The sequence below is a fragment of the Streptomyces sp. NBC_00237 genome (genome assembly GCF_026342435.1).
Lineage (GTDB): Bacteria > Actinomycetota > Actinomycetes > Streptomycetales > Streptomycetaceae > Streptomyces.
On sequence record NZ_JAPEMT010000005.1, the window covers coordinates 57431 to 115101 of the forward strand.

Annotated in this window: 56 protein-coding genes (2 of these 56 running past the window's edge); 38 read left to right on the forward strand and 18 right to left on the reverse strand. The window is 70.9% G+C overall.

Features of this window, described 5'->3' with window-relative positions; all coding sequences use genetic code 11:
• From OG897_RS36125 to OG897_RS36200, 16 genes are all read left to right on the forward strand, one after another.
• Nucleotides 1-651 carry the 3' portion of a methyltransferase gene (locus OG897_RS36125; protein WP_266663857.1) on the forward strand. It extends 48 nt beyond the left edge of the window, so the window shows 651 of its 699 coding nt (coding positions 49-699); the start codon falls outside the window, past its left edge; its stop codon occupies nt 649-651.
• 95 nt (nt 652-746) lie between these two features.
• Nucleotides 747-1181: a PPOX class F420-dependent oxidoreductase gene (locus tag OG897_RS36130; RefSeq protein WP_266663859.1), complete on the forward strand. Its 435-nt coding sequence runs from the start codon at nt 747-749 to the stop codon at nt 1179-1181.
• Between the two features lie 31 nt (nt 1182-1212).
• Nucleotides 1213-1788: an NADPH-dependent FMN reductase gene (locus OG897_RS36135; RefSeq protein ID WP_266663861.1), complete on the forward strand. Its 576-nt coding sequence runs from the start codon at nt 1213-1215 to the stop codon at nt 1786-1788.
• Nucleotides 1789-1846: 58 nt separating this feature from the next.
• A complete protein-coding gene (locus tag OG897_RS36140; protein ID WP_266663863.1) occupies nt 1847-3094 on the forward strand; it encodes an acetyl-CoA carboxylase biotin carboxylase subunit family protein in 1248 nt (415 codons plus the stop codon).
• Complete coding sequence (locus tag OG897_RS36145; protein ID WP_266663865.1) at nt 3081-4346, forward strand: MFS transporter; 1266 nt, start codon at nt 3081-3083, stop codon at nt 4344-4346. The genes OG897_RS36140 and OG897_RS36145 overlap by 14 nt, the downstream gene beginning before the upstream one ends.
• Nucleotides 4347-4427: 81 nt before the next feature.
• The gene (locus OG897_RS36150) at nt 4428-8840 is read left to right on the forward strand and encodes an amino acid adenylation domain-containing protein (RefSeq protein ID WP_266663866.1); all 4413 of its coding nucleotides are present in this window, start codon (nt 4428-4430) and stop codon (nt 8838-8840) included.
• A 3-nt stretch (nt 8841-8843) separates the two neighbouring features.
• Nucleotides 8844-9230: an acyl carrier protein gene (locus tag OG897_RS36155; RefSeq protein WP_266663867.1), complete on the forward strand. Its 387-nt coding sequence runs from the start codon at nt 8844-8846 to the stop codon at nt 9228-9230.
• Nucleotides 9227-9991 carry a thioesterase II family protein gene (locus OG897_RS36160; protein WP_266663869.1) on the forward strand — a complete coding sequence of 255 codons (765 nt, stop codon included), beginning with the start codon at nt 9227-9229 and terminating at the stop codon, nt 9989-9991. The genes OG897_RS36155 and OG897_RS36160 overlap by 4 nt, the downstream gene beginning before the upstream one ends.
• Complete coding sequence (locus OG897_RS36165) at nt 9985-10602, forward strand: LysE family translocator (protein ID WP_266663871.1); 618 nt, start codon at nt 9985-9987, stop codon at nt 10600-10602. Before OG897_RS36160 ends, OG897_RS36165 begins: the two co-directional genes overlap by 7 nt.
• Nucleotides 10603-10690: 88 nt before the next feature.
• Nucleotides 10691-11572 carry a HipA family kinase gene (locus OG897_RS36170; protein ID WP_266663873.1) on the forward strand — a complete coding sequence of 294 codons (882 nt, stop codon included), beginning with the start codon at nt 10691-10693 and terminating at the stop codon, nt 11570-11572.
• A gap of 89 nt (nt 11573-11661) precedes the next feature.
• Complete coding sequence (locus tag OG897_RS36175) at nt 11662-12015, forward strand: DUF3037 domain-containing protein (RefSeq protein WP_266664578.1); 354 nt, start codon at nt 11662-11664, stop codon at nt 12013-12015.
• Between the two features lie 161 nt (nt 12016-12176).
• Entirely contained in the window at nt 12177-12938 is a 762-nt protein-coding gene (fabG, locus tag OG897_RS36180; RefSeq protein ID WP_266663875.1) for a 3-oxoacyl-ACP reductase FabG, read from the forward strand.
• A gap of 25 nt (nt 12939-12963) precedes the next feature.
• Nucleotides 12964-13728, forward strand: coding sequence for an SDR family oxidoreductase (locus OG897_RS36185; RefSeq protein WP_266663877.1), 765 nt, complete (start codon nt 12964-12966; stop codon nt 13726-13728).
• Nucleotides 13729-13939: 211 nt separating this feature from the next.
• Nucleotides 13940-15529, forward strand: a complete 1590-nt coding sequence (locus OG897_RS36190; protein ID WP_266663879.1) for an ABC transporter substrate-binding protein — start codon at nt 13940-13942, stop codon at nt 15527-15529.
• Nucleotides 15530-15625: 96 nt separating this feature from the next.
• The gene (locus OG897_RS36195) at nt 15626-16309 is read left to right on the forward strand and encodes a uracil-DNA glycosylase (protein ID WP_266663881.1); all 684 of its coding nucleotides are present in this window, start codon (nt 15626-15628) and stop codon (nt 16307-16309) included.
• 73 nt (nt 16310-16382) lie between these two features.
• A complete protein-coding gene (locus OG897_RS36200; RefSeq protein ID WP_266663883.1) occupies nt 16383-16856 on the forward strand; it encodes a hypothetical protein in 474 nt (157 codons plus the stop codon).
• Between the two features lie 78 nt (nt 16857-16934).
• Here OG897_RS36200 and OG897_RS36205 read toward each other — a convergent pair whose 3' ends face one another.
• Both OG897_RS36205 and OG897_RS36210 read right to left on the reverse strand, forming a co-directional pair.
• Nucleotides 16935-17462, reverse strand: coding sequence for a hypothetical protein (locus OG897_RS36205; RefSeq protein WP_266663885.1), 528 nt, complete (start codon nt 17460-17462; stop codon nt 16935-16937).
• A 149-nt stretch (nt 17463-17611) separates the two neighbouring features.
• Nucleotides 17612-18223 (reverse strand): TetR/AcrR family transcriptional regulator, encoded by a 612-nt coding sequence (locus OG897_RS36210; protein ID WP_266663887.1) that lies wholly within the window; start codon nt 18221-18223, stop codon nt 17612-17614.
• Nucleotides 18224-18301: 78 nt separating this feature from the next.
• Between OG897_RS36210 and OG897_RS36215 the strand changes: the two genes are divergently transcribed.
• Nucleotides 18302-19567, forward strand: coding sequence for an FAD-dependent monooxygenase (locus tag OG897_RS36215; RefSeq protein ID WP_266663889.1), 1266 nt, complete (start codon nt 18302-18304; stop codon nt 19565-19567).
• Between the two features lie 20 nt (nt 19568-19587).
• The gene (locus OG897_RS36220; RefSeq protein WP_266663891.1) at nt 19588-20493 is read left to right on the forward strand and encodes a Gfo/Idh/MocA family protein; all 906 of its coding nucleotides are present in this window, start codon (nt 19588-19590) and stop codon (nt 20491-20493) included.
• On the opposite strand, the gene lnt is transcribed toward OG897_RS36220, so the two are convergent.
• On the reverse strand, nt 20417-22156 hold the full coding sequence (lnt, locus tag OG897_RS36225; RefSeq protein ID WP_266663893.1) for an apolipoprotein N-acyltransferase: 1740 nt from the start codon (nt 22154-22156) through the stop codon (nt 20417-20419). The genes OG897_RS36220 and lnt overlap by 77 nt on opposite strands.
• Before the next feature lie 110 nt (nt 22157-22266).
• Entirely contained in the window at nt 22267-22746 is a 480-nt protein-coding gene (locus tag OG897_RS36230; RefSeq protein ID WP_266663895.1) for a nuclear transport factor 2 family protein, read from the reverse strand.
• A gap of 142 nt (nt 22747-22888) precedes the next feature.
• On the opposite strand from OG897_RS36230, the gene OG897_RS36235 reads away from it, so the two are divergent.
• Nucleotides 22889-23854 (forward strand): S8 family serine peptidase, encoded by a 966-nt coding sequence (locus tag OG897_RS36235; RefSeq protein ID WP_266663897.1) that lies wholly within the window; start codon nt 22889-22891, stop codon nt 23852-23854.
• Nucleotides 23855-24015: 161 nt separating this feature from the next.
• On the opposite strand, the gene OG897_RS36240 is transcribed toward OG897_RS36235, so the two are convergent.
• Both OG897_RS36240 and OG897_RS36245 read right to left on the reverse strand, forming a co-directional pair.
• Nucleotides 24016-24891: an undecaprenyl-diphosphate phosphatase gene (locus OG897_RS36240; RefSeq protein WP_266663899.1), complete on the reverse strand. Its 876-nt coding sequence runs from the start codon at nt 24889-24891 to the stop codon at nt 24016-24018.
• Between the two features lie 143 nt (nt 24892-25034).
• The gene (locus OG897_RS36245; protein WP_266663901.1) at nt 25035-25955 is read right to left on the reverse strand and encodes a TVP38/TMEM64 family protein; all 921 of its coding nucleotides are present in this window, start codon (nt 25953-25955) and stop codon (nt 25035-25037) included.
• Nucleotides 25956-26004: 49 nt separating this feature from the next.
• Between OG897_RS36245 and OG897_RS36250 the strand changes: the two genes are divergently transcribed.
• Complete coding sequence (locus OG897_RS36250) at nt 26005-26721, forward strand: DNA alkylation repair protein (protein ID WP_266663903.1); 717 nt, start codon at nt 26005-26007, stop codon at nt 26719-26721.
• Between the two features lie 99 nt (nt 26722-26820).
• On the opposite strand, the gene tuf is transcribed toward OG897_RS36250, so the two are convergent.
• Complete coding sequence (gene tuf, locus OG897_RS36255; RefSeq protein WP_266663905.1) at nt 26821-28005, reverse strand: elongation factor Tu; 1185 nt, start codon at nt 28003-28005, stop codon at nt 26821-26823.
• Between the two features lie 103 nt (nt 28006-28108).
• Nucleotides 28109-28267, reverse strand: a complete 159-nt coding sequence (locus OG897_RS36260) for a hypothetical protein (RefSeq protein WP_266663907.1) — start codon at nt 28265-28267, stop codon at nt 28109-28111.
• Between the two features lie 143 nt (nt 28268-28410).
• Between OG897_RS36260 and OG897_RS36265 the strand changes: the two genes are divergently transcribed.
• Nucleotides 28411-29259 (forward strand): spermidine synthase, encoded by an 849-nt coding sequence (locus OG897_RS36265; RefSeq protein WP_266663909.1) that lies wholly within the window; start codon nt 28411-28413, stop codon nt 29257-29259.
• Between the two features lie 163 nt (nt 29260-29422).
• Here the strand turns inward: OG897_RS36265 and OG897_RS36270 are convergent, their stop codons facing one another.
• Complete coding sequence (locus OG897_RS36270; RefSeq protein WP_323188153.1) at nt 29423-30457, reverse strand: hypothetical protein; 1035 nt, start codon at nt 30455-30457, stop codon at nt 29423-29425.
• Nucleotides 30458-30723: 266 nt separating this feature from the next.
• Between OG897_RS36270 and OG897_RS36275 the strand changes: the two genes are divergently transcribed.
• A complete protein-coding gene (locus OG897_RS36275; protein WP_266663913.1) occupies nt 30724-31176 on the forward strand; it encodes a DUF4442 domain-containing protein in 453 nt (150 codons plus the stop codon).
• A 351-nt stretch (nt 31177-31527) separates the two neighbouring features.
• Nucleotides 31528-32190: a DedA family protein gene (locus OG897_RS36280; protein WP_266663915.1), complete on the forward strand. Its 663-nt coding sequence runs from the start codon at nt 31528-31530 to the stop codon at nt 32188-32190.
• 555 nt (nt 32191-32745) lie between these two features.
• Here OG897_RS36280 and OG897_RS36285 read toward each other — a convergent pair.
• Nucleotides 32746-33807, reverse strand: coding sequence for a Gfo/Idh/MocA family protein (locus OG897_RS36285; RefSeq protein WP_266663917.1), 1062 nt, complete (start codon nt 33805-33807; stop codon nt 32746-32748).
• A 141-nt stretch (nt 33808-33948) separates the two neighbouring features.
• Complete coding sequence (locus tag OG897_RS36290; protein ID WP_266663919.1) at nt 33949-35058, reverse strand: LacI family DNA-binding transcriptional regulator; 1110 nt, start codon at nt 35056-35058, stop codon at nt 33949-33951.
• 279 nt (nt 35059-35337) lie between these two features.
• On the opposite strand from OG897_RS36290, the gene OG897_RS36295 reads away from it, so the two are divergent.
• The 8 genes from OG897_RS36295 to OG897_RS36330 all read left to right on the forward strand — a co-directional run bounded on the left by OG897_RS36295 (nt 35338) and on the right by OG897_RS36330 (nt 45119).
• On the forward strand, nt 35338-36651 hold the full coding sequence (locus tag OG897_RS36295; protein ID WP_266663921.1) for an ABC transporter substrate-binding protein: 1314 nt from the start codon (nt 35338-35340) through the stop codon (nt 36649-36651).
• A complete protein-coding gene (locus OG897_RS36300) occupies nt 36651-37703 on the forward strand; it encodes a carbohydrate ABC transporter permease (protein WP_266663923.1) in 1053 nt (350 codons plus the stop codon). The genes OG897_RS36295 and OG897_RS36300 overlap by 1 nt, the downstream gene beginning before the upstream one ends.
• A gap of 3 nt (nt 37704-37706) precedes the next feature.
• Complete coding sequence (locus tag OG897_RS36305; protein WP_266663925.1) at nt 37707-38591, forward strand: carbohydrate ABC transporter permease; 885 nt, start codon at nt 37707-37709, stop codon at nt 38589-38591.
• An 86-nt stretch (nt 38592-38677) separates the two neighbouring features.
• Complete coding sequence (locus tag OG897_RS36310; RefSeq protein ID WP_266663927.1) at nt 38678-42343, forward strand: heparinase II/III family protein; 3666 nt, start codon at nt 38678-38680, stop codon at nt 42341-42343.
• A gap of 94 nt (nt 42344-42437) precedes the next feature.
• Nucleotides 42438-43010, forward strand: coding sequence for a gamma carbonic anhydrase family protein (locus OG897_RS36315; RefSeq protein WP_266663929.1), 573 nt, complete (start codon nt 42438-42440; stop codon nt 43008-43010).
• A gap of 181 nt (nt 43011-43191) precedes the next feature.
• Nucleotides 43192-43437: a hypothetical protein gene (locus tag OG897_RS36320; RefSeq protein WP_266663931.1), complete on the forward strand. Its 246-nt coding sequence runs from the start codon at nt 43192-43194 to the stop codon at nt 43435-43437.
• A gap of 214 nt (nt 43438-43651) precedes the next feature.
• A complete protein-coding gene (locus OG897_RS36325; protein ID WP_266664580.1) occupies nt 43652-44401 on the forward strand; it encodes an acyltransferase in 750 nt (249 codons plus the stop codon).
• A gap of 127 nt (nt 44402-44528) precedes the next feature.
• Nucleotides 44529-45119: an XRE family transcriptional regulator gene (locus OG897_RS36330; protein WP_266663933.1), complete on the forward strand. Its 591-nt coding sequence runs from the start codon at nt 44529-44531 to the stop codon at nt 45117-45119.
• A 649-nt stretch (nt 45120-45768) separates the two neighbouring features.
• Here the strand turns inward: OG897_RS36330 and OG897_RS36335 are convergent.
• Nucleotides 45769-46698 carry a hypothetical protein gene (locus OG897_RS36335; RefSeq protein WP_266663935.1) on the reverse strand — a complete coding sequence of 310 codons (930 nt, stop codon included), beginning with the start codon at nt 46696-46698 and terminating at the stop codon, nt 45769-45771.
• Between the two features lie 254 nt (nt 46699-46952).
• The gene (locus OG897_RS36340) at nt 46953-48020 is read right to left on the reverse strand and encodes a hypothetical protein (protein ID WP_266663937.1); all 1068 of its coding nucleotides are present in this window, start codon (nt 48018-48020) and stop codon (nt 46953-46955) included.
• Between the two features lie 210 nt (nt 48021-48230).
• On the opposite strand from OG897_RS36340, the gene OG897_RS36345 reads away from it, so the two are divergent.
• Both OG897_RS36345 and OG897_RS36350 read left to right on the forward strand, forming a co-directional pair.
• Nucleotides 48231-48440 carry a hypothetical protein gene (locus tag OG897_RS36345; protein WP_266663939.1) on the forward strand — a complete coding sequence of 70 codons (210 nt, stop codon included), beginning with the start codon at nt 48231-48233 and terminating at the stop codon, nt 48438-48440.
• Between the two features lie 5 nt (nt 48441-48445).
• A complete protein-coding gene (locus tag OG897_RS36350; RefSeq protein ID WP_266663940.1) occupies nt 48446-48799 on the forward strand; it encodes a DUF1036 domain-containing protein in 354 nt (117 codons plus the stop codon).
• Nucleotides 48800-48885: 86 nt separating this feature from the next.
• Here the strand turns inward: OG897_RS36350 and OG897_RS36355 are convergent, their stop codons facing one another.
• The 4 genes from OG897_RS36355 to OG897_RS36370 form a co-directional block, all read right to left on the reverse strand.
• A complete protein-coding gene (locus OG897_RS36355; RefSeq protein ID WP_266663942.1) occupies nt 48886-49101 on the reverse strand; it encodes a CoA-binding protein in 216 nt (71 codons plus the stop codon).
• Between the two features lie 49 nt (nt 49102-49150).
• Nucleotides 49151-49555 (reverse strand): CoA-binding protein, encoded by a 405-nt coding sequence (locus OG897_RS36360; protein WP_266663944.1) that lies wholly within the window; start codon nt 49553-49555, stop codon nt 49151-49153.
• A gap of 592 nt (nt 49556-50147) precedes the next feature.
• Entirely contained in the window at nt 50148-51374 is a 1227-nt protein-coding gene (locus OG897_RS36365) for an IS30 family transposase (protein WP_266663946.1), read from the reverse strand.
• A 189-nt stretch (nt 51375-51563) separates the two neighbouring features.
• Nucleotides 51564-51710 carry a hypothetical protein gene (locus OG897_RS36370; RefSeq protein ID WP_266663948.1) on the reverse strand — a complete coding sequence of 49 codons (147 nt, stop codon included), beginning with the start codon at nt 51708-51710 and terminating at the stop codon, nt 51564-51566.
• Nucleotides 51711-52162: 452 nt separating this feature from the next.
• Between OG897_RS36370 and OG897_RS36375 the strand changes: the two genes are divergently transcribed.
• Both OG897_RS36375 and OG897_RS36380 read left to right on the forward strand, forming a co-directional pair.
• Nucleotides 52163-53287, forward strand: coding sequence for a hypothetical protein (locus tag OG897_RS36375; protein WP_266663950.1), 1125 nt, complete (start codon nt 52163-52165; stop codon nt 53285-53287).
• A gap of 212 nt (nt 53288-53499) precedes the next feature.
• On the forward strand, nt 53500-53760 hold the full coding sequence (locus OG897_RS36380) for a hypothetical protein (RefSeq protein ID WP_266663952.1): 261 nt from the start codon (nt 53500-53502) through the stop codon (nt 53758-53760).
• A 503-nt stretch (nt 53761-54263) separates the two neighbouring features.
• On the opposite strand, the gene OG897_RS36385 is transcribed toward OG897_RS36380, so the two are convergent.
• Nucleotides 54264-54416, reverse strand: coding sequence for a hypothetical protein (locus tag OG897_RS36385; protein ID WP_323188154.1), 153 nt, complete (start codon nt 54414-54416; stop codon nt 54264-54266).
• A gap of 318 nt (nt 54417-54734) precedes the next feature.
• Between OG897_RS36385 and OG897_RS36390 the strand changes: the two genes are divergently transcribed.
• From OG897_RS36390 to OG897_RS36400, 3 genes are all read left to right on the forward strand, one after another.
• Nucleotides 54735-55340 (forward strand): hypothetical protein, encoded by a 606-nt coding sequence (locus tag OG897_RS36390; RefSeq protein WP_266663954.1) that lies wholly within the window; start codon nt 54735-54737, stop codon nt 55338-55340.
• A gap of 115 nt (nt 55341-55455) precedes the next feature.
• Nucleotides 55456-55722: a hypothetical protein gene (locus tag OG897_RS36395; protein ID WP_266663955.1), complete on the forward strand. Its 267-nt coding sequence runs from the start codon at nt 55456-55458 to the stop codon at nt 55720-55722.
• Nucleotides 55723-56261: 539 nt separating this feature from the next.
• Nucleotides 56262-57671, forward strand: partial view of a CBS domain-containing protein gene (locus OG897_RS36400; RefSeq protein ID WP_266663957.1) — the 5' portion only. Its footprint extends 324 nt past the window's final position; only the first 1410 of its 1734 coding nucleotides appear in the window; the start codon lies at nt 56262-56264; its stop codon lies beyond the right edge, outside the window.

Consider the following 57671-nt stretch of genomic DNA (forward strand, 5'->3'; position numbering starts at 1 on the left):
CGCCGCCACCAGCAGGACGACCGGCGCGCGGCGGAGTTCACGCTGCTCGACCGCACCTGGACCCTGCTGGACGGCGTGTTCAGCCCGACGTACACCCCGGTCACCGAGCTGTTCTCGTCCTGGCTGCCCTATCCGCAGGGCGGCAGCTTCCTGGAGATGGGGTCGGGCGCCGGAGTCACCGCCGTGATCGCGGCCCAGTCCGGATGCCGCTCGGTGACGGCGCTCGACATCAGCGCCGCCGCGGTCGAGAACACCCGCCGCAACATCGAGCGGCACGAGGTCGGCGACAGCGCGCGCGTGCTGCACAGCGACCTGTTCTCGGCCCTGGAGCCGGACGAGCGGTTCGACCTCATCTTCTGGAACTCCAACTTCGCCGAGGCGCCGGACGACTTCGTCAACGAGACCGACCTGCACCACGCCTTCTTCGACCCGCGCTACGACGCGCACCGCCGCTTCGCCCGGGACGCCCCCGGTCATCTGGCGGAAGGGGGAAGGCTGTTGCTGGGTTTCAGCAGCATCGGCAACAGCGCACTCCTGGCCTCGGTCTGCGCCGAGGCGGGCCTCGCCGTGGACGTCCTGCGCACCGAGCGGCGCACGCCCGACCCGGACACCACGCTGGAGTTCCAGCTCCTGGAACTGCGCCCGGCCTGAGCGGAACACGCACGGCCGAAGCCCCCGGCGACGTCCCCCGACGACGTCCCCCGACGACGTCTCCGGACGACGCCTCCCACAGACAAGGACCGACGATGCCCGGCACGGACCCGGCCCCCTTCCTGCCCCTGCTCACCACGTACCAGCGAGGCGTGCTCTGCGCCCTCAAGGCCGACGGCCGCCCCCAGCTCTCGAACGTCGACTTCTGGTACGACGACGCGACCCGCACCGTGCGGCTGAGCACGACCGAGGACCGGGCCAAGACCCACAACCTGCGCCGCGACCCCCGGGTGAGCCTGCACGTCACCACCCCCGACGGGGGCTCGTACGCGGTCTACGAGGGAACCGCCGAACTCTCCGCCGTCGCCGCCCACCCGGACGACAAGGCCGTCGAGGAACTCATCGACGTCTTCCGCGCGGTCCAGGGCGAGCACCCGGACTGGGACGAGTACCGCGCCGCCATGGTGAGCGACCGCAGGCTCGTCGTCCGGTTCCGCGTCGACCACGCCTACGGCTGGCTCCGTCCCTGACCCCCCAGACCACCCAAGGAGTCCCCCCCCCATGTCCCAGCCCCGACTGCACGTCGTCACCGCCAGCACCAGGCCCGGACGCACCGGCCCCGCGGTCGCCTCGTGGTTCACCGAGATCGCGGAGAAGGCCGGGACCTTCGACGTCCGCCCCGTCGACCTCCTCGACTTCGCCCTGCCCCTCCTCGACGAGCCGCACCACCCCTCGGAGCGCAACTACACCCAGCCCCACACCCGTGAGTGGAGCGCGTCCGTGGACGCGGCGGACGCGTTCGTGTTCGTCACCCCCGAGTACAACTACGGCATCAACGCGGCGCTCAAGAACGCCCTCGACTACCTGTACTTCGAGTGGCAGTACAAGCCGGTCGCCTTCGTCAGCTACGGCAACACCTCCGGCGGACTGCGCGCCGTGCAGATGACCAAGCAGGTCGTCACCACGCTGAAGATGTTCCCGGTCACCGCCGCCGTGTCGGTGCACGGCGTCGACTCCTACCTCACGGACGGCCGCTTCGACGGCACCGAGGCCATGGGCCGCTCCGCCGACGGCGTGCTCACCGAACTGCACCGCCTCACCGTCGCCATGCGCCCGCTGCGCGCCGAGGCCCGGTGACCTCGACCGCCAACTTCCGGTCGGAACGACATCACTCAGACGTACGGGGAGGCCAGCCATGCCCGCAGGCAAGGCGCATCTAACGGTTGTGGGTAGTGGCAGCAGGCCCTACCGCGAATACGCCCTCGCGGCACTGGCCGAGCGGTACCGGCTGTCCGCCCTGCTCCCGGCCGAACCCACCTGGCAGCGCCGGTACCTGACCGACTGGCAGGTCGCGGACTTCGGCGACGAGCAGGCCGTGACGGCGGGGCTCGCCGCGCTCAGCGGGCCCGGATCGGGGGTGCTCACCTGGGGAGAGGCCGTCCTGGAGACCACCGCCCGCGCGGCCCGGAAGCTGGGTCTCGCGCACATGTCGCCCCGGGCCGCGGCCCGTTGCCGCGACAAGTACGTGATGCGCAGCCTCCTCGACGACGCGGGGCTGCCCACCGTCCGGTACGGCCTGGTGCACTCCGCCGACGAGGCCGAGGCCGTCGCCGCACGGATCGGCCACCCCGTCGTGATCAAGCCCCGCGCGCAGGCCGGTTCCCTCGGCGTGGTCCTCGCCCACGGGGCCGAGGAGGTGCGTGGGGCCTTCGCCCTGGCCGAGGGAGCCCGCTACGGAACCCTGCCGACCGGCCACGGCGTACTGGTCGAGGAGTACCTCAGGGGCCCCGAGATCAGCGTCGACAGCGTCGTCCGGGACAGCGTGGCGACCCCCGTGCACGTCGCCCGCAAACGCCTCGGCTTCTCCCCGTACTTCGAGGAGGTCGGCCACCTGGTCACCGGCTGGGCCGACGCGCCGTGGGCCGAGGAGGTGCGCGAGCTGGTCGTCGCCGCCCATCGGGCGCTCGGCGTCGAACTCGGCGTCACCCACGCCGAGTTGCGGCTTACCCCCGCCGGGCCCCGGCTGGTCGAGCTCAACGGCAGGCTGGGCGGCGACCTCATCCCGTACGCCGCCAGGATCGCCACCGGCATCGACCTGGTCGTCGCCGCCGCCGAACTGGCCGTCGGCCGGACGCCCGATCTCACGCCGACCGTGCACCAGTGCGCCGAAGTGCGCTTCTGCTACCCGGCGTACGACGGCCGGGTGGACCGCGTCGACGTCGCGGAGGCAGCCGCAGCAGAGGGCATCGTCCACGCGGACGTACTCGTCGAACCGGGTGCCACCCTCCTCCTGCCACCCCGGCAGGTCATCCCGCGCACGGCCGTGCTCCTCGCCGCGGGACCCGACGAAGCGGCCTGCGCACGGGCCCTGGACGCCGCTGCCCCGCTGGTCGTCGACGACATCGCACCGCTCGCGGAGGCGACCGCCCGTGCCCGCGACTAGCCGAACGGGCCGTACGGGCAGGACAGGTCGGCTGCGCCCCGTCGACAGCCTGATCGGCGCCCACGGCCTGTCCTCGTTCTGCCTGGGCCTGGCCATGCCCTACACGGCGATCTACCTGGCGGACCGGCCGGAAGTGGGCACCGCGGGCGTCGCCGTGTTCTACGGCACCAGCGGCATCGCCAACCTGGTGGTGGCGCTGCTGCTCAGCACCGGCGCCGTGAAGCTGGCCCGCATCCCGCTCGGCGTCCTGGGCACCCTGCTCTGGCTCCTCGGCTACCTCGGGGTCTCCGCCATCAGCTCCTACCCGGTGCTGGTGGCTTCGGGGATCGGCGTCGGGGCGGGCCAGGGCTGCTTCATGGCCGCGCTCATCCCGCTCATCAACGCACTGATCACGCCCGAGGAGCGCCGCAAGGTCTTCGCCCGGCGTTACGCCGTCCTCAACGCGACGCTCGCCTGCGGCTCGCTCGTGTCGGGTCTGCTGGTGCTGGCACTGCCCCGCACGGTGATCCCGTACTTCTTCATGGCGAACGCGCTGGGCATCCTGCCCCTGATGATCGCCATGCTCGCCGTGCGGCGGCACGTGCCGCCGCCGGTGCAGCCCGAGGAGGGGGACGAGGAGGCGGCTCCGCTGCCGGTGTTCGCGCTGTGGAAGGTGATGATGCCCGTCGCGCTGTTCCAGCTCGCCGCGTCGCTGTTCGCTTTCAGCCAGTTCGACGCCACGGCGCCCCTGGTCACCACGGACCTGATGGACATGCCGCTGTTCACGGTCTCGCTGATGCTCTTCGTGAACGTCACGGTGATCGTCGCCTTCCAGCGGCCGATGACCCGCCGCCTGGAGAGCAGGACGGAGCTGACCGGACTGCGCGTCGCGGTCGGCCTGTGGGTGGTCGCCTACGTCGTGGCCGGACTGTTCGCCCTCGCGCCGTTCGGATTCCGGATGGCCGGACTCCTCCTGTACGTCGTGCTGTTCGGCCTGGGAGAGTGCGCGTACTCGTGCTCGTTCCACCCCTGGCTGATCTCCATGGTGCCCGACCGGGAGCTGACCCGCGCCAACGCCCTCGTCAACTCGATGATGGGCGTGGGCAAGTTCGCGGGGCCCTCCATCGGTGTGGGACTGGCCCTCACGGGCAGCGGCACCGTCGTCTGGCTGGGCCTCGCGGCGGGCTGCACCCTCGTCACCGTACTCGCCGGGCTGCTGACCGCGAGACGGCAGCAGACGGCCGCGCCGACCGCCGCGAAGCAACTGCGGTAGCCACCCCGCCCGGCCCCCCTCCACGCTCCCGCCCCTCACCGGCAGCGCGCCTCGGCCTGCCGGTCCACGAGAGGAAGACTCATGACAGCCACGCACAGCAGCACCTCCGGCGCGCGAACGCCGCAGGACCGATATCAGAAGTTCCCGCTCACCGAGATCCAGTACGCGTACTGGGTCGGGCGGGGCTCCAACTTCGTCCTGGGCAACGTCGCGCCGCACGCCTACTTCGAACTGGAGGGGCGACGCCTGGACCCCGATGTCCTCTCCCGTGCCTGGCGGCACCTGATCGAACGCCATGACATGCTGCGCGCCGTCGTGGGGGAGGACGGGCAGCAGCGGGTCCTGGAGAAGGTGCCCGAATTCCGGGTGCGATGTACGGACTTGCGCTCCGCACCCGAGGACGAAGCGGAACGCACGCTCCAGGAGATCCGCGACGAGATGTCGCACCACGTCTACACCGCAGCGGACTGGCCCCTGTTCGACATCAGGCTCACCCGGCTGCCCGGACACGACCGCCTGCACGTCAGCCTCGACCTCCTGATGGTCGACCTGGCCAGCCTCACGCTCCTGTTCAGCGAGTGGAGCGCCCTGTGCCAGGACCCCGGTCTTCAGCTCCCGCCCGTCGACGTGACCTTCCGCGACTACGCGCTGGCCCTCGAACGCGGCTCCCAGGCGCCCCGCCACCAGAAAGCCCTGGAGTACTGGACCTCGCGTGCCACCGCGCTCGCCCCGCCCCCGGACCTGCCGCTGGCCAAGTCCCCGGTGAGCGTGCACAAACCGCGCTTCACCCACCGCGAGTTCCACCTCCCCGAAGAGGCGTGGAAACGCCTCCAGGACCGCTGCGAAGAGCACGGCCTGACCCCCACCGCGGTCCTCGCGACGGTCTTCTCCGAGGTGCTCGCGGCCTGGAGCGGCACCCGCCGCTTCACCCTCAACCTCACCCTCTTCAACCGGCTCCCGCTGATCCTGGCGCAGAACGACAGAGGCAAGCGGATCGTCCACCCCCATCTGCGCCGCATGGTCGGTGACTTCACCTCCATCTGCCTGCTGGAGATGGACGCCTCGACGGGCCGCACCCTGGACGCCCGCGTCGAGGCCACGCAGGCGCAGCTCCAGAAGGACCTGCGGCACCGGCAGGTCAGCGCCCTCCAGACGCTGCGCGAGCGGCGCAGGCTCGGACTCCAGAGCGGGTTCGAGACGATGCCGGTGGTCTTCACCAGCGGTCTGGGCACCGCCGCCGACGTGTCGGGCTCCATGGACTACTTCGGCGACATCACCTACCGCGTCAGCCAGACCCCGCAGGTGTGGCTCGACCACCAGGTCATCGACATCACCGGGTCGCTCGACCTGACCTGGGACTGCGTGGAGGAACTCTTCCCCGCCGGGCTGCTCGACGACATGTTCGCCGCCTACTGCGGCCTGGTCGCCCGGCTGGCGGACGACGAGACGATGTGGGGCGAGGAACTCGCCGTCACGCTGCCCGCGCACCAGCTCACCGGCCGCGAACGGCACAACGCCACCGAGGGCGAGCGCCCCACCGGCCTGCTCCACGAGCCCTTCCTCGACCGCGCCGCGGCCGACCCCGACCGGCCCGCCGTCCTGACCACGACCCGCGCCGTCACCTACGGGGAACTGGCCGCCCGCGCCCACGCCGTGAGCACCGCCGTCGGTGCGCGCCTCGGCGCGGCCGTGCCCGAGGACCACCTCGTCGGCATCACCCTCGACAAGGGCCCCGACCAAGTCGCCGCGGCCTACGGCGTGTTGATGTCCGGCGGCGCCTACCTCCCGGTCAACGCGGCCCTCCCGGCGCAGCGGCGGGCCCGCATCCTCCAGGACGGCAGGGCCCTGGCCGCCGTCACGGACGCCGCACTCGACACCGCCCTCGCCTGGCCCGACGGCATCCCGCGCGTCCTCACCGACCGGCTGCCCGCCGTACCGGGCGGCGCCGTGCGGCACCCCTCGGGACCGGCCGCGCCCCAGGACCTGGCGTACGTCATCTACACCTCGGGGTCGACCGGCGCGCCCAAGGGCGTCATGATCGAGCACCACGCCGCCCTCAACACCGTCGTCGACATCAACGAGCGGTTCGGCATCGGGCCCGACGACCGGGTGTTCGGCCTCGCCGACCTCGGCTTCGACCTCTCCGTCTACGACCTCTTCGGTACGCTCGCCGCGGGCGCCGCACTCGTCCTGCCCGATCCGGACCTGCGCTCGGAACCCGCGCACTGGGCCAAGACCATGGGACAGCACGGGGTGAGCGTCTGGAACTCCGTCCCCGCCCAGATGCAGATGCTGGTGGAACACCTGGAGGCGGGCGGCGAGATCCCCGAGCGGCTGCGGCTGGTGCTGCTCAGCGGCGACTGGATACCGGTCGACCTGCCGGGCCGCATCCACGCCCTGTGGCCCGAGGCCGAGATCGTCAGCCTGGGCGGTGCCACCGAGGCGTCGATCTGGTCCATCCACCACCGCGTCGACGAGGTCCCGCAGGGCGCGAAGAGCGTCCCGTACGGAACGCCGCTGCGCAACCAGACCTTCCACGTCCTGGACGCCGGACTCGCGCCGTGCCCGGTGTGGACCGCGGGCGAGCTCTACATCGGCGGCGTCGGTCTGGCCCGAGGCTACTGGGCGGACGAGGAGCGCACCGGGGCGAGCTTCGTGACGCACCCGCGCACCGGTGAACGCCTCTACCGCACCGGTGACTTCGGCCGCTACACGGACGACGGCACGATCGAGTTCCTCGGCCGCCGCGACGGCCAGGTCAAGATCAACGGCCACCGGGTGGAGCTCGGCGAGATCGAGACGACCCTGACCCGGCACCCGGGCGTGGACGCCGCCGTGGTGGTGAAGTCCCAGGGCGCGGGCGGCGCCGCCCTCCTCTACGGGTACGTCGTACCGGCGAAGGACGACGACACCCTCTTCGTGACCGAGCACGCCGACCCGGACGTCAGCCGGGGGCAGTGGCAGGCCCTGTGCTCGACTGCGGGACGGCCCGCCGAGGGACCCGCGCCCGAAGAGCTGCGCCTCGCCTGGGACGCGCTCAACGACGTGTACCTCACGGCGACCGCCGCGGCCTTCCGCGCCCTCGGCCTGCCGTACGCCGAGGGCGACGCGTTCGACCCGGCGGCCTTGCGCGGCACCGGAGTAGCACCCCGCTACGAGCGCTGGCTCGCCCGCGCGGTCGAGGCCCTGACGGCCCACGGCCACCTGCGCGCCACGGCGGGCGGCCTGGAGGTGGCCCGGGAACTGCCCGCCGGGCTGCCCGCCGAACTGGGCGCGCGCGTACGCACCGTGCTGGGGGACGTCCTGGAGATCCCCGAGGACGTCAGCGACTGGATGCTCTCCCTCGCGGGCGACCTGGCCGGTGTCCTCACCCAGAGCATCCACTCCGCCGAGCTGTACGCCTCCGACCGCACGCCCGGCGTGTACGCACGGCTGTTCGGTCCGACGTACGCGGCGGCGACCGACGCGGTGCGCGAGATGGTCCGCCAGTGGCCCGCGGACCGGCCCCTGAAGGTCATGGAGGTCGGCGGCGGCTACGGCTCGCTCACCCAGCACCTGCTGCCCCTCCTCCCGGCCGACCGCACCGAGTACGTCTTCACGGACATCTCGCGCTACTTCATGGACAAGGCGCAGACCGCCTTCGCCGACCACCCGTTCGTGCGCTACGACCTCTTCGACCTCGACCAGCCGCCCGCCACCCAGGGCTTCGAGAACCAGGCGGCGGACCTGGTCGTCGCGGCCAGCGTGCTGCACGACATGCGGCAGATCCGGCGCACCCTGCACAGCCTGCGGTCCGTGCTCGCGCCCGGAGGCGTCCTCCTGATGGTCGAACAGACCACCTTCCACCCGTGGTTCGACCTCGTCATGGGCCTCCAGCAGGGCTTCGACAGCTTCGAGGACACCGACCTGCGCACCGGACACTGCCTCCTGGACCGCGACCAGTGGCGGCGCGAGCTGACCGCCGCCGGATTCACGGACGCCGCCGTCCTCACCACCACCGGCGGCCCCTCCTCCGTCGGCTTCGACGTGATCGTCGCCCAGGGGCCGCAGGCCCGCCGCCGGTTCGCCCCGGACGAACTGCGCACCTTCGCCGCCGCACACCTCGCCCGGCACATGGTGCCCGCCCAGCTCCTGGCCCTGGACGAACTCCCGCTCAGCGGTACGGGCAAGGTGGACCGCGCGGCCCTCGCCAAGGCCGGGGCGCGCGGCGCGACCCGAGGCAGGCCCGCCAGGCCGCCGCGCACCGACCGCCAGCTCAAGCTGGTCGGGATCTGGCAGGAGGTGCTCGGCCTCAGCAGCGTCGACCTGGCCGACGACTTCCTCGAAATGGGCGGCGACTCGCTGCTCGCCGCCCGGCTCGCCGCCAGCCTGCAATCGGCGTTCGACGTCGCCGTGCCGGTCGGCACGCTCCTGCAGTACACCACCGTGGAAGCACTCGACGGCCACCTCGAAACCCTTCTCGGCCGGTCCGAGCTCATGCCCGAGGAGAAGTAGGCAATGAACCAGACCACCCAGACCACCCAGACCACCCAGACCACCCAGACCACCCAGACCACCTCGACCTCCCAGGCCACCACGGCCTCCCCGTCGGCCCGCTCCGACCGGTCGGCCCCCGCCCCCCGGCTGTCCCACGCCGGAACAGTGGCGTGGATCGTCGGCTTCCTCGCCGAGATCCTCGACGTCGCCCCGCACGAGATCGACCCCACGACCCCCCTGGACGAGCTGGGCGTCGACTCCGCGACCACCCTGGTGCTCTGCGCCCGGATCGGCGACGAACTCGGCGTCCAGGTGCGCCCCCGGGACGTCTTCGGTCACTTCACCGCCGACGCCCTGGCCCGCCACCTGACCGCGCCGCTCTCCGGGGGGAGCGTGCGGACCCCGTGACCACCACCTCACCCCGCTGGCTGATCAGCGGTCCGCCCCGGCCCGCCGCCCCCCGGCTCTACTGCTTCGCGCACGGGGGCGGCTCCGCCGCGGAGTACCTGCGCTGGGCCCGCGGCCTGCCGGGCGTCGTACCGTACGCCGTCCAACTGCCGGGCCGCGGCTCGCGGGCCGACGAACCCGTCCTCACCTCGATGGACGCCCTGGTGACGGCGTTCCTCGCCGAGGTGCCGCTCGACGCCGCGCCGTACGCCTTCTTCGGGCACAGCCTCGGCTCGCTCGTCTCGTACGAGATCACCCGGGCACTGCGCGCGGCCGGACGGCCGCTGCCCGCCCGCCTCGTCGTGTCCGGGATGCCCGCACCCCATCTGCCGCGCACCAGCGGGCCGTTGCACGAACTGCCCGACCGGGAACTGCTCGAAACGGTCTCCCGGCTGCACGGCGGCATCCCCGAAGAGGTCCTCGCCTCGCCCGAGTTGTGCGACCTCGCCGTCCGCGCCCTGCGCGCCGACTACCAGGTCCTGGAGACGTACACCTGGCGGCCGCAGGAGCCCCTGGACCTGCCCGTGACGGTCCTCGGCGGCACCGACGACCGGGTCACCGCCGAACAGCTGGAGGCATGGCGGGAGCTCACCACGGGCGAGGTGACCGTACGCCGCTTCCCCGGTGGGCACTTCTACCTGCGGGAGCGGCCCGCCCCGGTGCTGCGGGCCCTCGCGGGCGCGGTCGCGGGGCTGCGTACGGAGGAGAGGAGTACATGCTGACCTTCGCCGCCGCGTCCGCGGTACTCGTGATGATCCCGGGCCCGGACCAGGCCCTGATCACCCGGAACGCGCTCGCGGCCGGACGCACGGCCGGGCTGCTCACGATGCTCGGCGGGCTGCTCGGGCTGAGCGTCCACGTCGCGGCGGCGACCCTCGGCATCTCCGCGGTGCTGCTCGCCTCGGCGACGGCCTTCACCGTGCTGAAGATCGTGGGTGCGGTCTACCTGGTGTGGATGGGGATCGCCACCCTGCGCAGCGCCCGGCAGACCCTGCGCGAGGATCCCGACACCGCGACGCGGGACCCGGCGGAGCGGGGCGGCAGGCACCTGCGCAACGGCTTCCTGTCCAACGCCCTCAACCCCAAGGTCGCGCTGTTCTTCGTGACGTTCCTGCCGCAGTTCCTGCCGTCGCGGGGGAGCGTGCTGCCCAAGGCGCTGCTCCTGTCGCTGGTGTTCGCCGTGATCTACGTGCTGTGGTTCAGCCTGTACGTGCTCACGGTCGACCACCTCGGCAAGTGGCTGCGCAGGCCGCGCGTGCGCGCCCGCATCGAACAGGTGACGGGAGTCCTGCTCATCGGCTTCGCCGTACGACTGGCCTTCCAGTCGCCCTGAGCGCGTAGCTCCCGCGGTGCGTGACCCGGGCCCCGTCCGGGTCACGCACTGTGGATGTGCCGGGCCCGGGGCCCGATAACCTGGGAAAATGCTGACCGAAGTCATCGCGACCCGCTACGTCACGCCCCTGCGTGAGGGCGGCTCGCTCCCCGGAATCGTCGAGGCCGACGATCTCGGTACGTACGTCATGAAATTCACCGGTGCCGGACAGGGCCGCAAGACGCTGGTCGCCGAAGTGATCTGCGGCGAGCTCGGGCGCAGGCTCGGGCTGCGGGTGCCGAGGCTGGTCGCCATGGACCTCGACCCGGTCATCGGGCTCGGCGAGCCCGACCAGGAGGTGCAGGAGCTGCTCAAGGCGAGCGGCGGCCTGAACCTCGGGATGGACTTCCTGCCGGGCTCGATCGGCTTCGACCCGCTGGCGTACGAGGTCGACTCCGCCGAAGCGGGCGAGGTCGTCTGGTTCGACGCGCTCATCAACAACGTCGACCGCTCCTGGCGCAACCCCAACATGATGGTCTGGCACGGCGACCTGTGGCTCATCGACCACGGCGCGACCATGATCTGGCACCACAACTGGCCCACCGCGCAGAGCGCTTCGGCCAAGCCGTACAACGCCTCCGACCACGCGCTGGCCCCGTTCCTTCCCGACATCGCGTCCGCCGCCGCCAAACTCGCCCCGCTGGTGACCGAGGAACTGCTCACCGAGGTCGCCGCCCAGGTGCCCGACGTGTGGCTGGCCGACGAGCCCGGCTTCGACACCACCGACGCGCTGCGCCGGGCGTACGTGGACGCGCTGCTGCCGAGGGCGGCGACCGTGCACGAGCGGATCACGCTGGAGGCACCGACCGGGGACCGGCCCTCGCAGGCCCCCGGCTGGCTCACCGAGCACGTGAAGCCGTGGCCGCACCCCACGAAGAAGGACCGGCAGCAGGCGCAGCAGTCGCAGCAGGACGGCGGAGACAAGAAGTGAGCGAGCACCAGAGCTCCGGGGCCCCCACTGGCCCCGAGGCCCCCGTCGGTTCCGAGGCCCCCGTCCAGCGGCACGTCTTCGAGTACGCGCTGCTGCGCGTCGTGCCCCGTGTCGAGCGCGGCGAGATGTTCAACGCGGGCGTGATGGTCTACTGCCGGGCGAAGTCGTACGCGGCAGCCCTCACGCACCTCGACGAGGAGAAGCTCCGGGTGCTCGACCCCGGGGCGGACGTCGTCGGCGTACGGGCCGCGCTGGGGGCCGTCGAGGGCCTGTGCGGCGGTGGCGGGAGCGCCGGGCAGGCGGCCGGGGACGACCCCGGGCGGAGGTTCCGCTGGCTCAGCGCGCCGCGCTCCGCCGTCGTACAGCCGGGGCCCGTGCACACCGGACTGACGGCCGATCCGCAGGCGGAACTGGAACGGCTGCTCGACCTGTTGGTCAGGTGACACCCGTGTGCGGGGTGTGACCTTCGTCCAGGACCGGGGCGGCCGTTGACACCGGGTGCCGTGGCTTCTAGCGTCACGACTGCTGAGGCTACTAAGCGGTTGCTCAGCTGTTGAGCGGCCCCCCCCCCCGGGGCCGGTTCCCAAGGGCGAGGAGAACAGGGATGTCCACCACCGAGCAGCGCGTGGCGATCGTGACCGGGGCGGCGCGCGGCATTGGAGCCGCGACCGCCGTACGGCTCGCGGCCGAGGGCCGTGCCGTCGCCGTCCTCGACCTCGACGAGGCGGCCTGCGCGGAGACCGTCGAGCAGATCACCAAGGCGGGCGGCAAGGCCCTCGCGGTCGGCTGCGACGTGTCCGACGAGGCGCAGGTGGAGGCCGCCGTGGCCCGTGTCGCCGCCGAACTGGGCGCGCCGACGATCCTCGTCAACAACGCGGGCGTACTCCGCGACAACCTGCTCTTCAAGATGAGCGCCCTGGACTGGGACACCGTCATGGGCGTCCACCTCAAGGGTGCGTTCCTGATGGCGCGTGCCGTCCAGAAGCACATGGTGGACGCGAAATTCGGCCGCATCGTCAACCTGTCGTCGTCCTCCGCGCTCGGCAACCGGGGCCAGGCCAACTACGCCACCGCCAAGGCAGGGCTCCAGGGCTTCACCAAGACCCTGGCCAAGGAGCTCGGCAAGTTCGGCGTCACCGCCAACGCGGTCGCCCCCGGCTTCATCGTCACCGAGATGACCGCGCAGACCGCCGAGAGGGTCGGCATGGGCTTCGAGGACTTCCAGGCCGCAGCCGCCACCCAGATCCCGGTGCAGCGCGTCGGGAAGCCCGAGGACATCGCCAACGCCATCGCGTTCTTCACCGGCGACGAGGCGGGCTTCGTCTCCGGACAGGTCATGTACGTCGCCGGTGGACCCCTCAACTGACCCGCCGCGCCAAGGGACTGAGCTCATGACAGAAGCAGCAGTGCAGGACAGCGGCAGGGTCGCGCTCATCACCGGCGCCAGCCGGGGCATCGGCTACGGCGTCGCGGAGGCGCTCGTCGCCCGAGGTGACCGGGTCTGCATCACCGGACGCAACGAGGACGCCCTCAAGGAGGCCGTCGAGAGGCTCGGCCCCGGCCGGGCGATCGGCGTGGCGGGCAAGGCCGCCGACGAGGAGCACCAGGCCGTCGCGGTCGCGCGCACCATGGAGGCGTTCGGCCGGGTCGACTTCCTGGTCAACAACGCGGGCACCAACCCCGTGTTCGGCTCGATGGCCGACATGGACCTGAACGTCGCCCGCAAGGTCTACGAGACCAACGTCATCTCGGCGCTCGGATTCGCCCAGCAGACCTGGAAGGCGTGGCAGAGCGCCCACGGCGGGGCGATCGTCAACATCGCCTCCGTGGCGGGCGTCTCGGCGTCGCCCTTCGTCGGTGCGTACGGCATGAGCAAGGCCGCGATGATCAACCTGACCGTCCAGCTCGCCCACGAATTCGCCCCGTTGGTGCGCGTCAACGCGATCGCGCCCGCCGTGGTGAAGACGAAGTTCGCGCGGGCGCTCTACGAGGGCCGCGAGGAGGAGGCGGCGGCCGCGTACCCGCTGGGGCGGCTCGGCGTGCCCGCCGACATCGGCGGTGCGGCGGCGTTCCTCACCTCCGGGCAGTCCGACTGGATCACGGGTCAGACGCTCGTCGTGGACGGCGGCATCTTCCTCAACGCCGGGGTGGGCTGAGGCCGGTACGGGGTGCGACCGGTACGGGGTAAGACCGGTGCGGGGTGAGGGAGATTCGGTGAAGACTACCGTTCGGTAACTCCCTACGCACCCGGGAATGTGCGGAATTGAATGTTCCCCCTCCGCCTGCGGCCTGCTGGACAACTTCGTTGCTCCGGCGGGCCGTTGCGGTATGGTCTGCCGACCCCACGGCTGATCGAGGAGCGTGCACGTGTTTGACCGGGCCAGGAGTCTGCGGGCGGCCGCAGCCCTCACGTCCCTATCCCTGCTGACGGGCTGCGGGGTGCTGACCGAGGAAGGTTCCGAGCCGGAACACCGGTTGAGCGTGGGCACGACGAGCAAACCGAGCAAGCTGGATCCGGCCGGAGCCTGGGACGGCTCCTGGGAGCTCTACCGCAACGTCTTCCAGACGCTGCTGAGTTACCCGACAGGATCCTCGTCCCCCACTCCGGACGCCGCGAAGTCCTGCGGCTTCGCCGACACCGCCCACCGTGTCTACGCGTGCACCCTCCAACCGGGGCTGACCTTCTCCGACGGCACCGCACTCGACGCGGCGGCCGTCCGGCACTCCATCGAGCGCATCGTCAGGATCAATGCCGACGGCGGTCCCAAGGGCCTGCTCAGCAGCCTCCAGACGGTCGAGACGGAGGGCAAGGACAAGGTCGTCTTCCGGCTCAACAAGCCCGACGCGACCTTCCCGTTCGTCCTGGCCACTCCCGGCATGGCGCTGGTCAGCCCGGGCGCGTACCCGGCGGGCTCGCTGCGCACCGACAACTCCGTGGTCGGCTCCGGCCCGTACGTCATGAAGGCGTACCGCCCCAAGGGTGCCGACTCCGGCGCGGACCTGGAGCGCAACCCCACCTACAAGGGCTTCGCCGACCGCAAGAACGAGGCGGTGACCATCCGCTACTTCGACGACTCCGCGAAGATGGTCAAGGCCCTCAAGGACAAGCAGATCGACGCGACCTTCCGCGGTCTGACCGCCGAGCAGATCGTCGGCCTCCAGGACCAGTCGAACGGCCCGATCAAGGTCACCGAGTCGCCCGGCTCCGAGATCCACTACCTGGTCTTCAACCCGAAGGACCGGTACGCCGCCAAGCCCGCCGTCCGCCGGGCCGTCGCCCAACTCGTCGACCGGCCCGCGCTCGTGGAGAAGGTCTTCAAGGGCACCGCCGAACCGCTGTACTCGATGATCCCGACCGGCATCGCCGGGCACACCACCGACTTCTTCGACACGTACGGCAGGGCCGACGCCACCGAGGCGAAGCGCATCCTGCGCGCCGCGGGCATCACCGAGCCCGTGCCGCTTGCGTTCTGGTACCCCACCGACCGGTACGGCTCGGCGACCGCCCTGGAGTTCGCCGAGCTGAAGCGGCAGCTGGAGGCATCGGGGCTGTTCAGGATCACGATCAAGGGCCTGGAGTGGGAGGAGTTCTCCCAGGGCGTGCAGAAGGGCTCGTTCCCGGTCTTCGGCCGGGGCTGGGCACCGGACTACCCGGACCCGGACAGCTTCGTCTCGCCCTTCGTCGGCGAGAACAACGCGATCTCCACGCCGTACGTCGTCCCCGAGATCACCGGGAATCTGCTGCCGAAGTCCCGCCGCGAGGTCCGGCGCGACAAGGCCATCGACTACTTCGTCCAGGCCCAGGACGTCCTGCTGCGCGACGCGCGGCTGCTGCCGCTCTGGCAGGGAAAGATGTACGTCGCCACCCTGGAGGACATCGGCGGGGCCGAGCTGACGCTCGACCCGCAGACGGTCATGCAGGTGTGGGAGCTGTACCGCAAGACCAGCTGGGACTAGGAGACGGCGGGGGTGCGTGCGGGCTCCGGGCGGCGTTGTCAGTGGTGGCCGGTAGGTTCTTCGAGAAGAACGAATCGCTCACCGGAGGTTGTTGACGTGACGGACATCCAGATGCTGCCCGAGTCCTGGCGCGGGGTCCTCGGCGAGGAGCTGGAGAAGCCCTACTTCAAGGAGCTCATGGAGTTCGTCGAGGCGGAGCGGGCGGCCGGTCCGGTCTACCCGCCGCGCGAGCAGGTCTTCGCCGCCCTGGAGGCCACCCCGTACGACGAGGTGAAGGTCCTGGTCCTCGGCCAGGACCCCTACCACGGCGAGGGCCAGGGGCACGGGCTGTGCTTCTCGGTACGGCCGGGCGTCAAGACGCCGCCCTCGCTGCGCAACATCTACAAGGAGATGCACGAGGAGCTGGGCACCCCGATCCCGGACAACGGCTACCTCATGCCGTGGGCCGAGCAGGGCGTGCTGCTGCTCAACGCGGTCCTCACCGTCCGCAAGGGCGAGGCGAACTCGCACAAGGGCAAGGGCTGGGAGAAGTTCACCGACGCGGTGATCCGCGCGGTCGCCGACCGCCCCGACCCGGCGGTCTTCGTGCTGTGGGGGAACTACGCGCAGAAGAAGCTCCCCCTGATCGACGCCGAGCGGCACGCCGTGGTCAAGGGCGCGCACCCGTCCCCGCTGTCCGCGAAGAAGTGGTGGGGCTCGCGTCCCTTCACCCAGATCAACGCCGCCGTCGCCGAGCAGGGCCACACGGCGATCGACTGGACCCTGCCGAACCTGGGCTGAGCCTGAGCGGGATTGCCGGTGCCTGCGGCTAGCGTCACGGGAACCAGTGAGTGCGGGACCCGTGGAGGCGGCAGTGACGGAGCAGCAGGAGACGTCGGGGGACGCCGTGATGACCCGGATCGGGCAGACGGCGATCCTGCTGCACGCCGGTGACCGGCAGGAGGCCCGCAGCAGGTTCGAGGCGCTGTGGGAGGAGCTGGGCCCGCAGGGCGACCCGTGGCACCGTTGCATGGCCGCGCACTACCTGGCGGCCGCGCAGGACGACCCCCGGGACGAACTGCTGTGGGACCTGCGGGCGTTGGCGGCCGCCGACGGCCGCGACGGCGGCCGGGGAGGGGAGCGGCCGTCGGCGGAACTGCACGGGTTCCGCCCTTCTCTGCACCTGGGCCTGGCCGCCGACTACGTGAAGCTGGGCCGCCCGGAGGCGGCCCGCATCCATCTGGGCCGGGCCCGCGCCCTGTACGACGCCTTCGCGGAGCAGGGGCACGGGGGGCTGGGAGTGCGGGACGCGATCCGGCGGCTGGAGGCGCGACTGGCGGGGGAGTGAGGAGCCCTCCTCGCCGCCCCGCCCGTTGCCGCGTCTCCCGTGCGGGGTCTCCCGTGCGGGGTCTCCCGCACGGGGGTCTCAACCCCCGTACGTCTCCCGGCAGATGCGCGCCTCGGGGCTGTTGTGCTTCCAGCCGCCGTAGCCGGTGCCCAGTGCGCAGACGTCGGCCGCGGAGGTGGGGAGCTTCGGCAGGGCGGGCCCCCGGTCCGGCTTGCGGTCCGGTTTGTGCCGGGGTGCGGGCTGGTGCGGAGCGGGAGGCTCCGGGGCGTCCCGGCGCGCGGGCTTCTTCGGTTGGTCGCGCTCGGCCTTGCGGGGGGATTCGCCGGTGGCGGGCGGGGCCGCAGCGGGCCCGGGAACGCGCTCGGACGGCAGCAGGGCCGCTTCCAGCACCTCGTGGACGGGAGCCTCGACGAGCTGGTCGGGGCTGCCGCCGTTCCCGATCAGATGGGGAAGCTGGGGCGCGTGCGGCTGCTGGGCGGCGGGGTACTCGACTGCGGGCGGGCCGGGCCGTCCCGGCTGCCCGGCCTGTCCGGCGTCGGCGGAGACACAGCCCGACACGGCCGACACGGCGACCCCCACCAGGAGCGTCGCTGCGGTTCTCGTCACGGTTCTTGTTCGGTGCACCCGCGCAACTCTGCTGATCGCGGTCCCCGTTGGGGAAGCCAGGAGCCCGATTTTGCCCCACACGAGTGAAGCGCGGGCCACGTGCTTACGCAGCGTACGAACAGTCCCCTAGGCGGCGTACGAACAGTCACCTACGCGGCGCCTCCCGGCCCCAGCATCCCGCGCAGCAGCTCGTCGAACCCGGTGCGCAGCTCCGCCCGCGTCGGCACGGCCGCGTGGTAGGAGCCCGCCGCGCAGGAGTACATCAGCCCCTCCACCCACGCGACCAGCGACAGCGCGTGCCGCTCGGGCTCCTGGGACCCGGCGGCCGTCATCATCGCGACCAGCGGCGCCCGGAACCCCGTCCGCCCCGTCGCGTCGTAGAACTCCCGCAGCTCGGGCCTGCGGGTGGCTTCGAGGCCCAGTTCGTACCGGGCGATCAGCAGCGAACGGTGCTCGGTCAGGTACCGGTGCAGGACCCGCGCGAGCAAATCCACCAGTTGGCCGAGGTCGGGGGCCGCTCCCGGACCGGGGAGCGAGCGGAGCCCCAGCGCCTCCCCCTCCACCACGGCCAGTCGCCGCACCGCCAGCTCCAGCAGGGCCTGACGGGTGCGGGCGCAGTTGGAGGTGGAGCCCTGCGGCAGGCCCGCCGTCTCGTCCACGGCCCGATGGGTGAGCCCGCGCATGCCGCGCTCGACCAGGAGCTTCAGGGCGGCGTCGGCGATGCGCTCGGTGCGCGAGGCGGCTGCGGTGCGTGCGTTCATGTGCCCAATCTACCGGGCTCACTACATGTGTAGTAGCGTGCCAGACGTCACTACAGATGTAGTCACCCAGGAGGCGTCATGTCCGAGCAGCCCCAGACCTCGTCCCAGCCCCTGCCGCAGAGCGCGACCGAGCGCCGCGCCGTCGTCGTCGGCAGCGGAATCGGCGGCCTCACCGCCGCCGTCGCCCTGCACCGGCGCGGCTGGCAGGTCACCGTCCTGGAACGGGCGGCCTCCCTGGACCCGGTCGGCGCCGGGATCGGTCTGGCCCCCAACTCCCTGCGCGCCCTCGACGTCATCGGCCTCGGCGAGACCGTCCGCGACCTCGCCGCCTGGCAGGGCGAGGGCGGTCTGCGCGCGCCGAACGGCCGCTGGCTGTCCCGTACCGACAGCGCCGCCGCGGTCGAACGCTTCGGCGGCCCGCTGGTCCTGCTGCACCGCGCCACCCTCGTGGACGTCCTGCTCTCCGGACTGCCCGATGGCGTCGTCCGCACCGGCGCCGCCGCATCGCTCGTGGACGCGGGCGAGCCCGGCGGACGCCCCGCCGTGGTCCGTACGGAAGAGGGCGACGACGGCGACGACATCGAGGCGGACCTCGTCATCGGGGCCGACGGCGTGCGGTCGGGGGTGCGCGGCGTCCTCTTCCCCGGGCACCCGGGAGCCGTCTACGCCGGGTTCACCACCTGGCGCGTCGTCGTCCCCGCGCCCGCCGAGCCCTTCGCGCCGCACGAGACCTGGGGACGCGGCAGGCTCTGGGGCAGCCAGCCGCTCAAGGACGGCCGGATCTACGCCTACGCCGCCGCCCACGCGCCCGCCGGGGACCGCTCCGCCGACGGCGAGAAGGCGGAAGTGCTGCGCCGCTTCGGCGACTGGCACCACCCCGTGCCGCAGATCATCGCCGCCGCCGACGCCCCGTTCCTGCGGCACGACGTCTTCCACATGAGCACCCCGCTGGACACCTTCCACCGGGGCCGCACCGTCCTCGTCGGCGACGCCGCCCACGCCATGTGCCCGACCATGGGCCAGGGCGGCAACCAAGCCATCGAGGACGGCGTCGTCCTCGGCCACCACCTGGACCCCGCGGCGGACCTCGGCGCGGGGCTGGCCGCCTTCACCGCCGACCGGCTGCCCCGTACGACCGGCATCGTCGCCAAGTCCGCGAGGATCGCCCAGCTGGCCATGCTGGACAGCGCCCCCGCCGTGGCGGTCCGCGACGCCGTGCTCCGGCTGGCGAGCCTGGGGCCCTCCGCGCTCGCCCTGCGGGCCTTCGACGGAGTCTGCGACTGGCGGCCGCCGCAGCGCACGTATGCTGCCCGGACACCCGTTCACCAGGCACAACAGTCCTAGCGGCACAGAGGGAGACCCCCGTGAAGATCGGCGTCATCGGCCTCGGCGACATCGCGCAGAAGGCGTACCTGCCCGTCTTCGCGACCCTTCCGGGGGTCGAGATCCACCTCCAGACCCGTACGCCCGCCAAGCTGGCCCAGGTCGCGGAGACCCACCGCGTCCCCACCGACCGGACCCACACCACGCTCGACGGGCTCCTCGCGCAGGGTCTGGACGCCGCGTTCGTGCACGCCTCCACGTCCGCGCACCCCGAGCTGGTCACGGCACTGCTCGATGCGGGCGTCCCCACGTACGTCGACAAGCCCCTCGCCTACGAACTGGCCGACTCCGTACGGCTGGTGGAGCTGGCCGAGGCGCGCGGCGTCAGCCTCGCCGTCGGCTTCAACCGGCGCCTGGCCCCCGGCTACGCGCAGTGCGTCGAGCACCCGCGCGAGCTGATCCTGATGCAGAAGAACCGGGTCGGCCTGCCCGAGGACGCGCGGACCTTCGTCCTCGACGACTTCATCCACGTCGTGGACACGCTGCGCTTCCTGGCCCCCGGCGAGATCGACCACGTCGACGTGCGCACGCGCACGGTCGAAGGACTGCTGCACCACGTCGTGCTCCAGCTCTCCGGTGACGGCTTCACCGCCATCGGCACGATGAACCGGATGTCGGGCTCCACCGAGGAGATCCTCGAAGTGTCCGGCCAGGACACCAAGCGGCAGGTCGTGAACCTCGCCGAGATCATCGACCACAAGGGCCAGCCGAGCGTCCGCCGCCGGGGCGACTGGGTGCCGGTCGCCCGCCAGCGCGGCATCGAGCAGGCCGTCACCGGCTTCCTCGACGCCGTACGCGCCGGAAAGCTGATCAGCGCCCGGGACGCGCTGGCGACCCACGAGCTGTGCGAGCGCGTGGTACGGACGGCGCGGGAGCAGGCTTCCTGAGGTTCCGTACGCCCTCGGCGGCGAGCAGCAGCGCGAGGACGGCCATCGCCAGGTGGAGGGCCCAGTCGCCGTACCTCACGTACGGGGTGACGCCACGCGCGAGCGGTACGTCGTAGACGGCGGCGGCGCTTTGGTCGGTGCCCAGCGGCGAGCCGATCCGGCGGCCGTCGGGCCCGTACACGCTGCTCACCCCGGTGAGGGTGGCGTGCACCATGGGGCGGCCCGTCTCGGCGGCGCGCAGTGCGGCGAGCGTCGCGTGCTGCTCGGGGGCCCAGCTCTCCTGGAAGGTGGACGTCGCGGACTGCGCGATCAGCAGGCCCGCGCCGTCCCTGACCAGACGGCGGCTCATGTCGGGGAACGCCGACTCGAAGCAGACCAGCGGGCCCAGCCGCAGCCCGTTCGGCAGGGGCATGACGACGGGCGCGGTGCCCCGCATCCGGTCCTCGCCCGCGGCCTTGCCGACGGACGTCGCCCAGCCGAGCAGGGCGCGCGCCGGAACGTACTCGCCGAACGGGACGAGCCGCATCTTGTCGTAGCGCGCCCCCGTCGGCCCCCGGGGCCCCACCAGCACCGACGACTTGAAGATGCCGGGCCGGTCGGAACGGCGCGCGTCCACGTTGACGAGAACGTCCGCGCCGACCGTCCGCGCCAGCGCGGTGATCCGGTCCGCCACGTCGGGCCGGGCCAGCAGGTCCGTACCGACGCTGCTCTCGCCCCAGACCACCAGGTCCACGCGCTGCCCGGCGAGCGTACGGGTCAACTCCTCGCCTCGTGCGAGGCGTTGCTCGGTGCTGCCGATGCCGTCGAAGATCCCGGGCTGTACGACGGCGACGCGGGCGACGTGGCCGGCCGCCGCCGGGCGGGGCGCCCAGAGCCAGGCGGCCCCGCCGAGGACGGCGCAGACGAGGAGGGCGGAGAGGGCCGGGACGCGGGCGTACGGCAGCGCCAGCAGAACCACGACGCCGGTGTTCACGGCCACGACCAGCAGCGTCACCAGCCAGACCCCGCCGAGCGAGGCCAGCCGGAGCGCGGGAGTCACGTCCCACTGCGAGGAGCCCAGCAGCCCCCAGGGCCCGCCAAGCCCCTCCCAGGAGCGGGCCAGCTCCACCATCAGCCACCCGGACGGCAGTACGGCGACGGCGGCCAGGGCACGGGGGACGGTCGGTCTGCCGCCCAGGACCGCGCGGACGAGGACGCCCCACGGCAGCCACAGCAGCCCCAGCAGTGCGGCGAGCACCACGATGAACACGTGCAGGCTCGGCATCAGCCAGTGGTGCACCGCGACGACGAAGCCGACCCCGCCGAGCCACCCCTCCAGCGCGGCCCGCCGGCCGGTCGGCGCGGAGCGCAACAGGAGCATCCAGGGCACGAGGGCCGCGTACGCGAACCACCACAGCCCGGGTGCGGGAAAGGCGAACACGGGCAGGGCCCCGGCGAGGAGGGCGGCGAGGGCGCGGCGGCGGGGGGTGAGCCGGGGGGCGCGGGCTCGTCTCCGTGCCTTCGGCCCGGTGTCCTTACGGTCGAGGGCGTGTGCCTCGGCAGCAGCCACGTCCGTACGCACCGGGCCCACCGTGTCTACCGGACGTCCAGGGCCCCCTCGGCCCCTTCGGCCCACGTCGGATCCGCCGCCCGCGTCGCCCTGTCGCAGGCGACCTGGGCGCATGCCCGACACCCAGTGCCTCGGCATCCCGCGCCTCCTCACCACCGGAGTGATGACCCCAGTGTGGGGGAGCGGGGCAGAGGGGGACAGTGGGCGTCAGGCGACGGCGGGCGTCACGCCGCGTCGGGGCCGGTGCGCCGCCACTTCTCGTGGACGGTCACCCCGCGCACCCGCCAGACCCCGTCGTCGGAGCGCAGCAGCTCGAAGGAGTACCGTCCGCCGGTCACGAAGTTCGGGGCGGACGCGCCGCCCGGCCGCCCCGTCGGCTCCAGCCGCATCGGATTGACGTAGTCCGCCTGGAGCTCGGCCCGGTCACCCGTGTACCCGTCGAGGTCCTCCAGGTGCAGCCGCCGGTTGACGATCAGGTGCTGGCGTACCGGGAACAGCTTCAGCATCTCCGCGAGCCACCCGGCGACCTCGCCCGCCGGGCCCTCGATGCCGCCGGCCGAGCGGTAGTCGGCACGGCCGTCGGGGGTGAAGAGGGCCTGGTACGCCGTCCAGTCGGCATCGTCCACGGCCACCGCGTAGCCGGTGATCACCGCGTCGATGGCCAGCCGGTCCATTACGGTCGCGAGCTCCACACGCTGGGTCATCGGCTCAGTCTCGGGCAGCACGGGCGCGCCGCCAAGGGCCCGTGGGGCACGGGTGCTCGCCGTGCGGCGGAAACGCGGCCCTCCTACGATCGGGCAGAAGTGCTCATTCCGTAATCAATCGGTCACTCCGGAAGGCGTACACATGGGTCTGCGGCGCACCACCTCCGTTCTGCTCGCCACCGCTGTCGCTTCGGCGGCGCTGGTCACCGGTTGCGGGGGCGACGAGGCGACCCCCGACCCGATGCGCGGCCAGCAGTGGGCGCTCGACGCGATCAAGCTCCCGGACGCGTGGAAGACCACGAAGGGCGACGACACCGTCATCGCGGTGGTCGACACGGGGGCGGACCTCAAGCACCCCGACCTCAAGGGACGGTTCGTCGACGGCCACGACTTCGTCGACAACGACGACGACCCCACCGACGAGAACGGCCACGGCACCCACGTCTCCGGCATCGCCGCCGCCGCGACCGACAACGGCATCGGCATCGCGGGCGGCGCCCCGGGCGCGAAGATCATGCCGGTACGGGTGCTGGGCGCCGACGGCAGCGGCAGCAACGCCAACATCACCAAGGGCATCCTCTGGGCCGCCGAGCACGGCGCCGACGTCATCAACCTCTCCCTCGGCGAATCGGGCCTGATGGCCCGCCTGCTCAAGGGCGGCGTCCTCAACCCGGCGATCGCGGCCGCACACGCGAAGGGGGCGGTCGTCGTGGCGGCGGCCGGGAACGACGGCACCGTCCTCCAGCCGTACAAGCCGCAGACCCCGGTCCTGGTCGTCGGCGCGAGCGGCCCCGCGAACAAACCGGCCGACTTCTCGAACTTCGGCGCGCAGGACGCGGTGACGGCCCCCGGCGTCAAGATCCTCTCGACTCTGCCCACGTACGAGACGCAGGAGACGAAGAAGAACAAGTCCGGGTACGGGACGCTCGACGGAACGTCGATGGCGGCTCCCTACGTCTCGGCGGTGGCCGCCCTCCTGCACCAGCAGGGCCGCACGCCGGACCAGATCATGGAGGCGATCCGCTCCACGGCGCACAACCCGCAGAAGCTGGCGAAGCTGGGGCTGGGGATCGTGGACGCGGGGGCGGCGGTCGCCGCGAAGAAATAGGGGTGGGGCGGGGGCGCTCATCGCGCGGGTCATGGTGGGTTGCTGTTCGTTCCTGGGGCTACGCCCCTTGCCCCCTGCACAGCTTCGCCGCGCGTCCTCAAACGCCGGACGGGCTGGAATGGTTGCCCCCGCGTGTCCTCAATTGCCGGACGGGCTGATTTCTACCCCGCCGACTCGCCCGCGTGCGGGCTCAGCACGCCCATGCTCACCAGCACGAACAACAGGACCCCCAGCGCCACTCGGTAGTACACGAACGGCATGAAGCTCTTCGTCGTAATGAACTTCATGAACCACGCGATCACCGCATACCCCACCACGAACGCGATCACCGTCGCGAAGATCGTCGGCCCCCACGCCACATGGCCCTCTCCCACGTCCTTCAGCTCGTACACCCCCGACGCCAGCACCGCCGGAATCGCCAGCAGGAACGAGTACCGCGCCGCAGACTCCCGCGTGTACCCCATCAGCAGCCCGCCACTGATGGTCGCCCCCGACCGCGACACCCCCGGAATCAGCGCCATCGCCTGGCACACCCCGTAGATCAGACCGTCCTTCACCCCGAGATCCTTCAGCGTCTTGCGGTGGTTCCCCGCCGTGTGCCGCCCGGTCTCCCGCTCCGCCCGCGCCGCCAGCCGGTCCGCGACACCCAGCACCACACCCATCACGATCAACGTCGTCGCGATCAGCCGCAGATCCCGGAACGGGCCCTCGATCTGGTCCTTCAGCGTCACACCGAGCACCCCGATCGGGATCGACCCCACGATCACCAGCCACCCCAGCTGCGCATCGTGATCGCCCCGCATCGACTTGTCCCGCAGCGACCGGAACCACGCACTCAGGATCGTCGCGATGTCCTTGCGGAAGTAGATGAGCACCGCGGTCTCGGTCCCGATCTGGGTGATCGCGGTGAACGCCGCCCCCGGGTCGTGCCAGCCCGCGAAGGCCGCCGTCAGCCGCAGATGGGCGCTCGACGAGACGGGCAGGAACTCGGTCAGGCCCTGGACCAGACCGAGCACAAAGGATTCGAACCAGCTCATCAAGGGTGGCGCCGTCCCGGGAGTGCGCGCGGCGGGGCACCGCCGTGCGGAGGGTGGGGTGAGTGGTGCGCAGCGTACCCGCGGAAGGTGGCCGGAGAGTGATCAGCGGGCGACGGGCGTGGCTCGGTGTCGCCGCCGGGAATTCACTTGTTCGAGAGGGGGAGTACGGGAGTCTTCTCGGCCCCTGCTCCCCGCGCCTGCGCGGTGTCGGAAGCCGCCTCGCCCGCCGATCGCCCGATCGAGTGCCTCTTGCGCCAGGCCACCACGACCCCGGCGATGCTCGACACGACGATGAACCCCGTCGAGATCACGAACGCGGGCGACGTCGGCGACGACGCCTCGCTGCCCGCTATGACGTACGCCAGGGTGTTGGGGATCGAGCCAAGACCGGTCGCCGTCAGGAAGGAGAGGTAGCGCATGCGCGACACGGCGGCGCAGTAGTTCGCGGCCGCGAAAGGAACCCCCGGGAAGAGGCGGATCGCCAGCATCGACCGGAAGCCGTGTCTGCTCAGCACCCCGTCCGCCGCGAGCAGCACCCGCCCGCGCAGCATGGGGCGCAGCGCGTCCTGACCCAGGTAGCGGCCCAGCGCGAAGGAGATGCCCGCGCCCAGCACCGTGCCGCCGATGGACGTGGTGAGGCCGAGAACGGTCCCGAAGAGGGCGCCCGCGGCCAGGTTGAGGATCGGGCGCGGGACGAAGGCGACCGTGCACAGGCCGTACGCCACCCCGAAGAGCACCGCCGCCATGGCCCCGCCCAGCTGCGGCGGCCAGCCGTCCGCCAGCATCTTCTGGGGCTCGTACAGCAGGACGGCCGTGGCCGCCGACGCCAGCACGACCAGGAGCAGCGCCAGCCGCGCCCAGGGCGACAGCAGCACCCGGGCGAAGCGCACCGAGGCGCGCGGCACCCCCGTGCCCGGTGCGTCGGCGCGCGCTCTGCCCCTGGTGGGCCCGCCCGTGCCGGACCTGTCCGTGCCGGGTCCGCCCGCGTCGGGGCGGCCCGCGCACGGGGATTCCGCGTGCGGTGCGTCCGTGCGGGCCGTGGCCCCAGTGGCGTGGTCGAACATCCCGGGAGACTAACTGACATACGGGTGTGATCGCCGTAATGTGCACCTCATGACCCGCTTGGCCCGTCCGGCTGACGGCGGCCCCTCCAGCGCACTCGCCGACACCGTCATGGAGCGGCTCACCGCCGCGTACCCCGGTGCGGCCGACCCGGTCAGGGCCGCGCGGGCCGCCGCGTACATGAAGCACGTCGCCCCCTTCCTCGGCGTCCCCACCCCCGAGCGGCGCGCCCTCTCCCGCACCGTGCTCGCCGGGACCCCGCGCCCCGACGAGGCCGACTGCACCTCGGTCGCCCTCCGCTGCTGGGCCCTCCCCGAACGCGAGTACCACTACTTCGCCGTCGACTACCTGCGCACGCACGCCACCCGGCTGACCAGCGGCTTCCTTGCGACCGCCCGGCACCTGACCACGACCACTCCCTGGTGGGACACCGTCGACCTGCTCGCCGCGCACGTCGTCGGAGCGCTCGTGACCGCCGATCCGAAGCTGAAGCCCGCCATGGACGAGTGGATCGGCGACGACGACCTGTGGGTCGCCCGCACCGCGCTCCTCCATCAGCTCCGGTACAAGACCGCCACCGACACCGGACGGCTCTTCGCCTACTGCGAGCGCCAGGCGGCCCACCCCGACTTCTTCGTCCGCAAGGCCATCGGCTGGTGCCTGCGCGAGTACGCGAAGACCGACCCGGCCGCCGTACGGGCCTTCGTCGAGGCCCACCGGGACACCCTCTCCCCGCTGTCGGTGCGTGAGGCCCTGAAGCACCTCTGAAGACCCCGAAGGAAGGTGCCCGGCCCGCGTGCGCCGGAGCACAGCATGCGGACCGGGCACCTTCCCGGAAGCGGAGATCAGGGCCCCGACCGTGGGCCCCTAACCGAGGACTTCGGTCACGGTGCCCGCGCCCACGGTGCGCCCGCCCTCGCGGATCGCGAAGCCGAGGCCCGCTTCGACGGGCACGTCGCGGCCGAGCTCGACCGTCATGGTGACGGTGTCGCCCGGCCGGGCGACCGCCGCCTCGCCGAGGTCCACGTCACCGACCACGTCCGCGGTCCGGATGTAGAACTGCGGCCGGTAGCCGGAGGCGATCGGAGTCGAGCGGCCGCCCTCCTTCGTCGCGATGACGTACACCTGCGCGGTGAAGTGCCGCGCGGGCGTGACACTGCCGGGCGCCGTCACCACGTGGCCGCGGCGCACCCCGTCGCGCGGCACTCCGCGCAGGAGCAACGCGACGTTGTCCCCGGCCTCGGCCGACTCCATGGGCTTCCCGAAGGTCTCCAGCCCGGTGACGACGGTCTCGATGTCCGCGCCGAGCACCTCCACCCGGTCGCCGACCCGCACGGTGCCGCGCTCGATCGCTCCGGTGACGACCGTGCCGCGACCGGTGATGGTGAGGACGTTCTCCACAGGAAGGAGGAACGGTGCGTCGACGTAGCGCTCGGGCATCGGCACGTACGTGTCGACCGCGTCGAGCAGTGCCTCGATGGAGGCGGTCCAGCGGGGGTCGCCTTCGAGGGCTTTGAGGCCGGAGACGCGTACGACGGGGACGGCGTCGCCGCCGTAACCGTGGGAGGTGAGCAGCTCGCGGACCTCCAGCTCGACGAGGTCGGCGAGCACCGCGTCCTCGCCGTCGGCGACGGCGTCGGCCTTGTTGAGGGCGACGACGATGTGGTCGACGCCGACCTGGCGGGCGAGCAGGACGTGCTCGGCGGTCTGCGGCATGATGCCGTCGACCGCGGACACGACGAGGATCGCGCCGTCGAGCTGGGCGGCTCCGGTGACCATGTTCTTGACGTAGTCGGCGTGTCCTGGCATGTCGACGTGGGCGTAGTGGCGGGTGTCGGTCTCGTACTCGACGTGGCTGATGTTGATGGTGATCCCGCGCAGCGCCTCCTCGGGGGCGCGGTCGATGCGGTCGAAGGGCACGAAGGTGGTGGCGCCGCGCTCGGCGAGGACCTTGGTGATGGCGGCGGTGAGGGTCGTCTTGCCGTGGTCGACGTGGCCCATGGTGCCGATGTTGAGGTGGGGCTTGGTGCGGACGTATGCCGTCTTGGGCATGACTGGATTCCCTGATTCTGCGAAGTGAAGCGAAGCGTGAGTGGACCCCCTGGGCCTGCCGACCCTCCCCGTACGGGGTCCGCCGGACGCGCTCCGGGAAGGGTCAGCTTCGGGCGCCGTCGAAGGGCGCTGCGGCAGCAGTGACGACTGCTGCGGGGTTTTCGGGAAGTGCGGCGATGGCCGCGGAAGTGGGTGCGGCGACGGCAGCCTTCGGCGGGTCCGCGACTGCGGACCGCGCTGCGAGGAAGGCGTACCGGAACATGACGCAGATCATTGCCGATCCGCCCGCGCGGGGCGAACGGTTTTCCCGGACAGGGACGCCGTCGACGGTACGGAGCTGCGTACCGGACTCGACGGGTCCGCACGGTCGGTACGGACCCGTCGAGTCCGGGGGAGAATGTGCGGGTGAATGTTTCCGTACCGGTCGTCCGGGACGTCGACGGCGGTACCGCCAAGCTGATGCCCGACGTCGACCGTCCGCGTGCCTGGCTGCTCACCGTCGACGGTGCTCCGCAGTCGTACGTCGATCTGGACGAGCCCACCTACCTGGAGTTCGAGTACGCGCGGCGGCTCGCGTACGTCGTCGACAGTGTCGGGGAGGAGGGGGCGGCCCTGGACGTCGTGCATCTGGGTGGCGGCGGGCTGTCGTTGCCGAGGTACGTCGCCGCCACCCGGCCCGGGTCGCGGCAGGACGTCGTCGAGGCCGACCGGGGGCTGCTCGCACTCGTGGCCGAACACTTGCCGTTGCCGGACGAGGGCGCGGGGATCTCCGTGCACGGGCAGGACGGGCGGTGGTGGCTGGAGGGGGCGGCGGACGCCTCCGCCGACGTGCTGATCGCGGACGTGTTCGGCGGGTCCAGGGTCCCGGCGGCCTTCACCTCGGTCGGGTACGCGAGGGAGGCGGCCCGGGTGCTGCGGGCGGGCGGGGTGTACGTGGCCAATCTGGCGGACGGTGCGCCTTTTGGCTTCCTGAAGTCGCAACTCGCCACGTTCCGGGGGGAGTTCGCGGAACTCGCGCTGATCGCGGAGCCCGGGGTGCTGCGGGGGCGCCGGTTCGGGAACGCGGTGCTCGTCGCTTCGCAGGAGCCGCTCGACACCGCGGTGCTGGCCCGGCGCACTGCGTCCGACGCCTTTCCGGCGAGGGTCGAGTACGGGGACGCACTGGTGCGTTTCGTCGGGCGGGCGGCGGCGGTGCCGGACGCCGAGGCGGTGGCCTCGCCCGAGCCGCCGGACGGGGCCTTCAGCGTGGGGTGAGGGGCCTCGGAGAGTCGGAGCGTCGGAGCGCGAACGGGCGCCCGCCCCACTGTCGTGTGAGGGCGGACACCCGTCGTACGGCCCGCGCGTACGGCCCACGCGTACGGCCCACGTGTACGGCCCGCGCGTGCGGCCCCCGCCCGTCAGCGGGGCGGGCGGATCGTCACTGCGCCAGGCGGAGCGTGCTCAGGATCTTCATGACCGTCGCGTCCGGGACCTCTTCCTTGACGCCCTTGGCGCTGTGGAACACCCAGGTCTTGAAGTCGCCCTGCGCGTTCTTGAAGCCGAAGGCGAGCGACTTGCCGTCCGTCGCGCACTTGTTGGCCTTCTTCACGCCGACTGCGGTGCCGATCGAGATGCTGCCCTCGATGCCGGAGGCCGTCTTGAACGGCGTGCCCTTCGTGATGTTGATCTTGCCGGTGCGCTTCTGGTCGTAGCCGCCGAAGACCCAGTTGCCCGCCTGGCCCCTGGCGACGTCGGCGGTGTCCTTCGAGCCCTTGACGCCGCCGGTGGTGCCCACGTGGGAGAGGGCGGTCTTGTCCTGGTCGCCGTCGCCGTCCTCGTCGGTCACGCACCACTGCTCCTTGAGCGTGGCGGGCGCGGACATGATGGCGATCGGCGCTCCCGACGGGTCCTTGGCGTCCTCGAAGCCGATGAGCACGCTCGACTTCTGGACGTCCCACTCCGGCGGCACGTCGAAGACGGTCCCGTGCTTGGGGTTGAGGACGACCTTCCAGCCGGGAACGGTCGCCGTGGGAGCGGCGCCGCCACGCGGGTTGTCCGTGCCGCCCGCGCCCGGCGCGGGTGCGCTCGGGTCGGTGGTGGCGGGCGCGGAGTCCCCGCCCGCCGGGGGAGCCGTCCGGGTCGCCTTCGGGGCGGCGACCTGCTTGGGCTCCTCGCCCTTGTCGTCCTTGAGGACGAAGATGCCGGTGACGGCGAGGGCGGCGACGACCACCGTGCCCGCGATCGCCGCGGTGATGATCGTCTTCTTACGGTCGCCCGCCGGGCCGTCCGGGCCGCCGGGCCCGGCAGGTCCCGCCTGCATCGGCACCGTGTACGGCTCCTGGTAGCCGCCCGGCGGGGGCGTCGGAGCCGACGGGTGCGCCGGGTATCCGTAGCCCGGAGCGGGCTGCTGGTAGCCCGGCTGCTGGTAGCCGCCGGGCGGCGGCGTCGGCGGCTGCCCCGGCGGAGGGGTCATGGGCGGCCCGCCGGCCGGCGGCTGGCCGGGCGGAGGCGTCGTCGGGTACCCCGGCTGCTGGTACGGGTTCTGATTCTGGTCCTGCGGGTTTTGCTCGCCCCCGGGCGGCTGCTGTCCTGGCCACATGGCCAGTAACCATAGAGGGGTGGTGGCACAGGGGCCACAGTCGCCCCTGGAGGGACGGTGAAGGGTTCGGCCCCGGGGCAGGGGAACCGGGGGCGGGAGGGGATGGCCAAGCATGCCTACCCGTGGGTAACATCACGGCCATGAGCGTAGATCAGAAGTCCGTCGGCGAGATGCTCGCCGCCACAGTGCCGATGGCCCGCACGCTGGGTCTGGAATTCCTGGAGACCACCGCCGAGCGTGCCGTCGTCCGCCTGCCGGACCAGGCCGACTACCACAACCACGTCGGTGGACCGCACGCCGGAGCGATGTTCACGCTCGCCGAGTCCGCGAGCGGCGCGATCGTGATCGCGGCGTTCGGCGACCAGCTGACGCGCGCGGTGCCGCTGGCCGTCAAGGCGGAGATCGGCTACAAGAAGCTGGCGATGGGCGTGGTCACCGCGACCGCCACGCTCGGCCGTCCGATCGCCGACGTCGTCGCGGAGCTGGACGCGGGCGAGCGCCCCGAGTTCCCGGTCGAGATCGCGATCACCCGGGAGGACGGTGCGGTGACCGGCGAGATGACCGTTGTGTGGACGCTGCGTCCCAACAAGTAGGTCCACCAGCCTCAACAGGGAGACCTGTAACGGCTTTTCGGCAGGGCGGCGGTCCACCTCGGCGGAGGTGGACCGCCGCCCTTTCGTATGAGGGGGCGTCACCCCGCCCGCAGGGGCGGGCGGCGCGCCATGGGGGTCGCGATGGGGGCTCCTTCGCCCGAAGCGGTGCTCCCCGGGAAGGTCACAACCAACCGCCAGGGCGACCTCTGGGACGCAGCCGCCACGGCCCGAACAGGGGGGTAGGCTGCCCGGCGTGCGCCTTCGGGGCGCGGGCCGGGCAGTTTGCTTGAGCGCCAGAAATCCCCAGTGATCTACGTACGACGAGATCCATGTACGACGGAGGAACCGGCTTTGCACGTCCAGGAATGGCTGGAGACCGTGCCTGCGGTCAGCATCTACATCCTGGTGGGGGTGGTCATCGGTGTGGAGAGCCTCGGCATTCCGCTGCCCGGTGAGATCGTCCTCGTCAGTTCGGCCCTGCTCGCCTCCCAGCACGGGGAGATCGACCCGTACATCCTGGGCGCGTGTGCCTCGGCGGGCGCGATCATCGGAGACTCGATCGGTTACGCGATCGGGCGCAGGGGAGGCAGGCCACTGCTCGCCTGGATGGGCGGGAAGTTCCCGAAGCACTTCGGGGAGGCGCAGATCGCGATGGCGGAGCGGTCGTTCCAGAAGTGGGGCATGTGGGCGGTCTTCTTCGGCCGCTTCGTGGCGCTGCTGCGGATCTTCGCGGGGCCGCTCGCGGGGGTGCTGCGCATGCCGTACTGGAAGTTCCTGATCGCCAACGTGCTGGGCGGCATCGTCTGGGCGGGCGGCACGACCGCCGTCATCTACTCCGTGGGTGTCGTCGCGGAGGCGTGGCTGAAGCGCTTCTCGTGGCTGGGGCTGCTGCTGGCGGTGGTCTTCGGGATCGGGTCGATGCTGGTGCTGAAGAACCGGGCGAAGAAGGCGGCGGCGAAGATGGAGGCGGAGAAGGCGGAGTCTGAGCGGGTGGAGGTTTCGGTGGCGTCGTGAGGGTGGGGGCTTTGTCGCTGGGAGGGGCTGCGGAGCGTGCCCTTCAGGGGCGCGGGGCTGTGTCACTGTGCGGCTCCGCCGCGCGGACGCGCCCCGTTAGGGGCGCGGGGAACTGCGCGACCAGCCACCCACCGAGCCGCGCGGCCGAGCGCTTGAGGCGAAGGGGCGGGACTGGGGCAGCGCCGCAGGCACCCGGGTGCGGCGCACTCATCGGCTGAGGCCGGGCGGACGGCACCAGGGTGGGGCGCACCCATAGGCGGAGGTAACGGCGGGCGGCTCCGGGGTGGGCCCGGAGCGAAGGGTGCCGCCCCCTTGCCCGCCCGTTCCGCCCCCGGGGGCGGCCCCGCCGCCCAAGGAGGCGAGGGAGGCGGAGGGCGGAGCCCAAGGGGGCCTAGGCAACGACCCCGCCGCTCAAGGAGGCTAGGCGGAGGCGCCAAAGGCGGCGGGGCGTGCGGCCCCGCCGCCCATGGGGACTGGGTGGCTGGCCGTCGCCCAAGGGGGATGGGTGGCTGGCGTGCCGCCCAACCCAAGGGGGCTGGGGGAGGGTCCCCGGATTCAGGCGGTGGCAGGCGTGCCCGAGGCGCTGGGGAAGGGGTCCTGCTGCTCCGCGGACCGCGACACGGGCTGTGGCTTGCCGAGCGCCGCCGAGGCATAAGCCGCGAGCACCGTGGCGACCACGTCGCGCCCGGTGCGGGCCCCCACCGCCGGAGCGCGCTCGCCCCGCACCGCAGCGGTGAAGTCGCGCAGCTGGTCGCGGAAGGCGATCGCCACGTCCGCGGTGATGTCGGCAGGAGCACGCAGCTCCACAGCATCTCCCGAACCCGCCGCCAGCCACAGCCCCTTGGCCTTCGAGGCGCGCAACGTGCCCTTCTCACCCGTGATTTCGAACTCGTCGAGGTCGGAGAGCGCACCCGCCGTCACCGAGACCGTCGCCCGTATGCCGCCCTCCAGCTCCAGGTGCAGCAGCCCCTCCGTCTCCACCGGCACATCGCGGCGCACGATCCGCGCGTCGACCCGCAGCGGGCGGGCGCCGGTGATCCAGGTGACCCGGTCCACGCAGTGCGCCCCGATGTTCATCACCGCGCCGCCGCCCGCGAGTTCCGGATCGAAGAACCACGCGGGCCGGTGGCCGGGCCGGTAGTCGGTGGCCCGGCGGTCGACGACCGAGACGGGAGCACCGATCAGCCCGCCGCGCACCGCCTGCTGAGCGGCGGTGGTGAGCGGCAGATAGTGCTGGATGTGACCAAGGAAGAGCGCAACGTCCGCCTCCCCAAAGGCATCTGACACCACGTCACAATCGCTGAGCGTGGTCGCCATCGGCTTCTCCAGCAGTACGGGAATCCCGGCGCGCGCCGCGGCGAGCGCGGGCTCCACGTGCAGGGCGTGCGGGGTGCACACCACCAGCGCGTCCACCAGGCCCTCGTCCAGCATCTGCGCGTAACCGGTGGTGACCTTGGCGCCCGTGAGGTCCGCGAGGGAGCGGGCGCGGTCCTCGGCGATGTCGTGGACCGCGGCCACCCGCGCCTCGTCGGGCAGTGCGAGCGCGGCCTCCGCGTGCAGCCGGGCAGCGCCTCCCGCGCCGACGAGTCCGAGCCGTACGGCACCTGTGGGGGGCACTGCTGGGGGCATGACTACCTCGCTGGTCCGGGGGGCTGAGCCACCACCCTCGCGAATTCAACCCCTGAATACAACCCATTAGAAGGAATGAATCGCACGCACGAACCCCTGACCTCCCCCGTCCAGCCGCCCGCCAACCCCTCAGCCCACCGGCCCCGTCGAGTCCCGTACCACCAGCCGGGGCACCACCAACTGCTGCACCACCGGTGCCGTCGGGTCCTCGATCCGGCGCAGCAGCGTACGCGCCGCGAGCCGTCCGACCTCGGCCTTCGCGGGCGAGACCGCCGTCAGCGGCACTTCCGACAGCTCCGCCACCTCGTCGTCGTACCCGACCAGCGAGAGGTCCCCCGGCACCGAGAGTCCGCGCCGTCTCGCCGCCGAGACGAGCAGCGCCGCCTCCCGGTCCGCGAAGCAGACCGCCGCCGTCGCACCCGCCGCGAGGAGCTCGTCCAGGAAGACGTCCGCATCCGGGGCGTCCCACCGGCCCCGGCCCGCGTGCGGCGCGTCCGCCAGGTCGAGCCCCGAGTCCACCAGCGCCTCACGGAACCCGGTGGCGACGGCGTCGGCGTGGTACGGGCTGTCCCGCTGGAGGTAGCCGATGCGGGTGTGGCCGAGCGAGACCAGGTGGCGCACCGCCACGTACGCCCCGGCGGAATGATTCGAGCAGACGAATTCATGGTGGTCGGCGGCGGTCGCGAAACGCCGCTCCACCATCACCACCGGCACCCCGAGGGACTCGATCGCGTCGTGTTGGCGCATCGGGTCGGCGCCCGGCTCCAGCTCCGGCACGAGCAGCAGCCCGGTCGCCCCGGCGGCCAGCATGCCGTCGATGGCGGACCGCTCCTGACCTGCGTCGTAACCCGTACTGCGGATCATCATCTGGGCGCCGCCACGGGTCAGCTCGGCCTCGATCGCGGCGATGACCCGGGGGTAGTAGTACGTCATCGAGGGCACGCAGATGCCCACCACGGGGCCCGGCCCGGACGCGGTGCCCGGGGTGCCCGCGCGTTCGGCGGTGTCTTCGGCGATGTACGTGCCCGAGCCCTGCCGCCGGTAGACCAGGCCGTCCGCGACCAGCAGGTCAACCGCCCGGCGCACCGTGTTCAGGCTGACGCCCTGCTCCTTGGCGAGCTGCTGCTCGGTGGGCAGGCGGCCGTCGGGCCAGCGCAACTCGGCCACGCCTCGGCGCAGTTCTTCGGCGAGGCGGCGGAACTTCTCCCCACGTGCGGCGGGGCGTTCAGGGGCGGTCATCGGATCTCCCGACGGACGAGGGAGGTCTCCCGATGGACAAGGGAGGTCTCCCGACGAGAAACCGACGACTGACGGACGGACATAAGGGCTCCAAGGGGGGCGTCCAGGGCGTTCACTGCACCTTCAAGGGTATGTATCGAGCCGGTAACGGAAAATTCATTCGTACGAATGCCTTGACCTTAGTGCAGCGACGGCAACAGAATCCGGGCATTCCTTCCTTCCCCAGCTCGTCCTCCTTCGGCGCCCGAGAACGTGCGCCCGAGAACGGTGGTGTCCCACATGAGACTTCGTACCACGACCACGAGCACGGCACTCGTCGCCGTAGCCGCCCTGACCCTGGCCCTCTCCGCCTGCGGCGGTGCGAGCAGCACCGGCGGCGACGCGGAGACCAAGGAGTTCACCTACTGGTCGATGTACAAGGAGGACGAGCCGCGCGCCCAGGTCATCAAGGACGCGGTCGCCGCCTTCACCCAGGAGACCGGCATCAAGGTCGAGCTGATCTTCCAGGGCCGTGAGGTCCTCAACAAGCTCCAGCCGACGCTGGTCGGCGGCAACGTCGCCGCCGACCTGGTCGACCAGAGCCAGTTCAAGATCCGCGACACCCTCGCCGCCACCGGCAACGCCCGCGACCTGTCCGCCGTGTACGACGCGAAGGTCACCGGCGAGACGAAGACCGTCGGCGAGACCGTTCCCCGGGCGTACCAGGACCTGGTCAAGGACAAGGAAGGACACACCTATCTGATCCCCACCAACGTGCAGACCTGGCAGGTCTTCTTCAACAAGAAGCAGCTCCCGGACGTCGCGGCCCACCCGCCGAAGACCTTCGACGAGTTCATCGCCCTCCTTGACCAGCGCAAGGCTGCCGGAAGGGCCCCGCTCGCCCTCGACGGCGACATCCTCGCCTACGTCGACCAGTGGGTCTCGACCCTGATGATCCGCGAACTGGGCGCGGGTAACTGGAAGACGGTCCTGGAGGACAAGACGGGTGCGGGCTTCGACAAGCCCGAGGTCCTCAAGGCCGCGCAGAACGCCGAGAGGATCGGCAGGGGGAAGTACTTCGTCGACGGCTGGGACGCGAGCAAGTTTCCCGCGATCCAGCAGAAGTGGGCGCAGAACAAGGCCGACCTCCTCTACATGGGCACCTGGGGCCCGTCCGAGACCGGCGAGATCGCGGGCAAGGACTTCGAGTACGGCTCCTTCCCGTTCCCGAAGACGGCCGCCGGTCACGACTCGGAGCAGGCCAGCCTCTACGGCTACGGCATTCCGAAGAAGGCCAGGAACGGCGTCGCCGCGGAGAAGTTCATCCAGTTCTTCCTCGGCAAGAAGTGGATGGACCGCCTCGCCACCGAGGAGAAGTCCATCACCGTCCGCCAGGACGTCACCTCGGTCAAGGACCTCCAGGGCCCGCAGAAGGCGCTGAAGGACGCGGGCGCGATCCACGTCAGCCAGGACGGCGCGGAAGGCATGTCCGACTGGGAGACCAAGATCGCCCAGCCGCTCAGCAAGAAGATCATCTCGGGACGGATCAGCGCCGCCGACTACGTCGCCGAGCTGAAGAAGAGCACCGTCAACTGGTGGAAGGCCAACGGCTGATGAGCACCGCCTCCGCCGAGGTCCAGGATCCCCAGGCGTCCGCCGCACCGCCCCGGGCCCTGCCCGACCCGGCCGCCGCGCCCCCCGGCGCCGTCGTCGACGTACCGCCGAAGGGGGAAGACGTACCGCCGAAGAGGGAAAGGGAGAAGAAGGACGACACGGCCAGCCCGCTCGAACGAGGCCGCCGACGCCTCTTCGTCCCCTTCGTCGGCCCGGCGTTCTTCCTCTACGCGGTGGCCGTCGTCGCCCCGACGGTCTTCACGCTCGTTCTCTCCTTCGCCAAGTGGGCCGGGTCAGGACCCGTCGAGTGGGTGGGCTTCGACAACTACCGGCGCCTCTGGTACGACGACGTCTTCGCCTCGTCCTTCGGCAACACCCTGCTGATCCTCTTCGGCGTCGGCTTCGGCACCTTCCTGCTCAGCTTCTTCTTCACCACGGTGCTGCGCGAGATGGCGGGCCGGAAGTTCGTCCGCGCGGTGATCTTCTTCCCGAACGCGGTGTCCGCCCTCGCGATCTCCATCCTCTGGGGCTTCCTCTTCCAGGCGGACGGCCTGATCAACAAGGTGATGGGCGCGCTCGGCCTGGACGCCCCGCCCCGCTGGCTCGCCGACGACAACCTCTTCTACGTCATCTGCGTCGGCCTGGTCTGGATCAACACCGGCTTCTACACGACCATCCTGATGGCCGCCGTGGACCGCATCCCGATCACCCTCTACGAGGCCGCCGACCTCGAAGGCGCCAACGCCTGGCAGAAGTTCCGCCACGTCACCCTGCCGATGATGTGGGACGCCGTCGCGGTGAGCGCCACCCTCTGGGTGATCAGCGCCATCAAGATCTTCGAGTTCATCTACGTCTTCGCGGGCGCCGCCGGATCCACCCCGACCACCAAGTCCTGGACGCTGTCCCTGTACGCCTACGCCGAGGCGTTCCAGCCGACCGGCGTGGCCAGGTTCGGCGCGTCCGCCGCGGCCACGGTCGTGACGCTCGTCCTGATCGTCCTGCTCATCGTGCTGACCCGCCGCCTCACGCGTCGAGAGTCCCTGGAGTTCTGACCCATGGCCAACCCCGCACTGCCCCGCCCCGTGCTCACCCCGGCCCCCCGGCGGAAGTTCCAGCGGCCACGCCTCCAGCACGTCGTCCATACCGTCGTCTGGGCCATGGTCGCCTTCGACCTCCTCGTCCTCGTCTGGATGGCGCTGTCGTCCTTCAAGACCGCCCGGGAGATCTTCGCGACGCCGTTCGGGCTGCCCGAGAACTGGCAGCTGGAGAACTGGGCCCGCGCCTGGGAGGTCGGCGACTTCGGCCCGGCCATCCTCCGTACGCTCCTCGTCGTGGCCGCCACCGCGATCGGCACGGTCGCCGTCGCGGCCCCCGCCGCCTACGCGCTCAGCCGGTTCGGGGCGCGCTCCGCGAACGGGCTGACCTCCTTCATGGCGATGGGCCTCGGCATCCCGATCCAGGCGATCATGCTGCCGCTGTTCGTGGCGATGTCGCAGATCGGCCTGGTCAACAGCCTCGGCGGACTCATCCTCGTCTACGTCGCGACGTCCGTCCCCTTCGCCGTCTTCTTCCTCACCGCCTTCTTCCGCAGCCTCTCGGCCGAGCTGGAAGAGGCCGCCGCCCTGGACGGGGCCACCCCCTGGCGGACGTTCTGGCAGATCATGCTGCCGCTGGCCCGCTCCGGCATCGTCACCCTCGTCATCCTCAACGTGATCGGCCACTGGAGCGAGGGCATGCTCGCGATGATCTTCCTCCAGGACCCGCAGCAGCAGACCCTCTCGCTCGCCCTCCTCGGCTTCATGTCCCGCGTGCAGTTCAGCGGCGCGGACTGGGGCGGCCTGTTCGCCGCGATCGGCCTGGTCGTGCTGCCCCTGCTGCTTGTCTACCTCTGGCTGGGCCGCCGGATCATCGAGGGCATGACGCTGGGCTCCGGCAAGTAACACCCCTCCACGACACGGCAGTCGGCACCACCGCAGCTGGCTCCACGGCACGTCCCCCCATCCCCTTCTCGTCAAAGGAGACGAGTGTGCCCGCTCGCAGAACGGTCGCCGCGTCCATCACCCTGGCGGCGCTGACCACCGGCCTCACGGCCGTCGCCCCCGCCGCGTCCGCCGAGGACCCCCTCGTCGTCAACGGCGGCTTCGAGTCCTTCACCTCGGGCGCCCCCGAGGGGTGGGGCGTCTGGAAGCCCGCCGGTGACGGCCAGGTGCTCTCCTCCGACGACGCCACCGAAGGAGCGCGCTCCGTCGAACTGCGCACCGACAGCCCCGACGACCGCGTCGCCGTCACCCAGAGGGCGAAGCTGCCCAGCGCCGACGGCGGCTGGATCAAGGTCTCCGCACAGGTCCGCGCCCAGGGCCTGTCGGGCGGCCGGGCGAGCGTCCGCGTCCAGTTCAAGACGGCGAGCGGCACCGGCGCCGGTTCCCTCCGGTACGTGGGCGCCGCCACCGGCACCAGCACCTGGAGCCGCGTTGAGGTGTACGTCGAAGTCCCTGCCGGAGCAGCCCAGTTGAGCGTGGAGCCGATGGCCGACGGCGCGGTCGGCAGTTACTTCCTGGACGACCTGCGGATCGACTGGGCCGGAGACCTCGCCCCGGTCGGCGGCTGGACCCGCGTCCCGCTCTCCGGCACCCCCGGCCTCGCCCTCGACGAGCAGACCCGGCACGCGGGCAGGCCCACGCTGCGCATCGACGCGAAGGCCGGACAGCAGGGCCGCTTCCGCCGGGACTTCCCCGTGACCACCCGCCGGGTCTACCGCTCCGAGGTGTGGGCCAAGCTCGCCGGTGTCACGTGCAAGCAGAGCGTCTTCGAGGTCGCGTACACCCCGCTGTCCGGCGGCAGGCCGGTCATCGGCCCGGACCGGAAGGAGATCCGGTACGCGTACAGGGCCCTCGACCAGGAGCGAGCCGACTTCCACCTCCTCTCCCACAACGTGCCGATCCCCGACGGCGCCGACTCCCTGCGCGTCGAGCTGACGTACGCGGGCCCCGGCACGGTGTGGGCCGACAGTGCGTACGCGCCCGAGCTCCGGCCCGACCGGGTCGGCGGGAAGTACCCCAGCAGCCGTGTCCAGCACCCCCTGAACAACCCGCAGAACATGATGGGCCTGGCCGACTGGAACGGCATCGCCGCCGAGTCCGCCGACGCCAAGCGCGAGAAGCTCGGCGCACTCGCCACCGCCGACGAGGCCATGTACCTCGCGGAAGCGCGGAAGTCCGCCGCCTCCCGTACGGGACTCGATCAACACCCGGAGTTCGAAGCCCAGTTGAGGCGCTTCGCCGAACTCGGCGGCACCGAGGACAAGCGCCGCGCCGTTCTCGGCCTGACCGCCTTCGCCGAGGGCTACGACCAGGTCCCGTACGTGCACGCCTCCTGGTCGAAGAACACCATCCCCTTCAACGCCGTCCGCGCGTACGACCTCGTCCACGACGCCCCCGACTGGACGCCCGAGAGCCGGGCCGCCGTCGAGAAGTGGCTGCGCGACACCGTCGTCACCTTTGTGAACCTCGCCGACCACCGGACCGTGGGCCAGCACAACATCGAGGTGTACGGCTTCCGTTACGCGTTCGGCGTCGCCTCCGTACTCGGCGACCCTGACCTGATCCGGCACGTACTGCCCATGGCGGACCGGATGTTCAGCGGCGAGCAGTTCTTCGCCGACGGCAACTGGGAGGAGGGCTCCGTCTCCTACCACGACCAGGTCGCCGTCTTCGGCCGGGGCGCCTTCCAGCTCCTCGCCGACAACTTCAGCGACCCGGCGGGCTACGCGGACACGACGTACGGGCTGAAGCTCGCCCGCACCGACCTGATCCCGAAGCGCTATCCGGTCTTCGCCAAGACCGACCGCCCCGGCGAGGAACTGCGCTACCCGGACGGCGCGCCGATCACCCTCAACGACACCCACTTCCTGCCCGCCGACCAGGCGGTCGCCGACGACCCGATCAGACCGGAGTACCTCCGCAACGTCGAGCAATACCACTACGGCTACTTCGGCCTCACCGCCGGGAACACCAAGGACGCCACGCACGCGGGCCTGATGCTCCCGCAGTACAGCGAGGGCCTGCCCTACAAGGCAGGACACGGCCACGGCAGCCACCTCTCGCTGAACCTCTGGGGCTCCGGCATGGAGGTGCTGCCCGACCAGGGCTACCCGGTCAAGCCGGACAACAACCGGTATTGGCACATGGACACCCCCGCCCACAACACCCCCTGGATCTGGTCCCGTTCGGCCACGCCGCAGGAGTGCGCCGACGCACTGCCCACCCGGGCCGCCCTCCTCGCGTACGACGACGGGGCGCGCTCGGGCAAGCAGGTCCAGCTCGTCGAGGCGAGCGAGCCGGGTCCCGCGTCCGACAAGGCCGAGGTCAAGCGGCGGCTGCTCGCCGTGATCCAGGTGCCCGGCGGCCGCCCGTACACCGTGGAGCTCTCCCGGCTCAAGGGCGGCGACGCGCACCAGTGGTTCCTGCGGGCGTCCGAGGACGAGGACAACACCCTCGACACGGCCCTCCCGCTCAAGGACGGCGGCGCGACGGTCAAGGACTACTACGCGGCCTCCGGCCACGACGAGGGCCTCGCCGAGGACCGCGACCTGATGAAGGCCCCGAAGGTCGGCGACGGAGCGAAGGATCTCTCCTTCACCTGGACCGGCGACCGCACCGGCACCGGAGTGCGCGCCTTCGTCAACGGCACCGAGGGCGACGAGGTGATCTTCTCCAAGACCCCCACCCTGCGCCGCACCGCCAACGAGATCCCCCGGAAGAACGACTTCCCCAACTGGCACTTCCAGCGCCGCTCCCTGGTCACCCCGGACGCCACCACGACCTACGGAGCCGTCTACGACACCTGGCGCGAGGGCCAGCAGCCGCAGCTGACGTCCTCGGCCTTCGAGACCGGCTACCAGGGCGACGCGATGACCACGGTCGTCCGCACCGAGACCGACCGCCACCGCGACACCGTGTACGTCAGCGACGACGTCACGGTCCGCGACGTCGACGGCATGAAGCTCGCCGGACGCTTCGTCCTGGTCCGCACCGACAAGCGCACCGGAGCCGTCGTCTCCTCGTACGTCTACGGAAACGGCCAGGTCAAGGCGGGCGCGTACGTCGTCGTCCAGAACGACGCGGAAGCCACCCTCCCCGTCACGGGTACGTCCAGCGCCTACGACGGCACCCCCGCCGCCCCGGCCACGGACGCCCCCAACGAGCTGCGGACCGGCGGTGCCACCCCCGCCCCCGCCTGGGCCAAGGGCCTGTGGGCCACCACCCGGCTCGGCGACGGGCGGGGCTACGGACTGCGCGTCGACGGTGTGCGTCCCGGGGCGCTCACGGTGCACGACTGGGTGCCGTTCCAGGTGAAGGACGGTGCGGCCGAGACCACCTTCGAGAACCGGGGCGAACGCGTCGAGGGCCCGGTCACGGCGACCGTACGCCGTCCCGACCACAGGGCCCTCGGCCCGGACACCCTCACGGCGTCCGTCCGCGACGCCGTGGCCGACCGGCGTATCACCGGACGCCTCACCGAACGCGGCCTCCTCGACCGGCTCGCGGGCCTGCGCCGGGACTGGAACAGACCGCTGCTGCGCAACACCCGCATCGCGGCACTCGTCGTGCAGGTGCGGCTGGCCTCCGGGGCGACCATCGACAAGAAGTACGCGGACCACCTGCTCGCGGCACTCACGTCGGCCACTGCGTAGGAGGCCCCGCCCCGCCGTGTCCGCCCCCGGTCGTCTACGGTGCCGGGCAAGGACAGCGGCGCGGCAGGACCCGACAGCGGACGAGGAACACACGATGACTGAAACAGCAGGTCACAGCGGCAGCGGTAGCTCTCAGGGTGCGCTGGTCATGGCCGTCGGCGGTCGGCAGCCGAAGCTCGCGGCGGGCGCCTTCGCCGCCCCGACCTCGGTGGTCGTCGGCGACGTGACCCTCGCCGAGGGGGCCAGCGTCTGGTACCACGCGGTGCTCCGCGCCGACTGCGGCCCGATCGTGCTGGGCGCCGACTCCAACATCCAGGACAACTGCACCGTGCACGTCGACCCGGGCTTCCCGGTGACCGTGGGGGAGCGCGTCTCGGTCGGCCACAACGCCGTGCTGCACGGCTGCACCGTCGAGGACGACGTGCTGGTGGGGATGGGGGCGACCGTGCTCAACGGCGCGGTGATCGGCGCGGGCTCGCTGGTGGCCGCGCAGGCGCTGGTGCCGCAGGGCATGGTGGTGCCGCCGGGGTCGCTGGTCGCGGGCGTACCGGCGAAGGTGCGCCGCGAGCTGACCGAGGAGGAGCGCGAGGGCATCAAGGTCAACGCCCTGATGTACCGGGATCTGGCGGCGCAGCACGGGGAAGCGGTGCGGGCGGCGGGTGCTTAGGGCGGGCGCGTAAGGGCCCCTTCTGGCCTGACGCACGTTCAGGTGCCTCCGCGCAACCCGCACTGGGCCGAACGGCCGCACTACGGCTCCGAACGGGCGTAACCCGACCGGCCCCGTAGTAGGACGGATGACGCACGGTATGCCTAAGTGCGTCCCATTCCTCCTCACTTAGGAGACCAGTATGCGCGCCATAATCGGACGAGCGGTGGCGGCTTCGGCCCTGGCCGTCATCGCGATCGCACCCCTCGCAGGCACGGCTGCGGCGAGCACGGTGGACCAGACGGCCAAATCGACTGTGGCGGCCGACCGTTGCTGGCGGCACCACGGACACCTCTACTGCGACGACGGCCCGTGGGGCCCGTGGGGCCACCACCACGGTGTCGGCGTCGGCGTAGGCGTCGGCCTGGGTCTGGGCGTTCTGCTCTGACGCGGGTGACATCCCCGTAGTACCGGTAGCGAAGAGGGTCGTACGGAGCATCGTCCCAGTGCTCCGTACGGCCCTCCGCCGTGCTCCGTACGGCCCTCCGGCGTCCACCCGGGGGTGGGGTGAAGATCACAGGCGGCCCCACTGAGCGCCCCCGCGTCGCGCGGACTACCGTGTGCGGGTGCCGAAGAAGAGAAACACGTTCTCCTTTCCCGCCCTGCCGGTGCCTGTGACCGAGGCCCTCGCCGCCGCGGGAGGCTGGCGGCGGCGCGCCACGACCCTGGCCGTGCACACCGGCTGGCGCATGATCCAGCAGGCCGGAGCGGTGAGCGCGAAGCGCCCCGGACGGCTGCGCTTCGGTTCCCTCGGGCACGGCAGCAAGCTCGCCTTTCCGCAGGGCACCGTCTTCGGCGAACCCTGGATGCACCTGGGCGACTACTGCATCATCGGCGAGCACGTCACCCTCACCGCCGGAATGATGCCCGGCCTGGACCTGGGTCCCGACCCGATCCTCACCCTGGGCAACGGCGTCGTCCTGGGCCGGGGCAGCCACATCATCGCCGACACCACCGTGACCATCGCGGACGACGTCTACTTCGGCCCCCACGTGTACGTCACGACCACGAACCACAGTTACGACGACCCCGAGACGCCCATCGGCAAGCAGTGGCCCCGCATGGAACCCGTCTCTATCGGGCCAGGCTGCTGGATCGGCACCAACGCGGTGATCCTGCCCGGTGCGAAACTCGGCCGGAACGTGGTCGTCGCGGCCGGGGCGGTCGTCCGGGGCGAGGTCCCCGACCACGCCGTGGTGGCGGGCGCGCCCGCCCGGATCGTACGGACGTGGGACGAGGAGAAGGGCTGGCAGCCGCCGTTGCGGACCCCCGCGCCGGTGCCGATACCGAAGGACATCACGCCGGAACAGCTCGTGGCGCTGGCCGAGTTGGAGGAGCGGGAGGCTTCCTGAAGCCCCTTCGGGCCCGCACGGGCGTTCCAGTAAAGTGAACCAGCCGTTCAACGCCTTGCACGGCCTGGTTACTTCTGCCACTTCTGCCACCCCTGGCACTCCTGGCACCTCTGGGACGGAACGGTACGTGTCGGACCTCGACCAGCTCACGCAGTCGCTCGCCCGCAACCTCAAGAGGTGGCGCGGCGAACGGGGCTTCACGCTCGACGCGCTGGCCACCCGCTCCGGCGTCAGCCGAGGCATGATCATCCAGATCGAGCAGGCCCGCACCAACCCCAGCGTCGGCACCACCGTCAAACTCGCCGACGCCCTCGGCATCAGCATCACCACGCTGCTCGACGAGGAACAGACCACCCGGGTCCGCCTGGTGACGCCCGAGCAGGCCGTACGGATGTGGTCCACCCGGGGCGGCGGGCACGCCACCCTCCACGTCGGCACCGAGAACCGGGGGCCCCTCGAACTCTGGTCCTGGCTCCTGATGCCCGGCGACTCCCGCACCTCCGACCCGCACCCCCCGGGCACCACCGAACTCCTGCGCGTGACGCACGGGGAGCTGACCCTGGTGGTGGACGGCACGGTCTTCCGGGTGCCCGCGGGCACCTCGGTGACGTTCGAGGGCGACGTCACGCACACGTACCGCAACGAAGGCCCCGACCCCATGGAGATGACGATGGCGGTCTCGGTGCCGCCCGCACGCTCCGTTCCGCCCGCGCGCTGAGCGGTGTGCTGCGCACCGGGCGGCGGCGTCCTACGATGTCGTGCGTCGAAAGACGGTACGGGCACGCGGAACCGGGGGACCACATGAACGACCACACGTTGCCGGTGCAGGCGCACGGCCAGGGGCAGCCGCCGCAGGGCCGGGGCCAGCAGGGCCAGGGCCAGCCGCCCTGGGGGCCGCTGGACGACCACCTGCTCTACACCTGCGGCGTCGTCCACGACCTGACCCGCGGCCTGCTCCCCAACCGGCCGCCGCTGCCCACCACCACCCGCCTCGGTCAGGGCGAACTCTCCCTCGCCGCGGGCCCCGCCGTCCGGTCCACCTGGCGTCCGCTCGGCGACGGCTCGTACACCCAGACCAGCACCATGGCGATGGGCTCCACCGGGTTCGTGGTCGGCGCGCTCGCCGTCAACGCCATGGGGAACGCCTCCCGCAGGAACCAGGCGATGGCCGCCGCCCAGCCCCGCTGGGTGATGGAGAACGGTCAGGGCGAGCTCACCATCACCGACCGGCGGGCCATCTACTCCCACCCCGAGACCTGGCTCGACCTCGGCTGGTCGGGGCTCGCGACCATGGACCTGGCCGCCCCCGACACCTTCGAGTGCGCCTTCCACGACATCAACGGCCGGGGTTACACCACGGTCAGGCTTCACAGCTTCTGGGCGTCGCTGATCTTCGTACTCGCCGCGCACGCCGCCTTCCCGGCGCACCCCCGGCTGCTCTCGCACGGCTGGCTGCCGCCGGGCTTCGAGGCGAGGGCGGCCGCGCACGGCCGCCCCTGCCCGCCCGTCCGCTGAGTCGCTCCCGTACGGGATCCCGTACCAGGGGGAGTGTTGGGGCACTCCGTGGAGCGTGCGCGCTGTCCGCTGACGTACTCGACGCGCAGTTTCTCGCTCTCCTGCACGACGAACATCGTGCCGCCGGTGGGGCGCCACCCCCGGGAGACGAGGAAGATCCGGTCGCCGGACACGTGGAAGAGCCGCAGCCCCGCGTACCGGTAGCGGAAGGCGCTCGCCTTGTCGGCGATCGTGAAACGGCAGCTGCCTCGGCCGTGGATGAGCAGGTCGGTGCTGCTGAACACGGCGACGGCGGGGAACTGCGTCTCCACCGTCCGTGCGGTCAGCGCCGCCCGGCCACGGCCGACGATGCCCGCGTAGGAGTACACCGCCCAGAACAGGGCGAGGACGGCGACCAGCAGGCACAGGGCCACCAAGCGGGGGTCGCGGCTGTCGCGGGTGCGGGCGTAACTGGTGAGGAGGAAGCCGATGATCGTCAGGAGCGCCACCAGCAGCTCGAAGAGCGCGGGGTGGAGGGGCCTGAGCGCGAGCGGGAGGATCGGCAGCGTCCAGGCGTGCCGCAGCCACCGCAACGGCCGTGCGACCGCGCCGGGTTCACGCTGTACGCGACGGTGCACGGTGAGGGCGGCGAACGCGGCAGCCGTGCCGAGCAGCACGGGAAGGTAGAGGGCGTCGACGCTGCGGAGCAGGTAGTCGCGGGTGGAGAAGTGGAACACCGTGTCCCGCAGCCCGAGGGCCTTGGCCTCGGCATCGGTGCTCGACCAGCCGAAGTAGAAGAGCACGGCGGTGAAGAGGGAGACGAGCGAACCGATGGTCCCGACGAGCTCGGTGAGACCGGCCCGGGGGGCGGGGGCACCGGGCGGCTCAGGGTCGGAGTCCGGGCCCGGGGCTGGGGTCGGGGTTGGGGTTGGGGTTGGTACGGGGCTGGGGTCCGGGGCGGGGGCAGGGTTGGGGCCCGGACGGGGATGCGGGACCGGGGCTGGTGTGGGGCGAGTCCCGGGGGCGGGCGGTGGGGGTGGTTCCGGATCGGGGTCCGTCACGATGACTCGGAGGGAGAGGATGACTCGGTGGGAGAAGGGGAAGCGGAGGGGGCGGGGCTCGGAGCAGGTGGGACCGGGGACGGTTGCTGTGTTCCTTCGACCCTGAACACGCCGGGTTTGGTCAACGTGCCGCCCGCGTAGATCAGGGTCAGGTCCGCCTGTCCGGCCCCTGCGAAACTCTCCGGCAGCCTGAATACGGCCCCTGCGCCGTGGCAGCATCCGCTGAATTCCCGTGTCAGCTCCAGCACCGTGCTTCCGCCGATCCTCAGGGTCGCGCGGGTGATCTCATCGGGCCAGGTGCCGGACACGCTGAAGGAGTCGCCGGGCGACAACGTGGCTTCGGGGCCCGGGTCCACCTCCGTGATCCCCGAACGGCATGCGGTGGTGCCCCCGCGGCTCGGGCGGAAGGTGACCGTCCCCCGGGGGTTCTGCCGGACCCAGCCGATCGCCTGGTTCAGCGTCCGGTACGCCGCCGACTCGCGGCAGTCGCCCTGGGCGAACCCGGGTCCGCCCAGGGAGTCGTACAGACGTCCTGCCTCCGCCCACAACGCGGTGTCCCCCTTCGACGCCAGGCACGCGTACACCAGACCGGAGACGAGGTTCCACGACTTGCTGCCGTCGCCGTACCGGTTGACGGTCTCGCGTGTGTCGGCGCAGCGGAGGTCCTGCAATTGGTCGTACGCGTCGGCAGGGGTGTTGATGGCGGTGTCGGTATTGGGTACTTGGGGCCCCACGGGCAACCAGCCGAGCTCGGTTTTCTTCCGACCGCCGCCGTTCCCGCCGTTGCCGTTGCCCCCGTTCCCGGTGTCGCTTCCGCCGTTGCCACCGTGCCCGGCGTCGCTCCCGCCGTTCCCCTCGCCGTTCCCGGCGTCTTCGGAGGGGTTCCAGGTCGGTCCGCCGGAGCCGGGGCCCGCGCTCCACTCTCCGCCGTCCGCGCCTTCGCTCGCCCGGGGCGGCGGGACGCCGTCTCCTCCGCCGCCGCAGCCCGTGAGTACCAGGGCCGTGGCGAGCACTCCCGGAGTCAGCACTCCCCAGCCTCTGCGCCACGTGATGCGTCCAGCCATGAGGTCCCCCAAGAGCAGGCCCGAGGTCTCTCCATCATGGCCAGCCGTGCCCGCCGCAGGAAGCCCCGGGTACGGCCCGCGCCACCACACATTCCCCTCACTCGCCCCCGGAGGCCCCCACCCCGCTCCAGCCCCTCCGTCAACGCGCCGGACCGGGCCGCGTGCCATGCTCGGCGTCAGCCGGAATCCGTCGCGCCAAGGAGCAGCCCGATGGCACACCAGGACCCCGAACGCCCGCCCGGCCCCGCCGGACCGCAGGACCCGCCGGAGCCCGAAGCCGACCCGCGCGGGGCGCTGGGCGACGAACCGGCCCCCCGCGCCGCCGCCGCTCCCGCATCCGGACACACGGGGCGCTCGCACGGCACGGCGTCGCACGCGCCGGGTGTCGTGGGCACCCTGGACCCGCAGTCGGAGGGGTGAGGACCGTGGGCCTGACGATCCGCAACCAGTACTCCGCGCGCGTGTACGTCGCGATCGGCTTCTCCGACAACTCCTGCCCCCACGGCACGGGCCCGCACCTCATGGGCTGGTGGGGCATCGACCCCGGCGGCAGCGCGCTGGTCTACGCGAACGACGTGAACGAGTACTCCCCGCAGTGGCTCTACTACGCCGAAACCGCGGGCGGCGGTGTGTTCTGGGCCGGGACGTACGCCGTTCCGCTTCCGAACGCGGCGTTCAACATGTGCAGGTGGCCGGAGCGGCCCGGCCAGCGGCGCGGCTTCCGCTCCCTCCACGTCGGCCAGGACAACGAGGACTTCACCCTCACCCTCACGCGGTAGCCGGTAGCCGGTAGCCGGTAGCCGGTAGCCGGTAGCCGGTAGCCGGTAGCCGGTAGCCGGTACGCGGCCGGGTCCCGACGCGACGGTCAGAGGCGGGGAATCTCGATCGCCGGGCAGCGGTTCATGACCATGTCGAGGCCCGCTTCCCGGGTCCGGGCGCAGGCCGCCTCGTCGACCACCCCGAGCTGGAACCAGACCGCCTTCGCGCCGACCGCGACGGCCTCGTCGGCGACCGGGCCCGCCAGGTCGCTGTTCACGAAGACGTCCACGACGTCGACGGGGACGGTGTCGCTGGGTGCCATTCCGTTTCGTATGGAATGGGCTGCATGAGCGGTGGGGGAGTGGTGACGGTCAGAGGCGAGGGATCTCAATGGCGGGGCAGCGGTTCATGACCATGTCGAGGCCGGCGGCGCGGGTGCGTTCGTAGGCGGAATCGTCGACGACGCCGAGCTGGAACCAAACGGCCTTCGCGCCGATGGCGACGGCTTCGTCGGCGACTGCTCCGGCGAGGTCGCTGTTGACGAACACGTCGACTACATCGACTTCGAACGGGATGGCATCGAGGGACGCGTACCCCTGCTCGCCGTGCACGGTCTCCGCCTTGGGATGGACGGGGACGACGCGCTTGCCGAACTGCTGAAGGACCCGGGCGACCCCGTACGCGGCGCGCTCCTGGTTCGACGAAAGACCCACGACGGCCCAGGTGTTCCCGGACTCCGTCAGGATCTTGCGGATCAGTTCCTGTTCCTCGTGCATGCGTGTCCCCTCAGTGCTGTGGTTCATCGAGCTGAACGTGGCCGGTAGTCCGGCTGATTCCATGCTCCTGGAAGGCTCCCACACCCGCGCGGAAGAGAGAGGCGAGGTGCACGCAGCACAAGGCGCTCAGAGAGTGTTGCGGTCTGGGCTGCGACGCACGTGGCACTCGTCCCATCGACCGGCTTGATCACCGCACCTGTCGCGGTTCTATGTGCAGGCATCGATCTCGCTGGGCGTAGCCGCCGGGGACACCGGTGCCGACTTTGGTCCAGAAGGGCACGGATTCACGAAAGTGCCCGCCGCCCGTGTACCACTCCAGCCCGGGGTAGTCGCTGCGGAGCGCGGCTGAAGCGAGACCATGGCGTTCGTACCCCGGATAGCAGTACGGCGACTCCACCCAGCCGATGGCGCATTGCGGGCACACCACGTACTCGACCTCAAAGGCGACCTCTGCCGCAACGTAGGCGGCTCGGATGCGCCAACCTGTTCGTTCGAACGCCCCGGCAGGCCGGTCAATCCAGGGCCTTGAGGGAGTGGCGTCCTGGACGAACCGGTAGAGCTCGGGATGGCGGATTCCATCAATGGTTGCGAATCACCTGGTCAATGGGCCTGCAAGGCATTCTTGCATGGCCTCGACCGGGGTCTTGTCTCCGAGCACGATGCGAGGTCGGCGGTTGAGCTGATGGGCGACGGCGCGCAGGTCTTGTGCGGTGTGGACGGAGAGGTCGGTGCCCTTGGGAAAGTACTGCCGCAGCAGGCCATTCATGTTCTCGTTGGTGCCGCGCTGCCAGGGCGAGTGAGGGTCGCAGAAGTAGATCCGGAAGCCGGTGAGTGCCTCGATGTCCTCGTGGAGTGTGAGTTCGCGCCCCTGGTCCCAGGTGAGGGTCCGCTTCATCTGGGGTGGGATGTGCGCGGTCTGTGTGATCAGCGCGTTGCGGACTGGCGGGGCCTTCCAACCGGCGGGCAAGTGGATCAGATGGACGTAGCGGGTGGTGCGTTCGACCAGGGTGCCGATCGCGGAGCCCTGTCCGCGGCCGATGATCAGGTCGCTTTCCCAATGCCCGGGAGTTCTGCGGTCGTTGACCTCGACGGGACGCTGGTGGATCAGCGTCATATTCTTGATCTTGTTCAGGGTCGGCACGCCGCGACGCTGCCTCTTGCGTCGGGTTCGGCCGGTACGGAGCTTGGCGACGCGACGGCCGAGGAGGCCGGCGAACAGGGCCCGGTAGATCGTCTCCGGGCATGCCCGCATTGCTGAGTCGGGGGCGTGTTCGCGGGTCAGATGGCGCGAGATCTGCTGAGGTGACCACTTCTCGGTGAGCTTCTCGGGTACGAACCTTCGCAGCGGCTCGCCGGCCCGGATCTTCTCTTCCTTGGGGCGCCTGCGACGCAGGAGTACCTGGTTGTGGGCCCAACAGGGGTTGTAGCGGCCATCAGGCTTGCTGTTGCGCTTGATCTCCCGGTAGACACTCTGGAAGCTCTTCCCGATCAAGGAAGCGATCCGCTTCACGCTCTGGTCGGCGTGTAGGCCGTCGGCGATCGCGATGCGGTCGTCTTGGGTGAGGAAGCGCGGCGATATCGGGCCGCCGTCAGGAACGATCATGCTTGCAGCATCGATGAACCACAACGAGCCGCAGCTCGTGGACACCCCGACCTGGCGGGCGGCAGCCGCACCTCGGTACCCCTCGTGCAGCAGCTCGAAGTACCTCTTCTTCACAGCAGTCGGCACTTTGTTGGGGGCGTACCTCGGCATGCGAACACTCTCCTTCCGGAACATTCGCAACCACCGATAGAACTCAAGGTCGACGCGGTGGCGCATCGTTGCGAAAGTCCCGATCCGACGGGACTTTCGCACAGGCCTTCATCGGATAGTGAGGTGCGATCATGGCCCCGGGTGCGGGGGGTGTGCCTGACGGAGGATGCCCGTGGCTCGCCCCATCAAGGTCGTGCGCACAGCGACCGTCGTGGCGCCGCTCCGTCCGCAGCGAGCGACACCACGGCGCTGGCTTCAGCTAACGGACGCTCGAGTCTCGTCGTTGTCGTCGTCCGCCGGGTCGGCTTCGTCGGGCCTGCGCCGACGAAGCGAGTCGATGGCCCGACGCCAGGCGTCCATCACCTCGGGAATCTGGTCCAGGATCTGCCGTATCTGAGTCAAGAAAACCGCTGCCACGGTGCCCGCAGCGAGAATCCACAGGACGGGTGTCGCTTCCACTGTGCCTCCGTCTTTCGATGACGGGTCAGACGAAGCGCAAGCTCAGCCTGACCCAATGAATGGGGCAAAGCTGAGATCGCGCCAGCGCAGCGACTCAGGTACCGCTTCCGGTCGGAATGCTCCGCCGGGCTGTTCCCTGCATGCGTGTGGTCGTGCCGCAGAGCCACTGCGAAGTGGTTCCCCATAACCTGAGTTGGCGCTGGCCGGTCCAGGTACAGGGGGCTCCCAAATTGGAGCCCAGCCACTGCCGCCCTTGCGGACGGCCACGACGTGTTGGGTCGCTATGACCAACGCGGCTGACAGTAGCCGAACATCTCGCACGGCGTGCCTGTTTCGTCTCAGTTGGGTGATGTGATCATGGGAGTGGGTGCGGGTTTACCTGACGGAGGAGTTCCGTGGCTCGCCCTACCAAGGCTGCGCGCGCAGCGATCACCAAGCGCCTTGCCGACGCGATCGACCTGCGCCTGGCCCGGGTCGACCGGCTCACCGTCGCCCGCAAGCTCGCCGTCGACCTCGCCATCAACGGTGACCGGATCGCGTACCCGCAGGGATACGGAGTCGACCGGTACGCCAAGGGGCGGGAGCCGCCGGCAGACGACGCGCTGGTCCGCTCAACGTGCAAGGACGTCCGCGAAGCCCTCAAGGAGCGCCGGGCCGCCCTCGATGACGAGGTTAACGAACTCCGCATAGTGGAAGCTGAACACCTGGACCAGTTGTTCTTCGTCGCGTACAAGGAGGCCGTTCGGGGCGGACAACTCCCGGCGATCGTCCGCGCGTTGCGCATCATGGAGCGCCGCGCCCGTCTCCTCGGCTTCGACCGGTCTGCCCGTACGGAGGTGACCTGGGCCGACGGTGGCGCCCTCCTCCGGGGGAGCCTGTCGCCCTCGACGAGCTGGACGCGATGGTCACCGCCACGGAGAGGGCGGTTCACGGTGAGCAGTGACCGCACCCTCCACTTAATCGCCCGGTACCGCAGTCTGGAAGGTGGGCAGCGGCGCACGCTCGCCGCCCGGGCCACCCCGCAGCCATGGGCGCTGCTGCTGGGGGCGGAGAAGCACCTCGCCATGGATCGCTCGCCCGGCACCCTCGCCGCGGTCGTCACCAACTTGAAAGCGTGGCAGGCCCCGCACCTTGACCTCGTCGACCAGGCGTGGATCGGCATGGCGGAGGGCCATCTCGACCGGGTCATGCTGACCATGCCGCCTCGTCACGGCAAGTCCCAACGCGCAGCACGCTGGGGCCCGTTGTCGTACCTGCGGAAGTACCAAGACGGGCGCGTCATCATCGCCCCCACCGAAGAGACCTGTCCGAGAAGCGCAGGTGGTTCTGGGCTCGGTGTTCCAGCTCGCCGACGGCGGACGTATGGACGCCCTCAACACCGCCCCGCAACTGCAAGAGCTGCGCAACCGCACCGACCGGATCGCCGTGAACTCCCGAGTCAATGCCGGAGGTTCGGGCACGTTCGATGCCACGCGCCTGCCGTCCGGCTACGCGCTTCAACTCACCCTCGGCCCCCTTGATGCGCTCATCGGCGCGATGCGGCTCGCACGCACAAGTACGTGCTCCTGCTGCGCATGGTCTACCGGCTGCACCAGGCCGGACAGATGTGGTCGGTTGAAGTGGACGAAGCCAGCGGGCGAAACCCCGACTGCCCACACCGTGTTCGGGCCGCACACGCCGACCGACCGGGCCGCGATCCTGGAGGAAGTCATCAAGGCCCGACGCGGGGGTGATGTCCCTGGAGACCGCCGTACGGATGCTCATGGACGCGGGCTACCCGATCGAGGACGTCTCCGAGGAGATCGGGCGCATCCAGTCGCGGGCCTTCGACGCCGTCGCCCGCCTGGCCGACGCCACCGGCGACGCTGCTGTGGTCGGGGAGTACCTGGGGCTGGCCGAGGCGGACCCGGGGGTCCTGACCGTTCCTCTCATCCGCAAGCCGGGCGAGCAGACCGGTATGGAGGACACCAAGGATTACGGCACCGACAGGTAGGAGCCGGTGCAGGGGGAGGGGTACGCGCTCAAGGCATGCACGTCGAGGGCACGGCCGCCGATGAGGGTCGGAACCGGGATCGACCGGGAGCCGAGAGTTGAGTATTGCAGCTCATGTGCGGACTTCGAAGAGGTCGCACGCTGCTTCTATGGCGATAGATCAGGCACGTCTGTGGGGGGATGCCGGGCTAGCGATTGCGGCAACGTGCTCAGTCTCAGTGCTGGTGATGTTGACCATTTGGTCGACGCTGAGTGCGATGTTCCGTGGGCGCGGCAAGGAGCGCCATGTGGCACTCAATCTGCTGGATGCTGCGCTCATCGTTGTGTTGCCGGCTGTGGTGGTGGCGGGACTCTCACTACTGGTCTTATGGGCCTGGTATGCAGGGCTGTGGCTGACCCTCGTAGCCCTGCTTGCGGTACCACCGTGGATGTTGAAGAGGGCGCTGGGGCCGGGCCTGCCGCGGTGGCTGGAGTGGTTGGCCCAGCAAGCCAGAAATATGCGGTTTATGCGGCGTCGTAACCATGCGGACTCCCACCACGCCACTCGATCATCGGTGAGTCTGAGTCGGACAGATACTCGCCGTCCAAGCCGGCCTGTCGCAGGAACTCGGCCAGGTCGCGGTCGTCGTAGGCGACGCCGATGATCCGTTCGTTCACGGTCAGGCGCCGTCCTTCGGTGCCACGGGGGCGGTGTGCGACGACATGAGGGTGCTCGGGTATGCCTCCAAGGTGCGCGCGTGAGGCGCTGCTCGCACTGGCCTGCGGGCGACAACGGGAGAGCCCCGACCAGCACCAGCGCAGGTCGGGGCGGGCCCGGGTAGCAAGCATTTCGCAGACGCGATTTCGGATCTGATCAACAGCAGCCCGAGGCGGCACAACGCCTTGTCGATTATCTGTTCCGTGAAACGCTGGTGGCTGCCTGCCGGGCGCTCGTAGGGTGATCGCTCGACAGCTTCAGAACGCTCAGGAGTGGGGATGAGAGTGACGCAGAGCGGCAGGCAAGGTCAGCCACGGTGGGCCTGGTGGTTCGTTGGCATCGTCATCCCGGTCCTGGGGTTAGTCGTCACCCTTTACGTCAGCACTTCGGCTCGGTCCGACGGTGTCGATCCCCCGCCGAAGACCGGTGAGACCGCGAACGGCGTCGGGGGCAAGGAGAAGCAGGGCACCGCGGAGGGGGAGACCTCGAAGAAGGTTTTCGGCCCGCGTGAATTGACTTTTGACTTCAAGCAAGACAGCGGCTTCCACGTGGAGCTCGACGTAGGGGAGCCCATGCTCCTGCAAGACGACCAAGGGGCTGACCTTGCCGTGAGCAACGGGGCGGCCAGGTGGAAGTATCTCCGATTGGCGGGGCCGAGGTACGAAGATGTGCTGGCTCCCTTGCCCGCCTCAGCGTCAGCGGCAGGTAAGGACTGCCAACGAGCACTAGAACGAAACCTGACGGACCTCCTGGAAGGTGTGACTCCAGGGCAGCGTGCCTGCATCGCAACCAGCGAAGGACGCGTCGCGCTGATGGAGGTCGTCTCAGCCCCGGTGGGCGGTTCTCGTTTGAAGGTGAACTTCACAGTCTGGGAGTCGCCATGAGGCTCGGAGGGAGCGAGATGGTCGGCATCCACGAACCAGTGGATAGATTCGGATAGGCGCGGGGTGCTGTGGTCTGGAGGACTTTGTGTCTCGCCCGCTGCCCCATTCGCACACTGTGCCCCGTCACCGCAAGGACGGCCGACCCATCTTCCCGATCCTCGGTGCGGTCGAGGGCGACCCGTCCCTCGACCCACCTGCGTCGGAGCCCACGTTCACTCAGGCCGAGGTCGCGTCGCTGGTGGCGCGGGAGAAGCAGCAGGGCAGCCGGGCCGGGGTGAACGACGTCTTGGCGAAGCTCGGCTTCGACAAGATCGACGACCTGGCGGCGTTCGTGCAGTCGCAGAAGGATGCTGCGGCCGCGCAGCTGTCCGAGGTTGAGTAGCGGGAGCAGGCGGCCAGGCTCGCGAGGAGGCTGCGGTGGCGCGTGAGCGGGCTGCGGAGGCGAAGGAGCGGCTGCCCCGTGGCGTACGGCCCTCGTCAGGCTCGGCGCAGTCGGCAAGGACCTGACGGATGCGGAAGCCCTGCTGCGGGCCACGCTCACCGAGGACGCCGACGCCCGGGCGGTAGCCGAGGCCGTCGAGGCGAGGTGTCAGAGGACCGTGGGGAGCTTCAAGGCGAGTGCGGTGATGCGGGCGGCGGGGCGGATGTCGACGGCGTGGGAGGGGGGATTCGGGGGGGGGGGGGGGGGGAGAGGATCGTGCACTGCGCGGGGTGCGGGGGTCCGGTTCGGTGGCCAAGGAGTGGGCGTAGAGGAAGGGCTGGAAGAGGTCGGAGGAGGTGGGTTTTCGATCGGCCTAGAGCTTGCACTTGGCGTCCATGGGGTGGCGGGTGGCGGCGGGCCGCGCCCGGTTGGGAACTTGCCCATGTGTGAGCGTGCTTGCGAGTATCTGATCGAACATCAAAATCGGGGATGGGGAAGTCGTGCGTGCATGGGTGGTCAGGGCGGGGCGGCAGGGCGAACGTGAGCCGGAGGCCCTGGAGCAGGGGCTCGCGATCGCGGGTTGGTCGGAGATGCCTGACCTCTCGGCGAGTACTGGACGCGCGGACATCCAGAGGATGGTGCGCGATGCCTATCCTGAGGAGAACGACTACACCCGCAGGAACTGGACCGGCCAGCTCTTTCGGTTCCGGCACGAGATGACTGTCGGCGACCTCATAGCTCTGCCGCGCATGACCGGGCAGTACGCGATCGGGCACGTCGCCGGGGCATACACCTATCAGCCCGACAACGAGGAAGCGCTGCGGCACATTCGGCCCGTCGCGTGGGCGCGCAAGGATGTGCCGCGGGAAGCCTTCCGCCCCGATCTGCTGCAATCCCTCGGCTCGTTGTTGACCGTGTTCGAGCTCCGTCGCTTCGACGCAGCCCGGCGTATCGGGCTGATCGTCAACGGAGAGCCTGACCCCGGTCGGCCGGATGACGGTGAGCCGGGCTGGGCCATCGAAGGCCGCCGGCAGTTGATGGAACAGGTTCGTGATCGAGAGAGCGGTGACGGGGAGCCGGTCACGCTCACTGTGCGCAAGCTGTTGGAGCTGTGGAATGCGGCCCGCCGTAACAGCGACAGCGTGGCCAGGATCCGCCGTGACCTGGATGAGGCGGGCCTGCTGTCCGTGCCGCCGTTCACCGAGGGAACGCTCGACAGCCGCGTCACCATATTCGCCGTCGGTGCCGAGCCTGACCGGGAGGGGCCGAGCCGTCTCACCAGGATCGCCCGAAGCGGCAGCGGTGAACTCAACAGAGGAGGCCGCCCTGACCCCGGGCCGGGCGATGTCGCAGCCGAGGCACCGGCCAGTGGGCCCTCCTCTTCTACGGACGGCGACTTGTCCGGCGCGGCGGCCAGGGTCACCGGTACGACGGACGGAAGCGCGACCGGACCCGAGCCCTCCTCTCACCCAGGTACCACCGACGAGACGGACGACGACGGCTTCGCGACCGTCTCCTACCTGGTGGGTAACCTCCCCTCCGCAAGTGTCGAACCGTTGTCCCTGCCTCCAGCCGCCATGTTGTCCAGCGCGACCACCTTGATGCTTCTGAAGCAGCTCAACTATCTGCCTGTGGTCGACGAACAGAAGCATTTGCTCGGAGCCGTGACCTGGGCATCCATTGGGCAAGCGCTGATGGGTAATGCGGAAGCCACGCTCGCGGATGCGACGGCACCCGCGCCCGAGGTCGCGGCAACCGAGCACCTTCTGGACTGCATGCCCCAGCTTGAGAAGCACGGCTACGTCTTTGTCCGCGACGATGCCCACCGTCTCTGCGGGCTTGTGACACCGGCGGACATCGCGGCAGAGTTCCGAAGCCGGGTGAGCCCCTTCGTGCTGATCGAAGAGGTC

Coding starts and splice junctions, on each gene's coding strand:
- OG897_RS36130 (WP_266663859.1), top strand. CDS start 747: ATGCCCGGCACGGACCCGGCCCCCTTCCTGCCCCTGCTCACCACGTAC.
- OG897_RS36135 (WP_266663861.1), top strand. CDS start 1,213: ATGTCCCAGCCCCGACTGCACGTCGTCACCGCCAGCACCAGGCCCGGA.
- OG897_RS36140 (WP_266663863.1), top strand. CDS start 1,847: ATGCCCGCAGGCAAGGCGCATCTAACGGTTGTGGGTAGTGGCAGCAGG.
- OG897_RS36150 (WP_266663866.1), top strand. CDS start 4,428: ATGACAGCCACGCACAGCAGCACCTCCGGCGCGCGAACGCCGCAGGAC.
- OG897_RS36155 (WP_266663867.1), top strand. CDS start 8,844: ATGAACCAGACCACCCAGACCACCCAGACCACCCAGACCACCCAGACC.
- OG897_RS36165 (WP_266663871.1), top strand. CDS start 9,985: ATGCTGACCTTCGCCGCCGCGTCCGCGGTACTCGTGATGATCCCGGGC.
- OG897_RS36170 (WP_266663873.1), top strand. CDS start 10,691: ATGCTGACCGAAGTCATCGCGACCCGCTACGTCACGCCCCTGCGTGAG.
- fabG (WP_266663875.1), top strand. CDS start 12,177: ATGTCCACCACCGAGCAGCGCGTGGCGATCGTGACCGGGGCGGCGCGC.
- OG897_RS36185 (WP_266663877.1), top strand. CDS start 12,964: ATGACAGAAGCAGCAGTGCAGGACAGCGGCAGGGTCGCGCTCATCACC.
- OG897_RS36210 (WP_266663887.1), bottom strand. CDS start 18,223: ATGAACGCACGCACCGCAGCCGCCTCGCGCACCGAGCGCATCGCCGAC.
- OG897_RS36215 (WP_266663889.1), top strand. CDS start 18,302: ATGTCCGAGCAGCCCCAGACCTCGTCCCAGCCCCTGCCGCAGAGCGCG.
- lnt (WP_266663893.1), bottom strand. CDS start 22,156: ATGCGCCCAGGTCGCCTGCGACAGGGCGACGCGGGCGGCGGATCCGAC.
- OG897_RS36230 (WP_266663895.1), bottom strand. CDS start 22,746: ATGACCCAGCGTGTGGAGCTCGCGACCGTAATGGACCGGCTGGCCATC.
- OG897_RS36235 (WP_266663897.1), top strand. CDS start 22,889: ATGGGTCTGCGGCGCACCACCTCCGTTCTGCTCGCCACCGCTGTCGCT.
- OG897_RS36240 (WP_266663899.1), bottom strand. CDS start 24,891: ATGAGCTGGTTCGAATCCTTTGTGCTCGGTCTGGTCCAGGGCCTGACC.
- OG897_RS36245 (WP_266663901.1), bottom strand. CDS start 25,955: ATGTTCGACCACGCCACTGGGGCCACGGCCCGCACGGACGCACCGCAC.
- OG897_RS36250 (WP_266663903.1), top strand. CDS start 26,005: ATGACCCGCTTGGCCCGTCCGGCTGACGGCGGCCCCTCCAGCGCACTC.
- tuf (WP_266663905.1), bottom strand. CDS start 28,005: ATGCCCAAGACGGCATACGTCCGCACCAAGCCCCACCTCAACATCGGC.
- OG897_RS36260 (WP_266663907.1), bottom strand. CDS start 28,267: ATGTTCCGGTACGCCTTCCTCGCAGCGCGGTCCGCAGTCGCGGACCCG.
- OG897_RS36270 (WP_323188153.1), bottom strand. CDS start 30,457: ATGACCCCTCCGCCGGGGCAGCCGCCGACGCCGCCGCCCGGCGGCTAC.
- OG897_RS36275 (WP_266663913.1), top strand. CDS start 30,724: ATGAGCGTAGATCAGAAGTCCGTCGGCGAGATGCTCGCCGCCACAGTG.
- OG897_RS36290 (WP_266663919.1), bottom strand. CDS start 35,058: ATGACCGCCCCTGAACGCCCCGCCGCACGTGGGGAGAAGTTCCGCCGC.
- OG897_RS36295 (WP_266663921.1), top strand. CDS start 35,338: ATGAGACTTCGTACCACGACCACGAGCACGGCACTCGTCGCCGTAGCC.
- OG897_RS36300 (WP_266663923.1), top strand. CDS start 36,651: ATGAGCACCGCCTCCGCCGAGGTCCAGGATCCCCAGGCGTCCGCCGCA.
- OG897_RS36305 (WP_266663925.1), top strand. CDS start 37,707: ATGGCCAACCCCGCACTGCCCCGCCCCGTGCTCACCCCGGCCCCCCGG.
- OG897_RS36315 (WP_266663929.1), top strand. CDS start 42,438: ATGACTGAAACAGCAGGTCACAGCGGCAGCGGTAGCTCTCAGGGTGCG.
- OG897_RS36320 (WP_266663931.1), top strand. CDS start 43,192: ATGCGCGCCATAATCGGACGAGCGGTGGCGGCTTCGGCCCTGGCCGTC.
- OG897_RS36340 (WP_266663937.1), bottom strand. CDS start 48,020: ATGGCTGGACGCATCACGTGGCGCAGAGGCTGGGGAGTGCTGACTCCG.
- OG897_RS36345 (WP_266663939.1), top strand. CDS start 48,231: ATGGCACACCAGGACCCCGAACGCCCGCCCGGCCCCGCCGGACCGCAG.
- OG897_RS36355 (WP_266663942.1), bottom strand. CDS start 49,101: ATGGCACCCAGCGACACCGTCCCCGTCGACGTCGTGGACGTCTTCGTG.
- OG897_RS36360 (WP_266663944.1), bottom strand. CDS start 49,555: ATGCACGAGGAACAGGAACTGATCCGCAAGATCCTGACGGAGTCCGGG.
- OG897_RS36365 (WP_266663946.1), bottom strand. CDS start 51,374: ATGCGCCACCGCGTCGACCTTGAGTTCTATCGGTGGTTGCGAATGTTC.
- OG897_RS36380 (WP_266663952.1), top strand. CDS start 53,500: ATGTCCCTGGAGACCGCCGTACGGATGCTCATGGACGCGGGCTACCCG.
- OG897_RS36390 (WP_266663954.1), top strand. CDS start 54,735: ATGAGAGTGACGCAGAGCGGCAGGCAAGGTCAGCCACGGTGGGCCTGG.